The sequence below is a fragment of the Pantoea sp. FN0307 genome (assembly GCF_050113815.1).
Taxonomy (GTDB): domain Bacteria; phylum Pseudomonadota; class Gammaproteobacteria; order Enterobacterales; family Enterobacteriaceae; genus Mixta; species Mixta alhagi.
This window is the reverse complement of record NZ_JBNJSO010000005.1, coordinates 1-57671: the sequence shown is the minus strand read 5'-3', so window position 1 is coordinate 57671 and position 57671 is coordinate 1. Positions and strand designations below refer to the sequence as shown.

Sequence of the window (57671 nt, the reverse complement as noted above, 5' to 3'; positions counted from 1 at the left end):
TATCATACCGTTACCATTGTATATTATTAAAGTTGTTCGCTATTACGTCCCGCTAAGGATAAACCGGGCCAATTCTATTGCTCCTCATTTGCATGGGGTATAGCACAATCTAACAAGTAAAACCTTCAGCGGCTTTTGCGCATTTAGTGCTATGATCCCGCGACTTTGCGTTGCCTGCGCCAACTAAGTACAAGAGGATGTTTTATGGACCAAGCTGGTATCATTCGCGATTTGCTTGTCTGGCTGGAGAGCCATCTCGACCACCCCCTGTCACTGGATAATGTGGCGGCAAAAGCAGGTTACTCCAAATGGCATCTGCAAAGAATGTTTAAAGAGGTAACCAGTCATGCGATTGGTGCCTATATTCGCGCCCGACGTTTGTCAAAAGCGGCGGTAGCGCTACGTCTTACCAGCCGTCCGATTCTGGATATCGCTTTGCAGTACCGTTTTGATTCACAGCAAACCTTTACCCGCGCCTTTAAAAAACAGTTTAATCAAACACCGGCATACTATCGCCGTGCATCAGAGTGGAACGCATATGGTCTGCGTCCGCCGATTCGCCTGGATAATTCTACGTTGCCGGAAGCGCGCTTTGTTACGCTGCCGGAAACCGTACTGGTGGGGCAAACGCAAAGCTATACCTGTACGCTGGAGCAAATTTCCCTTTATCGCGACGAGATGCGCATCCACTTCTGGCAGCAGTTCCTGCTGGAAACCGATACGGTTCCGCCCGTGCTGTATGGGCTGCATCAGGTGCGTCCGAGCCAGGAAAAGGACGACGAACAAGAGATACTCTATACCACTGCGGTGCCGTCGGATCAGCTGGCTAAACCCATGCAGTCAGCGCAAACCGTACTGCTGGAGGCTGGCGATTATGTCCAGTTTAATTATGAAGGCCCGCGCAGCCAGCTTCAGGATTTTATTCTGATGCTTTATGGCACCTGTATGCCGACGCTACAGCTGACACGCCGTCAGGGACAGGATATTGAGCGTTTTTATACGCATGGCGGAAAAAAGCTTTCCGAGCCGCCGAAAGAGATCCGCTGCGAATATTTGATCCCCATTCGCCGTACCGACAGCTGATCATTTCGGGCCCGCATTGCGGGCCCGTTTGTTTAGCGCTGCAGTTCATCCAGCGCGGGCAGATCGAGATGCGAAATATCGCCTGCGGTTTCCACTACCCAGCCGCTTGCCAGCCAGGCGCTTTGCTGATGATCGACGCGTGAAAGCGAACAGTTACGCAGCCGCAGCCGCCGTTCCGCATGTGCAGGCAATCCCAATAGTGTGCTGACCAGCACGCCCAGCGCCATGCCATGACTCACCAGCAGCGGACGACTTCCCGCTGGCAGCTCCAGGCAGGCATTCAGCGCCTGATGCATGCGCTCCGCCAGTTCCGTCATACTTTCGCCTTCCGGAATACGGCCATTTTCCGTCCCGTTAACTAACGTACGCCGCCAGCCCTCTTCTTCAGCGCTCAACGTATCGATCGGACGCTGTTCCAGCACGCCCATATTCAGTTCTCGCAATCGTGCGTCAAGCGTAACGCTACAGCCGCAAATGTCTGCGATAATTTCCGCAGTACGACGCGTGCGCCCTAAATCACTGCTGATAACGTGGGTGATCCCCAGCGACTTCACCCGCTCGCCAACCTGACGAGCCTGCCGCTCTCCTTTTTCAGTCAGTGCGCTATCCGACTGCCCCTGAATGCGCCTGGCCGCGTTCCAAACTGTTTCCCCGTGGCGAACAAGATAGACCTGTAACATGCTTTTTTTCCGTTATACTGCGTCAAAATTGCGTAGAAGGTTCAGATAATTATGTACCATGTTGTCGCTGCTACCACCAATCCGGCCAAAATTAGTGCTATCTCTCAGGCATTTCATGATGTCTTCGGCGAGGGATCCTGCCACATTGAGGGCGTTGCGGTCGACAGCGGCGTAGCCGCTCAGCCGTTAACGAATGCAGAAACGCGAACTGGCGCACGCCAGCGGGTGATGAACGCACGTAAGGTCAGGCCTGAAGCCGATTTCTGGGTCGCGATTGAAGCGGGTATTGAAGGCAACGACGCTTTTGCATGGATGGTGGTGGAAGATCACAAACAACGCGGTGAATCCCGCTCGGCCAGTTTTACTTTGCCTGCGCCTGTCATGGCGGGCATCCATGCCGGTCACGAACTGGGTGAAGAGATGGCGCGCCTTACCGGCATTGACAATATCAAGCACAAAGGCGGAGCGATTGGCGTGTTTACTCAGGGTTTGCTGACGCGTAGCAGCGTCTACCATCAGGCGTTAATTCTGGCACTTTGCCCCTTCCATAACGCTATCTATCAGCAGCCGCTTTCCCCGCCGCAGTAAGCCGTATCATTTCACGGATAGCTGCACGTCCAGCCAGGCCTTTAACGCAGGCGGCGCGGCGCGCAGGCTGTTGGAACCACGCGTAATTGTCGCAATACCCACGCCAAGATCGTTTTTCAGCTCACGCTGGCTCATCTCGCCGCGTAACAGCTCCTCAATAATGCGCAGACGTGTGCCAAATGCTTCGCGCTCGTCTGGCGTCATCATCAATTGCAGCAGCGGCAATTGTAAATCCTGCCGGAACGCCTCCTCTAACAGGCTAACAAAACGTAGCCAGTTTTCATCCTGCGGCTCGGCAGTGATCGGGATTGGGGAATGTGGAGTCATGAAATTCTTCCGTACTCATTGGCGAGTACGGAAGAGTAACATATTCAGTAGCGACGCTGCCACTCGGCATCAGAGAGAAGTTTATCCGGCTGCCCCAGGAAATAGCGATAGTAAGCGTCATAGGCGAGTACGTTTTTCACATAGCCGCGCGTTTCTGAAAAAGGAATGGTTTCAATAAAAGCCACCGCATCCAGCTGACCGTTACTGATGCGCTGCCAGGTGCGTACCCTGCCCGGCCCGGCATTATACGCCGCCGAAGAGAAGATACGGTTCTGGTCAAATTGCTGATAAACATGATCCAGATACTGAGTACCGATCTGAATATTGGTTTGCGGATCCAATAGCTGGCTGCTGTTTACATAGCCCGGAATGCTGTACATCTTCACCGTATGGGTCGCGGTAGCGGGCATCACCTGCATTAATCCAGCTGCGCCCACCGGCGAACGCGCTTTAGGATTCCATGCGCTCTCCTGCCGGGCGATAGCCATCGCGTAGCTTGGCGGTATGGTTTTACCACGCGTGTTTTGCGTGAACTGCTCCTGCCACGCCAGCGGGAAGCGCTCGGTGAGATTATTCCACAGCTTGCCGGTTATCGTGGCCTGCACGCTCAGATCCCACCAGCCATGGTTCAGCGCGTAACGCGCCAGCATTTGCTGTTGCGATGCGGTTTTGCTGGCAACCAGTCGGTTCCATTCGCTCCGCGCAAGGTTATCCATTCCCCAATACATCAGCTCACGCACGCGTGCGATTTCCGGGCCGTTATCAAGCGTGCTATCCGGACGTGGCGCTTCATCTACCCGCAGCGGATATTTCTCTCCCAGACGCTGCGCGGCTACCATCGGATAGAAGCCGCGTTCCTGCATAAGCTTACGCAGGATCTCCTCCGCTTCCTCTTTGCGTCCACGCTCCAGCAGCAGATCCGCCTGCCAGTATTGCCACTCATCTTTCTGCTTCGCGTCAGGATCCAGCCGCGCAATCCAGGTGTTTAATCCACGCCGATCGTTATTGCTTAATGCCAGACGAATACGGCGTTCCAGCAGCGGCACCGAACCGCTGCTCATTACCGTGTTATCACGCCAGCGCGCCTGTTCGGATGTGACCTCTCTGCTCATTAACTGCCATGCCACCGCCTCCTTCATCTCCTGGATTTCCTGCTCGCTCATCTGCTGTAAGCGTGCCAGCCCAGGGATCATCGCGCGCGCATTCTCCCCATCTTCACGCGCCAGTCGCGCCAGCGCTAATGAGGTTGCCTGTCGGGTAAAGTTTGTTGGCCCAACGCTGCGGGCGAATGCTTCTACCGTGGCGGGATCGTTTTGCAGCGCCATGATGGCGTCGGCCATGGTTTGGTAATTGGAGGGCAGCTGTTTAGCAAGGAAATTAACCAGGCTGGTATTGCCTGCGATCATCGCCAGGCGGATACGCTCCAGCGTGGTAATTGGCGTTTGCTCACCCGCGGCTTGCCAGACAGAAAAAAGTTTGTCACAGCCGCTCGGCAGCGAGCTTCCACGCAGCCAGATTGTCTTCGCCCCTTCCCAGGCAACCTGTTGCTGGCCGGTCGCCCATTTAGCGTAATACCAGTTGCAGCGAGCAGCGACTGGCTGCGGCTCCTGCGGGCTAAATACCAGCAGACCGCGCCAGTCCTCACGGCGCGCCAGCTCATTAACAAAGCGTGACGACAGCGTGCGCACCGGCGGCAACGTGGGATAACGTTTAATAAAAGCGTTAACCGCCAGGCCGGTTTCCTGATCGAGATGCTGCGACAGCTGGCGATATTCCAGATAAGGATAAAGCGGATAATCTTTCAGCGTGGGCATCAGCTGCGCCACCACATCCATCTGATTATTATCCCATGCCTGTTTGATTTGCTGGTAGCGGCTGCGCTGTTCATCCAGCGAATCCGCCAATACGCTGCCGCTGGCGGCAAGCAGGCATAAACCAGCTAACCAGTAACGCCCCCTCTCCTTGCTGTGAGTCACCACACGCTCTCCTCTTACTGTTATCCGATCCGGCCGGATGGCCTGGCTCTCTTCATGCTAACCAGGCGGTTGGCGTCGTGCCACGTTCTTCACAAAATTTACTTTCTGGTCGGGGATCACAGTGACCGCCAGGCAGCGGCTGACGCTTCACTTTTTTAGCGTTAACATAAGGAGAAACAGACCAACAGGGAACGCGATAATGGAAACCCGGCGCGACGAGCGAATTAATAAACTGGCGCAGGCGCTCAAGCGCATCGATAAAATTCATTTGAAAGAGGCGGCGCGGCTGTTAGGCGTTTCAGAAATGACGATTCGTCGCGATCTTAACGAGCCGCCCTCCAGCCTGGTTTTACTCGGCGGTTATATTGTGAGCGATCCGCGAAATGCGCACGGGCACTATTTTGTTTCCGATCAGCAACTGCATAACGTCAATAAAAAACGCCAGCTGGCACAGCGGGCGGCCAGCCTGATTAAACCTAACGATACGGTTTTTTTCGACTGTGGCACCACTATGCCGTGGGTGATCGATGCGATAGATGAAGGCTTGCCCTTTACCGCAGTCTGCTGCGCCATTAATACCTTTCTGGCGCTTAAGGAAAAAAGCGCCTGTCGCGTTATTCTCAGCGGCGGCGAGTTTCATCCTGACAACGCGGTGTTTTCTCCGCACGGCAACCTCTCTATTCTGGATGAGATCTGCCCTACGCTGGCGTTTATTTCCGCTGCCGGTATCGACCCACAACAGGGCGTCACCTGCTACAACTTCAATGAGTTACCCATGAAGCTTCGGGCGATGGCACGCGCGCAGCGCAAGGTGTTGCTGGCTGACAGCAGCAAGTTTAATAAGGTTCTGCCGGCGCGCATTGGCGAGCTGGATCAGTTTGATATGCTGATCAGTGACAGCGCGCCGCCGCAAGCGCTGGCTGAGCACCTGCAACAGCAGGCGGTTACGCTGCTGCTGCCCTGAAAAGATCCTGGCACCTGCCAGGCAAACAATCGCCCAGGATGATGGCTGTGATTAAGCAAGGAAAACCGCTAAACTTGCAGTTCTGAGCGGGCGATGTGCCCCGATTACCACACAGACCATAAGAGGCTCATTTCACGTGGCTCAATTCGTCTACAGCATGCATCGCGTCGGAAAAGTTGTTCCGCCGAAGCGTCATATTCTTAAGAACATCTCCCTTAGCTTTTTCCCGGGCGCAAAAATCGGCGTACTGGGCTTAAACGGCGCGGGTAAATCTACGCTGCTGCGCATTATGGCGGGCATCGATAAAGACATCGAAGGCGAGGCGCGTCCGCAGCCTGGCATCAAAATCGGCTACCTGCCGCAGGAGCCGCAGCTCAATCCGGAACATACCGTACGTGAATCGGTAGAAGAAGCGGTAGCTGAAGTGGTTGGCGCGCTGAAGCGTCTCGATGAGGTTTACGCGCTGTACGCCGAACCGGAAGCCGATTTTGACAAGCTGGCCGCTGAACAGGGCAAGCTGGAAGAGATTATTCAGGCACACGATGGCCATAACCTGAACGTGCAGCTGGAGCGCGCCGCTGATGCGCTGCGCCTGCCGGACTGGGAGGCTAAAGTGGCCAATCTCTCCGGTGGTGAGCGCCGCCGCGTGGCACTGTGCCGTCTGCTGCTGGAAAAGCCGGACATGCTGCTGCTCGACGAACCCACCAACCACCTGGATGCTGAATCTGTCGCCTGGCTGGAGCGCTTCCTGCATGATTTCGAAGGCACGGTAGTGGCTATCACCCATGACCGTTATTTCCTGGATAACGTCGCAGGCTGGATCCTGGAGCTGGACCGTGGCGAAGGCATTCCATGGGAAGGCAACTACTCTTCCTGGCTGGAGCAGAAAGATCAGCGTCTGGCGCAGGAAGCTTCTCAGGAAGCGGCGCGTCGTAAATCGATTGAGAAAGAGCTGGAGTGGGTACGTCAGGGCGCGAAAGGCCGTCAGTCAAAGGGCAAAGCCCGTCTGGCGCGCTTTGAAGAGCTGAACAGCACCGAATACCAGAAACGTAACGAAACCAACGAACTCTTTATTCCACCGGGTCCGCGCCTGGGCGATAAAGTGGTGGAAGTGAACAACCTGCGTAAATCGTACGGCGATCGTCTGCTGATTGACGATCTCTCTTTCTCCGTGCCGAAAGGCGCGATTGTCGGGATTATCGGTCCGAACGGCGCGGGTAAATCCACACTGTTTCGTATGATGTCCGGTCAGGAACAGCCGGACAGCGGCAGCATCACGCTTGGCGATACGGTGAAACTGGCCTCTGTGGATCAGTTCCGTGACAGCATGGATAATTCAAAAACCGTCTGGGAAGAAGTTTCCGGCGGGCTGGATATCATGAAGATCGGCAATACCGAAATGCCAAGCCGCGCCTACGTGGGCCGTTTTAACTTTAAAGGCGTCGATCAGGGCAAACGCGTTGGCGAGCTTTCCGGTGGTGAGCGCGGTCGTCTGCACCTGGCAAAACTGTTGCAGGTCGGCGGCAACATGCTACTGCTGGATGAACCAACCAACGACCTGGACATCGAAACCCTGCGCGCGCTGGAAAACGCCCTGCTGGAGTTCCCGGGCTGCGCGATGGTGATCTCGCATGACCGCTGGTTCCTTGACCGTATCGCCACCCATATTCTCGACTATCAGGGCGAGGGTAAGGTGGAGTTCTTTGAAGGTAACTTTACCGAATACGAAGAGTACAAGAAGCGTACCCTCGGTGCGGAAGCGCTGGAGCCGAAACGCATCAAATACAAGCGTATGGCGAAGTAAATCTGAAAGCGGCCTGCGGGCCGCTTTTTATTAGCGATAAAACGCCCGAAACGCCGTGCTTTGCTGGGCGAAGTCGATAAAGCGCGCCAGCGCAGGTGAATTCAGCTTGCGCCCCGGCCAGACCAGCCACAGCTCATTCCCTTCCGTTTCCCACTCCGGCAGAACCTGCACCAACTCTCCACTGGCAATCGCGGCTTCCGTCAGAAAACGCGGCAATAGCGTAATGCCAGCATCGTTGATAGCGCATTCGCGCGCATAAAGCAGGTTATCCGTTAAATGCATAGAGGGCAGCAGCCAGCGATAGTGCTCTTCTTCACGGCGCAGCAACCACTCTTTCCAGGCTCGGTGGGCGATACAGCGATGCGTCGCCAGCTGTTGCGGATGCGTGATCGGCGGATTTTTTGTCAGGTAGTTTGCTGAAGCAACCAGTAGCCGCTGACAAAGTCCAACACGTCGGCCGATGAGCGACGAATCCTGCGGCTTGCCGGTACGCAGCGCCAGATCGAATCCTTCCTGCACCAGGTCGCGCATATCATCAGACACCGACACTTCCAGCGTAACGTCCGGATAGCGCTGCTGGAACTCAGCGTTACAGCGCGCCAGCAGCGTCGCCCCAATACCGGCGGGCGTGGTGATCCGCAATCGGCCGCTTGGGTTGTCGCGCAGGCGCTCAATAGCCAGATCTGCACGTTCGCTGGCCTGTATCATCTCCTGACAGTGAATAAGATAGCGTTCACCTGCGAAGGTCAGGTTGAGCTGGCGCGTTGTGCGATTAAGCAAACGCAAACCTATCGCCTGTTCCAGCTGGCTAATGCGCTGGCTGACGCTCGATTTTGGCAGACCGGCGCGCCGGGCAGCGGCAGTAAAGCTTCCGCTTTCAGCCACCAGCGCAAACAGCGCCATATCCTGTAACCGCTTTAACGCCATTGTTCACCTGTTACGAACACTGTATGAGTTATTGTCCATCTTATCACTGTTGCTCTGGCCTATTACACTGACTCCATCAACTAAGGAGAAATCATATGACTATGCGTGCTATTGCTGTTAATCCTCAAAACCCGGCGCAGTTCACAGAAATTCAGTCGGAAAAACCCACTCCTGGCGAGTACGATCTGCTGGTGGAAGTTAAAGCCGTATCAATCAACCCGGTCGATACCAAAGTGCATAAAGGCGTACAGAAGAGCGGTCTGCAACAGCCGCGTATTCTGGGATGGGATGCCAGCGCAGTAGTGGTTGAGACAGGCAGTAAGGTGACGCAGTTTGCGCCCGGAGACGAGGTTTACTACGCGGGCGATATTACACGTCCGGGAAGCAACAGTACCTTTCAGCTGGTAGATGCGCGCATTGTGGGCCGTAAACCGCAGAGTCTTGACTGGGGCGCAGCGGCAGCCATCCCGCTAACGGCATTAACCGCCTGGGAAGGCCTGTTTGAGCACCTGCGTATACAGCAAGCAACCGAAGAGCAAACCCTGCTGATTATCGGCGGCGCTGGCGGCGTGGGCTCGCTGGCCATCCCCTTTACCAAACTGCACAGCAAAGTTCGGGTCATCGCTACCGCCTCACGTCCTGATTCGGTGCAATGGTGTAAAGAGCGCGGGGCTGATATCGTGATCAACTATAAAAATATGCCGGAGGAGCTGGAGCAGCACGGTATCAAACAGGTGGATTATATTTTCTGTCTGAACGATACCGACGGTCACTGGGATACCATCGGCAAGCTGATTGCGCCGCAGGGCCAGATCTGCACCATTGTTGAGAATGCGCATCCGCTGGATATGGAACAGTTGAAACTCAAAAGCGCGGCGTTGCACTGGGAATTTATGTTCACCCGCAGCATGTATCAAACGCCGGATATGGCTCGTCAGGGTGAGATCCTTAACGAAGTGGCTCAGCTGCTGGATGCAGGAAAAGTAGAGAGTACGCAGAACGAAACGTTACACGGATTAAGTGTTGAAACACTTACTCAGGCACATGCGCGTGTCCTTGAAGGACATATGCGTGGCAAAGTAGTTATTACTTACTGATTGCCGCTGTTCTGCTGCATTAATAGTGCAAAACGTTAAATGTTTCATTAAAAAAGTAAGTGAATCGTAGAGATTAAAAAACGCCCCTGAATCGGGGCGTTCATTTGCGTTAAATAGTTATTATTTTAAGTGATTTCGAAACCGTTTCCTTAACCTGTTTCAGCCCAACCCATTTTACTCCCGCCACCCTATTGCGCAGTTAAATAATGCTAACAGATAATATCTGTATTACCTCTGGTTAAATTTAACTGATGATATTTTTGTTTACTGTTTCGCCATAGATAATTTCTAACAAAAATAAAGACAGCTTTCTTAGACTGTTATTTTTAATAAACCTGCTCTGCTGCTGAGGTTAGAAATCGAGCAAATCTTTCGAGATATCACGCAGCCATTTATGAGAAGAGCAGTTATGATAGCGAGGATGCCATGCCTGAATAATACGCACTTTCGGCAAATCAAAATCGGGCTTAAAAAAGTCCACATCAAGGTTCATTCGCTGTAAAACATCAACAACATACATCGGAACGATACCCAGACTGCGAGTTTGAATAATATTTTCGATAATAGGCAGGTATCCTGCGCTGATACCATGAATTTTGCGTTTATAGCCGCGCTCGCGATAAAGGCTTTCCATCTCTTCTTTCAGCCTGTTTTTGGGCACGATAAGAATAAACTCTTTTAGGTTTTTCAAAGACTTTTCCATCAGAAAAACAGGATGGTCTTTGGTGGCTATCAATACGCATTCACTGTGGCCGATAGTTCGTATCTTCACCTCCGGGCTGAGGCTTTTATCCTCCCCGATATAGAGATCAATATCTTCGCTGCGCAGCACACAGGATGTCGCGTTGTCATAGTTAAAATTAAAGATGTGGTTGGTATTCTCCTGAATGCTTTTTTTCATCAATTTATAGCTAAGCTTAGACATCAGGATATCATTGGTAACGATGTTAAAAGAGCGTGGCAGCTCTTTGCCGTTGAGCTCAATATTTTGGTGCAGAACATTTTGGATATTATCCAGCAGCTCTCTAAGCTGAGGTTTAAGGCGTACCGCTAATGGCGTCAGCTCCAGACTCATGCCAGAACGAACCAAAAGCTGATCCTGAAAGGTGTCTCTGATTTTATTCAATGATTTACTAATTGCGGGCGGAGTCACATTAAGTTTGTCCGCCGTTTTGCTGACACTTTTTTCGTTAAGCAAAGTATCCAGGATAGGCAGCAGGTTTAAATCCATTCTTACCAAATGATTAATATCTTTATGCATATTTTACACTCCCTTGATTCTTCCCGGTTATCTCTGCGCCCAAAATATAAAATTACAGGCTGATTTCACCCTGAAGATAATGTACATGATGCCGTCTCGCATAGAATGACTTCAAAAAATCCACGAACCTGTAACGCTATTAACAACTCCAATTAAAGCAATCCAAATAAAGTAACCTGTTTTCCAAAAGCCGAGAAAGCCACTGTATAGTTAACAATACATGTACTGTGTCTTCATATAATGAAAAGGAAAATTAATATATACAGGCACCTTAGTTAATGAAACCCTGACAATATATAAGCTATGTCTCAAGTTGCCGCTATAATTTCACCCTCCATATCAAGTCAATTTCAGTTTAGCCAATAGCTTAAATAAATAACCTGAGGTTAATTATAAAAATAAACATTAAAATCAACAAGTTAAAGCAAAAAATGCATAAATACTTTCTATTAAGCGTGATAATTCATGGCTTCTTTTAAAGAAACCCTTAAATTAAACTGCAAAAAGTTAGCCTGCCTTATTAAATAACTAAGCTGATTTACTTCGGGAGAGATAACAATGAGAACATTCCGAATAAAATGGCTGACGGTATAATATCGCCATCAGCCGCCCTGCCTTTTTACTTTCCGTTTTCCAGCATATTTCTTACCAGTTCAACACAACGCAGAAAACGTTGGTCATAACTGTCTTCAGTAACATGCTCATATTTTATTTGATTTTCATCTAACATTTTGATTAACAATTCCTGAAACTCACGTCGATCGACGGAGCTACCCAGACTGCGCAGGCCATCTGCGACCCAGGGCACATTGTTTTCCAGCAGGATGACTAAATCGAAACGGTATTCGTCAATCAGCGCCTGTACAAACGGGTGTTCACGCCCTTCGTACTTTTTACAAAATGCCTGGGTAGTCACAAAATCGGTATCGATAAAGGCGACCTTGTTGGCATATTTCACTGCAAAATCAATATACTGCGCCTGCCCTAACGCAATTTTGTCATAGTCGGAATACTGCAACGCCATCTCATCTCCGCCAAGATGCGAGAATACGTAATCCCGTCCATACTCCCAGGCGCTGGAAGTATTAAAAATATTAGCCAGCTTATTCACTAATACTGATTTACCGCTCGATTCCCCGCCCAGTATCGCAACGGTACGTACGAAAAAAGGTTTTACTTCGGTAGGGATATACTCCCAGTATCGAAAAGGATTCTGGCGAATTTGCGCGCCGCTGATATTCATAAAAGAGCGCTGCGGATCGATCACGATGGTTTCAATGCCCAGATGCTCGCGATACTGCGGCGCGTCCAACTCTTCGCTGGTATACACACAGCCTGGCTCAATTCCCTTTTCCGCCATAAAGGCCGTAATGCCCCGACTCCAGACATCCCAACCGTGCGGATAAGGCTCCATCCCCTCTTCATTAAAGGCATGAATGCGAATATTTTTTTGATATTTAAACGTCTGCAAGAGCCAGCGCAGGCGATCGCTAACGGTGGGCTGCTGTGACATGGCGCTGTTTTCAAACAGCTGGCGATCGCGCGGTTCATCATGTCCCATAATAATATGCAGCTCATCAACCTGGCTGCAGGCGCGCTGAATCAGATAAATATGGCCGGTGTGCAGAGGATAGAACTTGCCGAACACCACGCCAATGGTTTTCTCGCGGCGGGGAAATTCCAGACCCAGAAAGCGATGCAGCGCCTCCAGCTTTTGCGCGCTGGGGCTTTTGATTTTGGCATTGAGCAACTGGCTCAGGTAGCCTTTCGTCATTCCGCTGGCGTCTGCAACCTGCTGCAACGTATGTCCCTGCTGGCGAATGGCGGTTTTTAAATATTCGAATGATGACATAATGCCTCCTGCGAAAAGGGGTGGGCAGTGCCCACCCCAACGACAGGTTAACCTGCGCTAAAATTATAACTCATCCAGGATCGCCAGCGCGTCAGCCAGCTTTTTCACCGGATAAACTTTCATGTTCTCCAGCGCCTTTTTCGGCGCATTAGCCGCCGGGACAATAGCGCGTTTAAACCCATGCTTAGCGGCCTCGGAAATACGCTCCTGACCGCTCGGCACCGGACGAATTTCACCGGCTAACCCCACCTCGCCGAAAATCACCAGATCGTTGGGCAAGGGCCGATCGCGCAGGCTGGAAACCATCGCCAGCATCAATGCCAGATCGGCGCTGGTTTCTGTAACCTTTACCCCGCCGACAACATTAACAAACACATCCTGATCGGCCATCTGTAACCCGCCATGACGATGCAGTACCGCCAGCAGGATCGCCAGGCGATTCTGTTCCAGCCCTACCGCAACGCGACGTGGGTTAGACATCATTGAATGATCCACCAACGCCTGGATCTCTACCAGCAGCGGACGCGTGCCTTCCCAAACCACCATCACCGAACTCCCGGCGGTAATCTCATCGCCGCGCGACAGAAAAATCGCCGAGGGATTGCTGACTTCACGCATGCCCTGCTCGGTCATGGCAAACACGCCCAGTTCGTTCACCGCGCCAAAGCGGTTTTTATGGCTGCGCAGCGTGCGGAAACGGGAATCCGCGTCGCCGTCCAACAGCACTGAACAGTCGATGCAGTGTTCCAGTACTTTGGGACCAGCCAGGGAGCCATCTTTGGTGACATGCCCAACCATCACAATCGCTACGCCGCGCGTTTTGGCAAAGCGCGTTAAATAAGCTGCGGTTTCGCGCACCTGCGCCACGCTGCCCGGCGAAGACTGAATATCCGCCATGTGCATCACCTGAATAGAGTCGATCACCATCAGCTTCGGCTGTTCCTGCTCGGCAATCATGCAGATCTGCTCAATGCTGGTTTCCGACAGCATATTCAGGTTCTCGGTAGGCAAACCAAGACGATGCGCGCGCATGGCAACCTGCTGCAGGGACTCTTCGCCGGTGACATACAGTGTTTTCATATCCACTGACAGCTTGCACAACGTTTGCAGCAGCAGCGTACTTTTCCCGGCGCCGGGATTGCCGCCAATCAGAATAGCGCTGCCGGGGACTACGCCGCCGCCCAGTACGCGATCGAACTCTTTAAAACCGGTTGAGAAGCGCGGCAACGCTTCCAGGCTAATTTCTGACAGCTTCTGCACGCGGCTGACGCCGGCGGTGCCGGAGTAGCCAGACAGACGCTCATTACGCGCCGCAGCCGGCGAGGCCGCCAGCCGCACTTCGGTGATGGTATTCCAGGCGTGACAGGCGCTACATTGCCCCTGCCAACGCGGATAGTCTGCGCCACATTCGTTGCAGACAAAGGCACGTTTTACCGCTTTAGCCAACTCAGTTCCTCAATTATCGCGTCTCGTGATGCAGGCTGCCGCTGAGGATGCAAAATACGCCCATCAGATCGGCATGCCGAATCGTCACTTCAGTTTGTTCATTAACTTTCGGCTTGGCATGGTAGGCGATGCCTAACCCGGAAGCCTTAATCATCAGTAAATCGTTAGCGCCATCGCCAATCGCTACCGTTTGTTCAACGGGGATATCAAAACGCTGTGCCAGCTTCGCCAGCATATCGGCCTTATACTTCGCATCCACTACCGGGCCAATAACCTCACCGGTAAATTTACCGTCACGGATCTCCAGCTCGTTGGCAGCGATAGCGGCAAGATGCAGCCGGTCACGCAAATATTCGGCAAAGTAAGTGAAGCCGCCAGAAGCGATAGCCACCTGCCAGCCTAACGCCTGCAGCTTCTGCACCAGTGTGCTTAACCCTGGCATTAACGGCAGCGTATCACGCACCTGCTTCAGTATATTGGCGTCAGCGCCTTTCAGCGTAGCCACGCGCTGACGCAGGCTGGCAGTAAAATCCAGTTCGCCGCGCATCGCGCGCTCGGTCACCTCGGCCACCTGCTCGCCGCACCCCGCCAGACGCGCAATCTCATCGATACATTCGATCTGAATCGCGGTGGAATCCATATCCATTACCAGCAGGCCCGGCGCTTTCAGATAAGGAATTTTACCCAGCGGCGCTACGTCCAGTCCCCGTTCGTGAGCCAGACGCGCCGCACGCGGCGTCAGCGAGCCCGCCAGACGGATCACCTGATAATCATCCACGCTCCAGGCGCTGACAATCACCATCGCGGCACCCAGCTGGTGTTGATAAGCCGTCAGCGAATCTTTATCCAGCTGATGCCCGTAAAGCAGCCAGCCGGTACGCCCGGCACGATAATCCAGCGGCATCACTTCGTCACCGCTCAGTGAAAGAGGCAAGCCCGGCCAGAGAGAAACATCGGAAGGCAGGTCGCACCAGGTCAAACGATTAGGCATTACAGCTCCTGTCGGAAAGATGATCGGCTGCCGCCATCAAAGGACGTTCTGTTTGACATCCGTGCCGGGCCACAGCCTGTAGAGAAAACCTCGCAAGAGGCTACCCTGTCAGCCGCGCTTCTGGCAACATAAAGTCGCAAAAACAGACTACCGTTTGTTGATTACGTTTTAAGGTTGCCAATGGCTAAATCCAGGCTCAAATTCCGTCTGCACCACACAGCGATTGTGCTGATCTGTCTGACGCTGCTGGTCGTCCTGATGCAGGGCGCTTCATGGTTCAGTCTGGGCCATCAAATGGCGCGCTCTGAACAGGTAGAAGATCTGGCGCGCACCCTGACACGTCAGGTTGCATTTACGCTTACGCCGCTTATGGACAGCCCGGACGATAACCGCACACAAATCGCCGCCATTCTCAAACAGATGACGGATAACAGCCGTATCCTCGACGCCTCGGTTTATGACAGCGAAGGTTCGCTGGTTGCGCGCAGCGGCGAAGGCATCAGCGTGCGCGATCGTCTGGCGCTGGATGGCAAACGCGCGGGCAGCTACTTTAACCATCAGCTGGTGCAGCCGCTGGAAAACAGCGACGGCCCGCAGGGCTTTTTACGCGTCACGCTGGACACGCATGTGCTGGTAACCGAAGCGAAGCAGGTGGATAACACCACCAATATTCTGCGCCTGATGATGCTGCTGGCGCTGGCTATCGGCATTATTCTTACCCGTACGCTGTTGCGCGATCGCCGTACCCGCTGGCAACAATCCCCTTTTCTGCTGACCGCCAGCACGCCGGTTAAAGAAGATGATGACGAATCTGATGAGGCGTCAGACGAGGCTAGAAAAAGCTGAGGCGTAGCGTTGTCGGCAGGGGCAAGGCGCTGAAGAAAGCGTAATACAGAAGGCGCAGACGGGCGGAAGAAAATAACCGGACGAGGCAGCCTCGTCCGGTAAATCAGTCAGGCTTTGTCGCCCAACAGTACCGACTCCAGCGCGATTTTAACCATATCGCCGAAGGTGGTTTGACGTTCCGCCGCCGTGGTCTGTTCATGCGTGCGGATATGGTCGGAAACGGTACAGATGGTCAGCGCTTTCGCGCCAAACTCTGCCGCCACGCCATAGATGCCCGCCGCTTCCATTTCCACGCCGAGAATGCCATATTTTTCCATAACGTCGAACATTTGCGGGTCCGGCGTATAGAACAGGTCGGCAGAGAAAATATTGCCTACGCGCGCCTCAATACCCAGTGCTTTCGCCGCGTCTGCCGCGTTACGCACCATGTCAAAATCGGCGATTGCTGCAAAATCGTGATCCTTGAAGCGCATACGGTTCACTTTAGAATCGGTGCAGGCGCCCATGCCGATAACCACGTCGCGGAGTTTCACATCGGCACGTACCGCGCCGCAGGAACCCACACGAATGATTTTTTTCACGCCGAACTCAGTGATCAGCTCTTTTGCGTAGATGGAGCAGGATGGAATGCCCATACCGTGACCCATAACGGAAATGCGACGACCTTTATAGGTGCCGGTGTAACCCAGCATACCGCGCACGTTGTTCACTTCTACCGCGTCTTCCAGAAAGGTTTCCGCGATATGTTTAGCACGCAGCGGATCGCCCGGCATCAGCACCACGTCCGCGAAATCACCCATCTCAGCATTAATATGAGGCGTAGCCATTGTCGTTATTCCTTGAAAAAATGAAACACGCCAGCCCGGCGGCTGGCGTTAAATGAAAGCCGCGTATTACAGCATGCTTTTGCCATATTCCATATCGGAAAGGCCGAAGTATTTTGCTACCGTCTGCCCGATATCGGCAAAGGTATCGCGTCCGCCAAGGAAGCCCGGTTTAACGCCTGGGCCATAGATCAGAATCGGGATATGCTCACGGGTATGATCGGTGCCGTGCCAGGTGGGATCACAACCGTGATCGGCGGTGAGGATCAGAATATCGCCCTCTTTTACCTGCGCCATCAGCTCTGGCAGACGGCGGTCAAACAGCTCCAGGCCACCCGCATAACCGGCAACGTCGCGACGATGTCCCCAGGCGGAGTCGAAATCCACAAAGTTGGTGAAGACGATGGCGTTATCCGGCGCCTGCGCCATCTCTTTAACCGTGGCATCAAACAGCGCATCAAGGCCGGTCGCTTTGATCTTTTTGGTAATGCCGACGTGCGCGTAGATATCGGCGATTTTACCCACCGAGATCACCTCACCCTGCTTCTCTTCCACCAGCTTTTTCAGGATGGTGGGTGACGGCGGCTCAACGGCTAAGTCGTGACGATTGCCGGTACGTTCGAAGTTTCCGGCTTTATCGCCGACAAACGGACGCGCAATCACGCGACCAATGTTGTAATCACCTTTATCCAGCTCTTCACGGGCGATTTCACACAGATCGTACAGGCGTTGCAGGCCGAATGTCTCTTCATGACAGGCAATCTGGAATACCGAGTCGGCAGAGGTATAGAAAATCGGCTTGCCGGTTTTCATATGCTCTTCACCCAGTTTATCCAGAATCACCGTCCCGGAAGAGTGGCAGTTGCCGAGATAACCCGGAAGTCCGGCACGCTCCACCAGTGTATCCAGCAGCGCCTGCGGGAAACTGTTTTCCGTATCGCTGAAATAACCCCAGTCAAACAGCACCGGTACGCCAGCAATTTCCCAGTGGCCTGACGGCGTATCCTTACCGGAAGAGAGCTCCTGCGCCCAGGCATACGCGCCAATGATCTCCGCCTGCGGATCCAGGCCCGGCGGGAAGGTGCCGGTAGAGGCTTCCGCCGCTTTTCCCAGCCCTAACGCGGTCAGGTTCGGCAGATGCAGCGGCCCCTGACGCCCTTTATCCGCCTCGCCGTTGAAGCAGGCCTGCGCAATATGACCCAGCGTGTCTGAGCCTTTATCACCATATTTTTCAGCGTCTTTACTGGCACCGATCCCAAAGGAATCCAGCACCATGATAAATGCACGTTTCATGTTACTCTCCTGCGCTTACGCGCGATGAGAAAAATAAAAAAGCGATCAGAACAGTATGCCGTCTATACCTGTGGTACTTCAAGCCGCAGATGCGTAGGCTGCGCTCATCATTCCGGTCAGTGAGACCTTCAGGCTTTCAGGTTCCCCTTGCCGCCTTCCTGCTGCATGAGATAGTCGGGCGTTAGCTGCTAATTCTGCGATAGATAACCGGCGTTGCAGCAGGTTGACTGTCACCAAGCTTAACCGCCGCTTTGACCGCCTGTGCCGCTTCCTGCCAGCTGGCCTCGCTGGCGGCATGGATCACCGCCAGTGGACGTTCCGCGTCTACGCGATCGCCCAGCTGCACCATCTCATTCAGGCCTACGCTGTAATCGATGCTGTCGCTGGCGCGACGACGTCCACCGCCCAATGCCACCACCGCCAGGCCAAGCGCGCGGGTATCCATTTCATTAACGATACCAGGCGCATCGGCATACACCGCCTTGCTCAGCATCGGGGCCGGCAGGTAGCTGTCCATCCTTTCAATAAAGTCTGTCGGGCCTTTTTGCGCCGCCACCATACGCGCAAATACCTCAGCGGCGCTGCCGTTATCCAGCACTTTCTGCAACTGCTGTCGGGCCGAGGCATCGTCCTGCGCCAGGCCACCGGAAATTAACATTTCACTGCAGAGCGCCAGCGTCACTTCCAGCAAACGCGGATTGCGGTAACTGCCGGTAAGGAACTGAACCGCTTCGCGCACTTCCAGCGCGTTTCCGGCACTGGAAGCCAGCACCTGATTCATATCAGTCAGCAGCGCAGTGGTTTTACAACCCGCGCCGTTGGCCACGCCCACGATCGCCTGCGCCAGCTGCTCTGACAGTTCAAAAGTCGGCATAAAAGCGCCAGACCCCACTTTCACATCCATCACCAGCGCATCCAGCCCTTCGGCCAGCTTTTTCGCCAGAATCGAGGCGGTGATCAGCGGAATAGAGTCGACCGTTGCGGTAATGTCGCGCGTGGCATAAAAACGCTTATCCGCCGGTGCCAGCGAATTGGTTTGGCCGATAATGGCAACGCCGGTCTGTTTAATAATTTCCCGGAAACGGCTATCGCTGGGGAAAATATCAAAGCCGGGGATCGCTTCCAGCTTATCCAGCGTGCCGCCGGTATGACCCAGGCCGCGCCCGGAGATCATCGGCACATAGCCGCCGCAGGCCGCGATCATCGGCCCCAGCATTAGCGAAGTCACATCGCCCACCCCGCCGGTAGAATGCTTATCCACTACCGGGCCGTTTAAATTCAATGATTTCCATGACAGCACCGCGCCGGAATCACGCATCGCCATGGTCAGCGCCACACGTTCCTGCAGCGTCATATCATGGAAAAAGATCGCCATCGCCAGCGCGGCGATCTGCCCTTCTGATACGCTGTTATCACGAACCCCGTTAATAAAGAAGCGGATCTCTTCTTCACTCAGCGCATGGCCGTCACGTTTTTTTCGAATAATTTCTTGTGGTAAAAACAAGGTAACCCCCTGTTTAACGGATCAATAAATCAGGCCTGGTGTCCCGATCCAACGGTGCAGAAAAATTATTTTTAGCGGACGGCAGGCGCCCGCTATGGTGAAAGGAAACTCAGTAGCTGCTGGTGCTGCGCGCGCTTTCATAGCCCGCCGCGTTCAACAGGCTTGCCAACAGGCTGGAGGCACCGAAACGGAAATGACGCGCGTCCGCCCAACCGCTGCCCAGAATGTCATCAGCAAGCTGCAGATAGAGCGCCGCATCTTCTGCGGTACGCACGCCGCCCGCAGGCTTAAAGCCAACGCGATCCTGTACCCCTTTATCACGGATCACTTCCATCATGATTTTTGCCACTTCAGGCGTGGCGTTTACCGGCACTTTACCGGTAGAGGTTTTGATAAAGTCAGCGCCCGCATCGATAGCGATTTCAGAAGCCTGACGGATTAGCGCTTCCTCTTTCAGTTCGCCGGTTTCAATGATCACTTTCAGCAATACACTGGCCGCCGCGCAGGCTTCTTTGCATGCCTTGACCAGTTTAAAGCCGGTTTCGCTATCGCCAGCCATCAATGTGCGATAGGGAAAAACCACATCCACTTCATCCGCGCCATAGGCAATGGCCGCGCGCGTTTCCGCCAGCGCGATCTCAATATCGTCATTGCCGTGCGGGAAATTGGTCACGGTAGCGATACGAATATCGGGCGTGCCCTGCTCGCGCAGCGTTTTACGTGCGATGGGAATAAAACGGGGATAGATACAGATGGCGGCAGTATTGCCTGCCGGGGATTTAGCCTGCTGACACAGCGCAATCACTTTGGCGTCGGTGTCATCATCGTTAAGGGTGGTTAAATCCATGAGTTTCAGCGCACGCAGCGCGGCAGCGGTTACATCAGTCATAATGCTCTCCAGAAAGATTCAGTGAGCTTCCGCCAGTGGAAGACTCAACACGAGGTCTTGGTTCCTTGAAGAGGGTTGAGATCCATCTCACCTTGCCAGCGATGCTGATTCGCTTTGATGTTACGATTTTAACATCACGGGCAAACTCTTTATTGTGCGTAAGCTCACATTTAATTAAGAAACGCTACCATCAAGTTTACATTTGATGTGACGTCTATCGCATTAAAAGCGCCACAGCCGCAGGCCGGAACCGCTTTATGCGCGCTATCATACCGCAGAAGCGCAAATGTGAGAATTATCACATTTGCTCTTTACCTGTTCTTAAGATCCCCTTTGATGCGGTCGTCTTGTTAACGTAGCTGAAACAGTTTCTCACTGTTGCTGGTAAGGGTGGCCGCGATCTCCTCCGGCGCTTCCTGACGCAGCTCGCATAATGTTTGCCATACCTTTGCCACCTGCTCTGGCCGATTGGGCTGGCCCTGAAAGCCGTTCAACGGCATATCAGGCGCATCGGTTTCCAACAGCAGCGCTCCAAGCGGCAGCTGCGCAATGGTATTGCGCGTTTTGCTGGCGCGAGGATAGGTAATGGTGCCGCCTACACCGATAGCATAACCGGCAGCAATAAACGCCTGCGCCTGCTGCACGCTTCCGGCAAAGCCATGTACCACGCCACGGCGCGGCACCTCAATACGTCGCAGGTGCTGTGCCAGTTTGTCATGCGTGCGCCGGGAATGCAGGATCACGGGCAGATCGTATTTCCGCGCCAGCCGCAGCTGCGCATCCAGAAAATATTCCTGCCGATCGAACTGAGGATCTTCCATATAGAGATCCAGCCCGATCTCGCCGATCGCCACCAGTTTTGCGGGTCGCTGACGCAGGTGCTGCTCCAGCTGCTCCAGCGCCGCATCGTTGTGCTGCTGAATCGCAATGGGATGCAGTCCCAGCGCGGCATAAAGCGGTGCATGCTGGTGTGCCAGCTGTAACACCCGAGCAAAGCGTGTAGCCTCCACCGCCGGAACGATAATTTTCTCTACGCCTGCCTGAGCGGCGCGTGACAGGCTTTCCTCCCCGTGCCCGGTAAACGGAGGAAAATCGAAGTGGCAGTGGGTATCAATAAATCTCACGTCAGCGCTCCTCAACATATCTTAGAGATTATTCTGCGCTATTTTATTTGCCGCTGCATTGCAGGATACGTAACGCGGCCTTTTATTCTGGAATGGCAGAATAGTAGCGTAAAAGAGGTGTTTCAGAGGGGGAGGAACAAACAGGTGACGGGGTTAGCCGCGCAGGGACAGAGAAAAAACAGAGGCCGGCACCGCCCTCTACAAAGAAAGCGGGCCAGCTTATAGCAGATCAGCGCAGGGATTTATCGTTTGTGGCATCGTCGTGCTGCTCACGCCCGTAATCTTCCTGCAAAATACCGGAGAGCCAGTCATTGTTTCCTGCCATCCAGGCGTCGTCGTTATCAAACCACTCCGCCCACATTAGCGCCATCTGGCCTTTCCATTGTTTCCATTTGCCTGCAACGATGTCGCTATTCATGACTGGTCTCCGCTAAATTCACTGGATCTGTCTGTTTAGCTGGTTACCTAGGGTCGACGACGACCGGTAAACAGGCTGACGAGGAACAGAATGATACCGACCACGAAGACAATCTTAGCTGCCCATGCGGCTGTACCAGCCAGACCGCCGAAGCCTAATGCCGCCGCGATCAATGCAATTACCAGAAAGATAATACCCCAACGAAACATAAGCCTCTCCTTTACCATAGTTAAAATCGAACTGCTTAGCTCAGCCAATTCATGGACAGTAAACCCATGAACTTTATTTTTTTAACGGGTTAGCTGCGGCACAGACGCCAGAGGTTGACCGTGCCGCAAAAACATTAAGGTTTAACCATCAGGTCATTCTTAACGCTTTTTACGCCTTCAATAGCTTTGGCGATACTTTCCGCACGTTCTGACTGTGCTTGTTTTTCTACCGTACCAGAAAGCTGGACCACGCCGTTGGTGGTTTCAACTTTAACGTTCCGGGACGGTACAATGTCATCCGCTAATAGCTTAGCTTTGATTTCGCTGGTTGTAGCTGCATCACCTGCATAACCGCTCACTGACTGTTTTTCGCTGTCTCTGACGTGTAGTTTATCGCTGACGGATTTTACGCCCTCAACTTTCTTCACCAGCGCCACAGCCTTTTCAGCCTGATCCTGCGAAGAAACGAAACCGCTCAGGGTCACAACGCCCTTCTGAGTTTCTACTGAGATATCCGTACTTTTAATCGTTTCGTCATCTACCAGCGCAGCTTTCGCTTTAGCGGTGATGGCGCTGTCATCCATAAAACCATCGACTTTTTTCATAGAACTATCGATTGTGGACCCTGCGCTATCCGCAGCATTCTGCGTTTTCTGTGATACAGATTCATCTGCCAGAGCAGAGCCGCTCAGCAGCGCAGAACCCACCATCACAGCCATCAGAGTCTTGGTAATCTTAGTCTTGTTCATCGATATCTTCCTTCTTATACGTTATTCCACTCACAACCGTAAGCGTAGCGGCAACAACCCCATGTGCCGTTTAAATGGATGTTGGGAGGCTTTCGCCACCGCTTTTTGCATCCGACAAACTAAGCATAGTCAAGGATTGGCATTCGTCGCGTTTTTTTGGTTAAAAAACAGTTAAGAAGGCGTTTTTGAGGACTTTTTAAGAGGAGTCTGTAGCGAAGGCAGATAAATTTGCGCTGGTACTATAAAAACGCATCGCGAAGGAGAGTACTGCCTCCGCGATGCGTGAACAACGCTGATTAATGTTCGCGCGTTTTGCGGAACAGCACTTCAGGATAGCGCTCCTGCGTGAGGTTGAGGTTAACCATGGTCGGCGCGATGTAGGTGAGGTTATCGCCGCCATCCAGCGCCAGATTGACTTCATTCTTACGCTGGAATTCGTCGAACTTTTTCACATCGTCGCATTCAACCCAGCGCGCGGTCGAAACGTTAACCGATTCGTAAATCGCTTCCACGTTGTACTCGCTTTTCAGGCGCGCCACGACCACGTCAAACTGCAGCACACCTACCGCACCCACAATCAGATCGTTATTGGATACCGGACGGAACACCTGTACCGCACCCTCTTCTGACAGCTGCACCAGCCCTTTTAACAGCTGCTTCTGCTTCAGCGGATCGCGCAGGCGAATACGACGGAACAGTTCTGGCGCGAAGTTCGGAATACCGGTGAACTTCATGTTTTCGCCCTGCGTAAAGGTATCGCCAATCTGAATGGTGCCGTGGTTATGCAGACCGATAATGTCGCCGGGGAAGGCTTCTTCAACGTGCGAACGGTCGCCCGCCATAAAGGTAAGCGCATCGGAAATGACCACATCTTTACCGGTACGCACCTGACGCAGCTTCATGCCCTTCTCGTACTTACCGGAGACAACGCGCATAAAGGCGACGCGGTCGCGGTGTTTCGGATCCATGTTAGCCTGGATTTTAAACACGAAACCGGAAAACTTCTCTTCGCTGGCTTCAACGCTGCGCGTATCGCTCTGGCGCGGCATTGGCGCAGGCGCCCAGGAAACCAGGCCATCCAGCATATGATCAACGCCGAAGTTGCCCAGCGCGGTACCGAAGAACACCGGCGTCAGCTCACCCTGCAAAAACGCTTCCTGCTCAAACTCATGCGAAGCGCCCTGCACCAGCTCCAGTTCGTCACGCAGCTGCGCTGCCAGATCTTCGCCGACCGCGCTGTCCAGCTCAGGGTTGTTCAGCCCTTTGATGGTGCGCACTTCCTGAATGGTATGGCCTTTACCGGTCTGATACAGATAGGTTTCATCGTTATAGAGATGATAAACGCCTTTGAACAGCTTGCCGCAGCCGATTGGCCAGGTAATGGGTGCGCAGGCGATTTTCAGCTCGTTTTCAACTTCGTCCAGCAGCTCCATCGGATCGCGGATATCACGGTCCAGCTTGTTCATAAAAGTCAGGATCGGCGTATCGCGCAGACGCGTAACTTCCATCAGCTTACGGGTACGATCTTCAACCCCTTTCGCCGCGTCGATTACCATCAGACAGCAGTCAACGGCGGTCAGGGTACGATAGGTATCTTCAGAGAAGTCTTCGTGCCCCGGCGTATCCAGCAGGTTGACCAGGCTATCGCGGTAGGGAAACTGCATTACCGAGGTAGTAATCGAGATCCCGCGCTGTTTCTCCATTTCCATCCAGTCAGATTTGGCATGCTGATTAGAGCCACGGCCTTTTACCGTACCGGCGGTCTGGATCGCCTGTCCGAACAGCAGGACTTTTTCGGTAATGGTGGTTTTACCGGCGTCGGGGTGAGAAATGATAGCGAAGGTACGACGACGCGACACTTCTTGCAAAAATGTGGTATTAGACATCGGAGTTCTTCTGTTGATGCCGTGACGCGACATTATTGCAGGCGTCACAGCCGTTAATTCATGAGGGCCTGCGACATTGCCAGGCCCGGCACCGGAACCATGCAGCGCACCTGAAGCCTACGCGATGTAAGCCTGGTAAATGCTGCAAAAAGACATGATGGTCTACATTGGATCCAGCCCCGTGTAACAATGTTGAAAAGTCAGGCAATGAGGCCGCATAGCTTACCTTAAGTACATAAAAAAAGCAGGCCGAAATCGCGCGTTTTCCGCAGCGGCGCGCAAAGCCCGGGCTTTATTGCACAGCATCCCGATCGGCCTGCAAATGACTAAGCCGGATAAGCGTTATCAGGCCGTTGCTGATGCGCACCGAGAGCACATTATCGCCCTGCTGCCAGCTAAGCCAGCTTTCACCGTTACGCTCATCCGCCTCGCCGGGGCCGTACTTGCGCTCAGCCTCATCAACTGTCATTCCAACATGCACCCCACGATGCGTCGCCAGCGTTGGGTTCACCAGCGTGATTTCGCCCAGATAGTTATCGTCCGGACTGTGCTGTTTTTGCTGCCAGTGTTCATTGCTTGCCACCAGCATTAACGCATCATAGCGGTGCTGGAAATAACGGTAAGCGGCATTGGCGTTTGGCTTTTCTTGCTGTGGCTGCAGGCGCTCCGGCGGCAGACTCATCATAATATCTTCATTCCATACCTGCCCCAGCGTCAGCGCAACGCCATTGACCTGTACGGAAAAATCTTCCACCGTGAGTTCGGCCACCGCAGGCTGCTCACTGTTTTCCAGCGGATAGAAATCGTCAGGCTCCACGCCCGCATCGGTTTGCAGCGTGCCATTGATTTTATTGGCTTTCATGAAAAACAGGTGCGGCGACGTTTCCGGATCGCCGCCGCAGGCCGGATGGTTACGGTTTTCACGCACGTCGATCAGGTAGTTTTCCGGATCATCACTGTCATCAACAAAACTCATGCTCAGGCACTCCGTGGAGAGCGGCGTAAGCTGACGCTGACGGATAGCCTGCAGGGCTGCGCTGATCACCGCATCCTGCTTTATCTCATCACTCTCTGCAGGCGCAGGCGTAACCGCGTCAGCAGCCGACTCCGGCGATAGCGTTGGCGTGCCTGTTGCTGGTGATGAGGTCGCAGGGCCTTCCGGTCCGGATAATTGATTATCTGTTGCAGAAGCGGTGGGCATCATAGAGAACTGCTCAGCCGGCGGGGTCAGGATCGCGCCGTTAATATCAGGCAGCCCGGCGGCCAGCGCGTAGCTGCCAGTTACCGCCGTGATGATCAGCAGTCGTGTTAAACAGGAAAGAAACATAGCTGTGCTCGTCAGAGTCAAAGCGCAATCCGCGCAGAAAGAGGGTTATCATTGTTATCGGCCCGCCAGGAGCCAACTGGAATTTAACAATGGCTTGCCGGAAAGAGTCAAAGAAGATCGGCGCTGTCAGCAGCTTTTTACTTTAGTTACCGGCCTTTCGCACAGAGTCATTGTTCTCAGGACAGGCATCCTCTATCTTGGTGAGTTAGTTCACTAACAGGAAGGCATCCCATGAACGACAAGAAAATGATTTCAATCGATCAGTTTAATGAAAATGAGCGAGCCGTTATAGATGAAACGTTCAGGGGGCTGGTGCAGAAATATAAACTTCGTACCGGCAAAGAGCCTGACGGTAAAAAAGAGAAAGAGTTCACCACCGAAGCCAGACAAATGGTGATGGCCATCAAGCAGAATAATGAGAAGGAAAAAGCGCTGGCGGAGAAAAAGCCGGTGCGTAGAAAGAAACCTTCTGCGCTGGCTGAAAGTGAAGTGGCAGATTTTAACTGGTCCGCCTCAATAAAACGCGGCAAAAGATAAAACTGTAGTATTGATGACTTATTGTTGTTTTCCAGGGAAGAGAGTATGCAGAACCGCCTCACCATCAAAGATATCGCGCGCTTAAGCGGCGTGGGAAAATCGACCGTGTCGCGGGTACTGAATAATGAAAGCGGGGTCAGCGAACGCACGCGTGAACGTGTTGAAGCGGTAATGAATCAGCACAGCTTCGCCCCTTCCCGCTCCGCGCGAGCCATGCGTGGACAAAGCGACAAGGTGGTGGCGATTATTGTCACCCGCCTCGATTCCCTGTCGGAGAACCTCGCCGTTCAGACGATGCTGCCCACCTTTTATGAACAGGGTTATGACCCGATCATGATGGAGAGCCAGTTCTCACCGCAGTTAGTGGCAGAGCATCTGGGCATGCTGCAGCGTCGCCATATTGATGGCGTAGTACTGTTTGGTTTTACCGGCATTGATGAGGAGATACTCACGCCGTGGCAATCTTCCCTGGTGCTGCTGGCCCGGGATGCCGCTGGCTTCGCCTCCGTCTGCTACGATGATGAAGGCGCTATCTTTACCCTGATGCAACGCCTGTACGAACGCGGGCACCGTCATATCAGCTACCTCGGCGTACCGCATAGCGATGTCACCTCAGGACAGCGCCGTCACCATGCCTATCTGGCCTTCTGTCGCCAGCATAAGCTTTCTGCCGTGGCATCGTTACCCGGACTCAGCATGAAGCAGGGTTACGAGCAGGTAGCCAGCGCACTGACAGCGCAAACCACGGCCTTGGTCTGCGCAACTGATACGCTCGCACTGGGCGCAAGTAAATATTTACAGGAACAGCGCATCGACAATTTACAGCTGGCAAGCGTAGGTAACACGCCGCTGATGAAGTTCCTGCATCCAGAAATTATTAGCGTCGATCCCGGCTACGCTGAATCAGGTCGTCAGGCTGCCATGCAGCTGATAGCCCAGATCAACGGCCGCAGCGAACCGCGCCAAATCATTATTCCCGCCACGCTCTCCTGACCACCCAAACAGAAATTATTGTGATCCCCGGCCGGTTTCGGGAACGTTCCCGTTTTACCCGTTGTGCTTAAAGAGTAGGCTTGCGCTCACCTTATCCCCCTCCCATCAGTCATGAGGTTTCATGATGAGCAAAGTAAAACAATCGGATATCGACCAGCTGATCGTGCTGGTTGGCGGGCGCGACAACATCGCCACCGTCAGCCACTGTATTACCCGTTTACGCTTTGTGTTGAACGATCCCGCCAAAGCCGATCCCAAAGCCATAGAGACACTCTCGATGGTAAAAGGCTGCTTCACCAACGCCGGACAGTTTCAGGTGGTAATTGGCACTGACGTCGGCGATTACTACAAGGTGCTACTGGCAACCACAGGCCATTCACGCACGGATAAAGAACAAGCCAAAAAAGCGGCGCGCCAGAACATGAAGTGGTATGAGCAGCTGATTTCGCATTTCGCAGAGATTTTTTTCCCGCTGCTGCCTGCGCTGATCAGCGGAGGTTTGATTCTTGGCTTTCGTAACGTCATTGGCGATGTACCACTCAGCGACGGCAAAACGCTGGCGCAGCTCTATCCGGCGCTGCAGAGTATCTATGATTTCCTGTGGCTGATTGGCGAAGCTATTTTCTTCTACCTGCCGGTGGGGGTTTGCTGGTCAGCAGTACGTAAAATGGGCGGCACGCCTATCCTTGGCATCGTACTGGGTATCACGCTTGTCTCTCCGCAATTAATGAACGCATACCTGTTGGGCCAGCAGGCGCCGGAAGTATGGCATTTTGGCCTATTCACTATTGCTAAAGTAGGCTATCAGGCGCAGGTGATCCCGGCCTTACTGGCGGGCCTGACGCTGGGCTTTATTGAGATCCAGTTAAAACGCATCGTGCCGAGCTATCTCTATCTGGTGCTGGTGCCGGTCTGTTCATTGCTTATCGCGGTGTTTCTGGCTCACGCCTTTATCGGCCCGCTGGGACGTATGATTGGTGACGGCGTTGCCTTTGCGGTACGTCACCTGATGACCGGCAGCTTCGCGCCGATTGGCGCTGCGCTGTTTGGCTTCTTGTATGCTCCGCTGGTGATCACCGGCGTGCATCAGACCACTCTTGCCATTGATATGCAGATGATCCAGAGCCTGGGCGGTACGCCGCTTTGGCCAGTGATTGCGCTGTCGAATATCGCCCAGGCCTCGGCGGTAACCGGTATTATTATTGTCAGCCGTAAACATAACGAACGTGAGATCTCGGTTCCGGCGGCAATTTCTGCTTACCTCGGCGTCACCGAACCGGCGATGTACGGCATCAACCTGAAATACCGCTTTCCTATGCTCTGCGCGATGATCGGCTCGGGGCTGGCAGGGCTGTTGTGCGGGCTGAACGGCGTGATCGCGAACGGTATTGGCGTCGGCGGCTTGCCGGGCATCCTCTCGATCCAGCCAACCTACTGGCAGGTGTTTTCTATGGCAATGGCAGTGGCGATTGTGGTTCCGATGGTGCTGACTACGGTGATCTATCAGCGTAAGTTTCATCAGGGCACGTTACAGGTTGTCTGACTTTTTCAGGGCGCAGTTGCGCCCTTTTTGCATTTGCAGGAATAAATAATGAGTACATATCCCCACTGGTGGCAGAACGGCGTTATCTATCAAATTTATCCCAAAAGCTTTCAGGACACGACCGGACACGGTACCGGCGATCTGCGCGGCATTCTTTCACGCCTCGATTATCTGCAAACCCTGGGCATTGATGCCATCTGGCTGACACCGTTCTATATCTCTCCGCAGGTAGATAATGGCTACGATGTGGCGAACTATACCGTCATCGATCCCGCCTACGGCACGCTGAACGATTTTGATGAGCTGGTGGAACAGGCACACGCCCGGAACATCCGCATCGTACTGGATATGGTGTTTAACCACACTTCTACGCAGCACGCGTGGTTTCGCGAAGCGCTGAACAAAGAGAGCCCTTACCGCGATTTCTATATCTGGCGTGACGGTACGCCGCAGACGCTGCCGAATAACTGGCAATCTAAATTCGGCGGCAACGCCTGGCGCTGGCATGCGGAGAGCGGCCAGTATTATTTGCACCTGTTTGCGCCGGAGCAGGCGGATCTTAACTGGGAGAACCCGGAAGTACGCAGCGAGTTAAAAAAAGTCTGTGAGTTCTGGGCCGATCGGGGCGTGGATGGCCTGCGCCTTGATGTGATCAATCTTGTTTCTAAAGATCAGGATTTCCCCAGCGATCCGCTCGGCGATGGTCGCCGCTTCTATACTGACGGACCGCGCATTCACCAATACCTTCAGGAGATGAGCCGCGACGTATTTACCCCGCGTAACCTGATGACCGTAGGTGAGATGTCTTCAACTTCGCTGGAGAACTGCCAGCAATACGCCGCGCTGGACGGGCGGGAACTGTCGATGACCTTTAACTTTCATCATCTGAAGGTCGATTACCCGGGCGGCGAGAAGTGGACACTGGCAAAGCCTGATTACATTGCGCTGAAAACCCTGTTCCGCCACTGGCAGCAGGGAATGCACAATATCGCCTGGAATGCGCTGTTCTGGTGTAACCATGATCAGCCGCGCGTGGTATCGCGTTTCGGCGATGAGGGAGAGTATCGGATGCAGGCGGCAAAGATGCTGGCGATGGTGCTGCACGGTATGCAGGGCACGCCCTATATCTATCAGGGCGAAGAGATCGGCATGACCAACCCGCACTTTAGCCGTATTACCGACTATCGCGATGTGGAAAGCCACAACATGTTTGCCGCCCTGCGAGCACAAGGACGGGATGCCGACGAACTGCTGGCGATTCTGGCAAGCAAGTCGCGCGATAATGGTCGCACGCCGATGCAGTGGGACGCCTCGCCCAACGCAGGCTTTACCAGCGGCGAGCCGTGGATTGGATTATGTGATAATGCGGCAGACATCAATGTTGAAGCCGCGCTTAATGATCCAAATTCGGTGTTTTATACCTATCAGCGGTTAATTGCATTACGCAAAACCTTGCCGGTGTTAACCTGGGGCGATTACCAGGATCGGCTGCCAGACCATCCAGCGCTATGGTGCTATTGCCGGCACTGGCAAGGAGAAACGCTGATGGTAGTGGCGAATCTGAGCCGCGAGTGCCAGCCATGGCAGCCGGAGCCTGTTGAAGGTGAGTGGCAGATGCTGATAAGCAATTATGCCGAAACCGCCGCCCGACCTGACGCGATGACGCTGCGCCCGTTTGAGGCAGTGTGGTGGCATCGTTGTTGCGCTAATAGCGGAAAAGCACAGCGGTTGTTGGAATAACGCTGGAAGGGAAAAAAGAGGCATGGAAGCTATCCCACACAAAACGTAAATAGAACCTTTTTAGTTCCATGCATTTTTTACCTTCCGGCCAAATGAAGTTGTCGGCGGTATTCCTGCGGCGTCAGATTATTCAGTGATTCATGTGGCTATTCACCGTTATATTCTGACAACTATCTTTCAGTGATTTCCCTTACTTCATTCAATGTTCTGAACAGATAAAAATCCAGAACCTCTGTCCGGTACGTCCGGTTAAACCTTTCGATAAAGGTATTCTGCGTCGGTTTTGCTGGCCTGATAGATTTTAGTTTTGCAGCGTGCTCTTCTGGCCACAAGCAAGATGATCATATCGGAAGGTCTCCAAATATCAATGGCACTATTATATGAGATACTTGCAGGTCACCACTTAGTTTTTGATGGTTGAAAAAGATACACTGGCTTAACGCCCTGTCTGGGAAGTTGAAAATTTCTTTTCCCCTTAAAGATTTGTTACCCGAGGATTGCGACCCAATATTTGTAACGCATCGACTGGGATATCAATGAGCAAAGATTTCATTGATTTCCCGGTTGCTTTATCCAGCAAGAAGCTCAGATTACTCAAATCAGGTGCAAGCTGCTCGGCTTCCCAGCCGCAAGCTCGTGCAATTGCGCAATAATCTAACGGCTTGAGGCAAGCGTGATAATTTTTTTCTTCAATTTCCGGCAAAATGATGGGCAGACCCTGTTCGACGATCGAGAAACTGGCGTTATTGATAAGAAAAATCACTAATCCTAATTCACTCGCTTCCCCCAATGAACCGGAAAATAGCCGGAAGCATCCATCACCAGTAAAAAGAAATACTGGACGTGTTGGCGATGAAAGTTTCGCCCCAACAGCTGCGCCGAACGCGCCGCCCATAGCTGAACCGCGGTAGAGCGAATAAAAGTGAATATTGTTATTTGGACGCTGGGTAACATATTGCCTGTCTTTGTAAGACAGGCAAACATCATCAAACCCAATAGAACCCGCTGGCCACCAACGATCAAGTTGTAGATAAAGATCGGCCATGTCAACATAACCAGGGCGGGGAGGCGTATATTGGAAGTGGTTAAGATTATTAGGGGCTAAGGGAGAGGAAATGTTGCTGAATGGCCGTTGTTGTGCCACAGCCAGAAGGCTACGCAATAATTGATCCAGTGGACCGGAGACCTGACGATATGCTCCCTGAGCCATATGGGCGAAACTGTTTTCTATTTGGCCATAACTTCCAGAATGGTTAGTGAGGAAAAACGTCTTAGCGGCGGAAAATTTTTGTAAATTAACAGTGTATTCATCAGGGCAAGCACCCAGCACTAGCAACACATCATCTTTCCCAATCGATTGATAGAGCGATAAGGCTTCATCATTCCCCCCAAATGAGATATAGCCAAAACCATAAGGATTATCTCGCTGCACCGCATTGGCACCATTGATGCTCCAGATGACAGCACAGCGCAGCATCTGACAAAATTGTGTCGTTAGGGCCGCCGCTTCTGGATAGCGAGCCATTTCTTCCCCCACCAGTAGGACCAGACGTCGCCCATCAATGTCGTGTCGAAATTCGTCACAAAAATCAATGAATGAAGATCTTTGCACTGGTAGTTTTACCGACGCAATAGTTTTTGCGGGATAATATGCAGGACTGTTGAGCGCGCTATGTAGTAAAACAAGTACAACCGGTTTTGCTCTTTCCAACTGGATATGAGCAGACAATAATTTTTCAGCAAGTGTTTCTGGCGAATCAAGCACAAAGACGGATTCAGGCAACTCGCTGCGTAATTGGGCCACAATATTACTGCCATACACTGAAGTATCTTGCAGTGGGGATTGTCCCTGCGTTCCCTCTCCAGTAAGGGGGACAATGTATACGGCTGGTATATCATGCAGTTTTGCATCGCTCAGACCGCAACTGAGTAACTTACTGGCGGCTCCCGTCGTTGCGACCGCGGCCGCCATTCTACCGCTACACAGATAATATCCTAATGGAATAAACCCAGCGCTGTATTCAGCAATAGAGAAAAAACCCAGCGTTTTAGCGCAGGAATTTACAAGAGGATTAATATGTTTTAGGAAATGAATAACCCCTCCACCCGTCACGCCAACATAGCTGGTAACCCCCCATTCAGAGAGAGTCTCTAACAAGAGTTGGTAACCTGTAGTCATATCATTACCAGAAATTACCTTATTCACAATTACCACCATTAGAAGCAATTCATGACATGAAGGATAGCTGATGAAACTTACTTTAAAGGGAAGCGAACACGGACTATTCTTTGCAAAATGTATATTGAATATGGTTAGGGCTGTGATCTGCCCCCGTATTTGATACAACAGTCAGTTAATAATATCGGTTTGTTTACTTCCAGATTCACCACTTTGATGCAAATTCGGATAGTGTCTCGTCCTGTGTTAACAGCCGCCCGCTGCCGTCATACTGCCAGCGGGTGGCATTAAACGGATTATCGTCGTGCTCTTCACGCACCGGCTGGTTGCGCCAGTCATAGTCCCACCGCCGTGACCAGCGGCGCAGCGCCGGACGCTGCGCATGTCCGGTAAACACGTCCCGCCGCTGCAGCCGTCCCAGACGGTCATACGCCGTGCGGCTGGTCCAGCAGCCCCTGGGTCCGGCTCACCTCGCGGTGCAGCGCGTCACGCGTGAAGTCGCTGAACGGCAGGCCTTCCAGCGCAATGCTCAGCAGATGGCCGCTGCCATAATAAAGATGGAACGGCGTTAAGTTGTAGGATAACGCCCGTAACGGGACGTACCAGCTTCCGGCGCTAAACCTTTCCGGCAAATGGCTGCGTAAGGCGGGCCGGACAATGCCGGTAAGGATCGACGAGAGTTGTCTGAGCCTGACCGCTGGCGACTGAAGATAAAAACACGGGGAACATCTTTCTGGATCCTTCCAGCTATAACTATTAGTTAGCGCCTAAATAACTATCAACAGATTTTTCTATGTTATCTAAAACACCAGTAATAGGGTGGAGGTAATCGTTATACATTTCTGCATATTTCCGGGGAAAGCCCCGCAGAGGATTATTGAGTAAATCATCATCAACAACTTTTAATTTCAGCCTATCAAGGTCAGCAATTAAATCTTTCAAACCTCCTTTTTTTTCATTATCCATTACATTATCAATATAAACAGTTGTTTTATCTATTTCGCTTAAAAGATCGAACTTATTCATTATTCACTTTCTTACTGTAAGAAGCGTACATCGCTTATCCAACTCATTGGATAGCCTTGTGGCAACAAGATCTGGTGAGCGCCGCCTTTGAGTACTGCACCTGACATCATCGTTTGCTTTTCAACTTTCCGAACCTGAAGAACCGTTCCCTTAGGTACTTAATAGTCGCTTCAAAGTACCTTGTATTCTTCCACTCGGGCAAAAGTGCCGAATCTATTTTTGCCGGGATTTTATTCAATGCTGGTGATGTACTTACAAAAGAACCATCCATTTTTGCATTACCACCAAAGACTCTATACAAGGTTACCTCTTCAGTTGTCATTACAGTTTTATATTCACCTTTTTTAAAGGAGTCTTTTATCCAGGCAGGCAAGTCAGTTTTATCAATTTCTTTGTACTTGCCTTCGATATTACACTTGCTCAGTCCCCACGGATCCACCCAGCTTAGCGCATTCGGCGCATACTGATAAAGATTAATCCCACCCACCAGCCCTATCGGGTCGGGCTGGGTAAACCGGCCGCTGTCCGGGTCATAGTACCTGAACAGGTTATAGTGCAGCCCGGTGTCACGGTCAAGATACTGCCCCTGCATCCGCAGGTTCTGTGCAAATCCCGGCCCCTGCAGCGGCGTTTCCCGCAGCAGTTTGCCCCAGGCGCTGTTCTGTGCTTCCCAGCGCAGCTCCCCTGCCGCATCCGTCAGCCGCTCCGGCGTGCCGTTCGGCTGGCAGTGAAACCAGTAAACCTCCGGGTCCGTTACGCCATCAATGCGCGCCAGCGGTTCATAACTTCCCTCATCGCTGTAGACATACGTCAGCGGCACCCCGTCATGGATTTCCTGCAGCAGCCGGAAGCCGTCCCACACAAAGCGCGTGGTCACCGCCTGGCCCTGCGGCTGTCCGTTCAGCAGCTGGCGGCGCGTTTTGCTGATGCGCCGTCCCAGCGGGTCGTAGCGGAAGCTTACCTGCGTCTGTGGCCTGTTGTGGTCCTTCAAGAAGGTGGGGGATTTTACAAGATGAGATACCGCCCCTTAGCGGGGCGATAGCAGTTTCTGGCTCCGAACCTATCCGGCAAATGGCTGCGTGAAGCGAAGGTTAAGACAAGTCAGCCGTGATGGTAAGGATCGTGGAGAATTGTTTGATCCTGATGCCGAGCAGTTGAAGATAAAAAACGCCGAAAGTATCGTGAAGATCGCTTCCAACTTTTTTATAACTGATTAGTTATATAGCATATTACATTACTATCTATTTATTCATATAATTTTACTAGATTTTTTAATTAACGTTACAGTTTATTTTATTTATATATTTCCTATCAAAAATGATAAGTTCCCTATAATACTCTTAGAGAATAATTTCTAATAAATATTTTATTTTATCAAAGGTATAAGCTCCACCTAATTTAGAGAATCAAATCCATTCTATATTTCAATTTATTAACATTTAAACATGGACTGATTTTATTACCAAGGCTTTAATGAATTAATAGACTCTACCTCCACAACTTGGACGTTATAAATTTTTGCGGCCTCAAAGAAAAACCCACAAAATTCCTCCGAAGGAATTAAAATAGTTTGACCTGCCTCAGGGGAATAATGATTTACTATAAAGAAACCTATTTCATCGCTCATCATTTTTAGGATCAAGGAATCCTCAAACTCACCATTATTTATAGCTTGCATTAATAAAGGCTTTGCTGGTAATTCATCTGAATCCAGACCTTTTTTAATTTTAATCTCATTTTTCTTAAGACACAACTGATAATTCTCTACTTCATCTTTTAAATTTTTAAAGCCATCAAAAAAGTACACCCCTTTCTTTTTTAATGTGTTTGATAAAATGAATTTATTAGTGATATCATCATAGTAATACGGACTTTTAATAACGCTATGCATAATATCTTGTGAAGCTGGAGTATCAAAACCATAAGGACCATAAAAATCACCATCGAAATCATACTGATATCCAAGGCATATAAAAAAATCATCAAACTTTTTCGAAGTTACCCGATTCCAGTTTGGCACAGGAAACTTTATTAATCTCTCATTTTTCACCATGTGAAAATCACCTCTTCGCTTTTTGGATTAGTTGAGTGAATATGACCTGAATCATGATGTTTTGGAACGTTGGGCAAACCAGCATCGGGATGCCCATCAGGATGTTCAAACCATTTATTTTTGCCACATTGATTTTCTCTGCCGAGTTTAGTCCCACCCTGGTATTTCATTTCTGACCAGTTTTTACCTCGGCTGCTAGGGTTCAACTCATCAATGTGAATATCTCTTCCACCTCGGGAAATTCTCGGTACTTGCGAATGTTTTTGAGCTTTTTTAATAGCATCACGTCTACTTTTTGCCTTAACAACTTTACACTTACTCAACCCCCAAGGGTCAATCCAGCTTAGCGCATTCGGCGCATACTGATACAGGTTCAGCCCGCCCGCCAGCCCTATCGGGTCGGGCTGGGTAAACCGGCCGCTGTCCGGGTCGTAGTACCTGAACAGGTGCTAGCGGTTACATCTGCATATGAATACTGGCACTAATTGAAATGAGTCAAATATAAATAAAGGCGCTTAAAATTTTTAATTCATTATGCAATATTTTCCCAGGAAATATATATTCCATGATTAAATGACTTTGTCTCATATGAAACTGAAACCCTTCCCCATTTTAAATCCCATCTAACCATTTCATTTTTTATAAGATCTGGTGTTAATAAATTTAGAGATACCTTTAACCAATTGGATAATTCCACCACTGAATCATTCAACATATTAATATTGGTTCGCGCACTCCAATCATTTAAAGATTTGTAGTATCCCCCATGTTTATCAACAAGTTGAACAACAAAAGGAAAATCATAACATATTGGCCTTATATAAAATTCAAACTCCTTATCGAAAAAACGCACTGAGTCTATAAGATAGTGATGAGGTGTGATGCTCTTTATTGAATTTTGCTCAAACAACTTTTGATAAAGTTGGCTCTTGCAAAAAACATCTTCAGTTTCAATTTCAACGGGTAAATCATTTAAAGTCAAAGTACCCGTAATTGAATCAAAATTCAGATTTATCATATATCTATTATTTTCCCCGGAATTAACAGATGTCTCGATTCTTCTGGGATAAAGAACTGAAGCCCTCCCCCGTCCCCATACAACCTATTAGCTGCAGCTCTACCATAAGCTACATCTATATCTTCACTCACATAAAAGGCTCTTAATTTTGTACGAACAGGCCAGCGTGGATCTAGTTTAACTTGTAGTGCTTGATGATAACCCAAAGGATTGCCTCTATATTGATTAACTGTTGGGAATGTCACTGTATAAGAGGGTTGTTGGTTCCCGTTCGGGTAAAGAGCATACAGAACTGTACCTTTTTTGAGCATTCTGTTTTTATAAACATCAATTCCTGGATAATCATCATTTCCTGGCCCCTGCCATTTCGTAGCTTCTTTTGACGGATCTCTACAAGTACGGCTCAGCCCCCAAGGGTCAATCCACCCCAGCGCATTCGGTGCATACTGATACAGGTTCAGCCCGCCCGCCAGCCCTATCGGGTCGGGCTGGGTAAACCGGCCGCTGTCCGGGTCGTAGTACCTGAACAGGTTATAGTGCAGGCCCGAATAATCGGCTCATCCATGATGACTACCCTTTAGTATTAGTAAATTACAGACTATTTAAATCTTCTCTATCTAATTACTAACCAATCTTAAAAATTGTCACTATATCATTCAGAATCACATGAAATATCAAAAAATTGCTGAAAATTACATTGTAAATATCCTTAACCAAAGATACCAATAAGGTTAGAAATATACCTGGCAGGCTGGACCTCAGAGAATGTAAAAAAAACAAAAAGTCTATGTTTATGAAGGGAGCATTCACTTTCAAAAAAATTTATTGCCTCACCTTTATAACTATAGCAGCCATGTTTTTTGGGATTCTCTTTTACTCCTTTGACACGTTTAGCAATTTCTTTTTTAAATGACTCACTTTCTAAATCAAAGCGTTTAGAATTAAATAGCGTAAAAATCACCTGACTGCCGCAAATTGGGCAATGAATGATGTTTTGCTTATGGACAAAATCGCTTTCAAACCCATCATGCAATAATAAGCTTTTTTTCATAAAATTGTTTATTAACTTGAACTCACTCATAGCTTTTTTTAATACTCCATCTTTTATAAGGTCTTCAATGAAATCATGTGTTTCATATTGCCTACCCATACCAACTTTCCCAAACCAAGGTATCGCAGGTCCAGCATCAACCTCATAAGGTTTCAATACCACGTAAGTAGATAATGGTTTTTTTAGCGTATTATCTGGAAGGGCTCGCCCTTCAAATGAGGAGCCTGCCGGTGACAAGAAGGTGCCTGTATCCCGAAAACCACTTTCATCAGTCCAGCCACCATAACGATCAATTTTAGTTCCAGGCTTAAGCGTTATTTTTGTTGCCGTTACAAAACCGCGGTTTGGTGGCCAGGCGCCATCGCCCATAAATTTTTCTAACGCTGCCCAGTCTTGGTTTTTCCATAATTTATAGGCTTTAGCCGCCTCACTTCTCGAAGCAAACTGACGTTTATTTGACTTCGCCTGAAAATCATTCCAACTATTTCTACAACTCAACCCCCAAGGGTCAATCCAGCTTAACGCATTCGGCGCATACTGATACAGGTTCAACCCGCCCATCAGCCCTATCGGGTCGGGCTGGGTAAATCGGCCGCTGTCCGGATCGTAGTACCTGAACAGGTTATAGTGCAGGCCCGAATACTTGCCTAATTCATGGGGCTCACCCTTCGGGATTAGCGCTGAACCATCCTTATTTATAGTTTCTAAAAATTACATCATTAAAATTAATAGGAAGGAGCAAGACGATGCAATTCACGACCCTCAACATTAAATGAATAATGCCAGTCGTACCAATTATCATATTTTTCCTCAAATGAACATACTACTAAAACTTCATTACTTGCTGTTTTTGTCAAGTAATAAAAATTTGAACCTGCTGGCGATCTAGAAGAAAATTGCACTTCTCCCTCTCCATTTAAAACATGTATTTCATTAGGCGACGACAAGCAGCCACTTAATATAAAAATTAGCTGACGACTTTCATCCACCATAGCCTGATCAATACTACTCAGATCAAAATTATAAGACTGCCCCTTATTTACCCATCGGATAAAACCGCTATCCTTTATTACATTTAAGTCTTTTATCATTTATATTTACTCATTTGATAAATTTAATTTTTAATATTTTTTTCTTCTATTAACTTTAGATAGTCCATCCTATGTTGAGGTGCTACAACCATTTCAACTTGAGTTCCGCCCCCAGCCAGATAAGTACCAGTTCCCTTATCTACTTGAGGACCAACCATTCCTATCTTTACTGGCAAAGGTTGTTTTATCTCATGAGTAATCACACGATCAATATCAGGCTTCCATGCATTTTTAACAGCAAGCTTATCTCGGACATATGATACGTCCGGTATATCATCAAACGTTGCAAATCCGCCTGGCCTTGTAGACGGTTGCCCAGGAGAAACGGCCATTTTCATTTTTGTGTCTGGAAGCAGTACGGCATCTAAAGGCGGACTATTTAATGGCCATGGTGACTGCTCATGAACTAAATTGTGATAGCCGGACGCAGCTTCGCTTGAGGTTTTAAAATGCCCGCGAGGTTATTACCGATATGGTTAATCAGTTCCGGGTCACGCAGCAACGCCAGCGCCGCTTCCCGCTGTTCGTCCGTCACCTCCGGCGCGGCACTCTCCGCCTCCGGTCGGCTCAGATGGTTTTCCAGCGCCAGCAGCACCCGCCCCAGCGACTGTTTTAGCGCGCTTTCAGCCAGCCCCAACTCCGCTGCGGCTATGTCAGTATCCGCCACGAGAGCCACAGGGATGTTACCGCCAGCTGGTATTCGCGCAGCCCCAGCCTGCATCTTAAGAGCGACTGGCTAAAAGAGGCGGGATTTGAGACAGGTTGCCCGGTGACGGTGAGGATCGACGAAGGGCGTCTGCTCCTTACCGTGGAGCAGCTGACAGGCGGCTGATAGTAAAAAGCCGAAAGGATCTTTGGGATCACTTCCGGCTTTATTTAGCAAAAATTAAAATATATATCACTTATTAAATCACCATCTATTTTCTCGACAGTGACTGTTTTTACTTTATTAAAATCCGCCAAAATACCTTTAACAGGAACATCTTCTCTTAAAATAAGATCATAAAAAGGTTCCCTTTCATTTTCTGGCACATACTTATTTATTAAATAAAAGAGTTTCTCTCTTAACTCTTTCTTTGTCATAGCGTTTACTCTGGGAAAATACTGATTTTGTTGAAGAATACTGAATAACCTTTTTCTGCCGGTAATAATTGTAACGCCCCACCTCTTCCATATTGTGGATATGCACTGGTAAAAAATCTCATACCTTAGACCTTTTCCGCCATTAGCAAGTGGGACTTTTACTTGAGGCACACCCTCCGTCTTTTGCCATCAATCCCAGAAACTGCTCTCCAAAATTTGGCATTAGAATAGAGGCTTATACTTTTGTTCTCTGTTTTGTGTTTCGATTATAACTTCATAGGCATCCTGCGGACTTTTCATAGCTTTAGTAACCTCCTCTTCGCTAATTTCAGATTGTCTTTCTTTACCGGCTAACTCACCTGAATCATACCTTATATAGAATCTATTACCTTTCCTTATGATATCTATACCGTATTTGCTAAAAATCATTTTTTCCATTTTTCTTCTCATAAAAATTATAATTTAGCTTTGGTTAGCTTGTTTATTATCGCCTCGGATACAGGCGTCTGGTCAATAACTGCTTCTGGGATCCCTCCTGAAGTTTTTCCGCCCGGAAGCCAGAATTCGTTTGCTCCTGGCTCATTACCAGAGGGCATTCGTAATCCTGTAGGATTCGGAATATCAATCCTTACAGGTGCATCGCCAAGGTCTCCAGGGCTTAGGCCAAGCAAATGTTCAAGCTTAGAAACATTCCCTCCTGATTTCGCAATAAGATCATCTGCAACATGTTTCGGCATGACAAAATGCCCACCGGGAGGGCCAATTTCAGCGCGGTTAACCCCCCACGTGATCTTTGATACTCCGCCACTAAATTGCCCTAAATGCTGCCTTATGTGCGATACATCTAAATATGATGCCGGGTTTGGAAAGTTTGGCTTTATCTTCCCTTTTACTGATCTATAGGCCTTAGCAGCGGCTCTTCTAGAGGAGAAAATCCCTTTCGTTTTGCTCTGAAAATTATTCCAACTGTTCTTGCATGACAATCCTAACGGGTCGATCCACCCCAGCGCATTCGGCGCATACTGATACAGGTTCAGCCCGCCCGCCAGCCCTATCGGGTCGGGCTGGGTAAACCGGCCGCTGTCCGGGTCATAGTACCTGAACAGGTTATAGTGCAGCCCGGTGTCCCGGTCAAGATACTGCCCCTGCATGCGCAGGTTCTGTGCGAATCCCGGCCCCTGCAGCGGCGTTTCCCGCAGCAGTTTACCCCAGGCGCTGTTCTGTGCTTCCCAGCGCAGCTCCCCTTCCGCATCCGTCAGCCGCTCCGGCGTGCCGTTCGGCTGGCAGTGAAACCAGAAAATCTCCGGGTCCGTCACGCCATCAATGCGCGCCAGCGGCTCGTAACTTCCCTCATCGCTGTAGACATACGTCAGCGGTAGCCCGTCATGAATTTCCTGCAGCAGACGGAAGCCGTCCCACACGAAGCGCGTGGTCACCGCTTTCCCCTGCGGCTGCCCGTTCAGCAGCTGGCGGCGCGTTTTGCTGATGCGCCGGCCCAGCGGGTCGTAGCGGAAGCTCACCTGCGTCTGTGGCCTGTTGTGGTCCTTCGGCTCACACAGCACTTCCGTCAGCCGGTGTTCGCCGTCGTAACGGTAGCGCCAGCGCATCCGCGCGCTCTCTTTTTCCGTGGTGCGCCCGTGAAGGTCATACCGCCAGCGGATGCCGTTCAGCTGTGTCACCCGGTTATGGCGCACCGGCGGCAACGCTGCCTGCTCTAGCGGGTTGCCCGCCGCATCCCAGCGCCACTGCTCCTGCTGCATGCCATCCTGCGTCAGCAGCCGCCCGCTGCCGTCATACTGCCAGCGGGTGGCATTAAACGGATTATCGTTGCGCTCTTCACGCACCGGCTGGTTGCGCCAGTCATAGTCCCACCGCCGTGACCAGCGACGCGGAGCCGGACGCTGCGCATGTCCGGTAAACACGTCCCGCCGCTGTAGCCGTCCCAGACGGTCATACGCCGTGCGGCTGGTCAGCAGCCCCTGGGTCCGGCTCACCTCGCGGTGCAGCTCATCGCGCGTGAAGTCGCTGACCGGCAGGCCGTCCAGCGCAATGCTCAGCAGGTGGCCGCTGCCGTAATAAAGGTGCTTGAGCTGACGCCCGTCCGGCAGCTCAAGCACGGTGCGGTTACCCAGGGCATCGTAAGTGCGCTTCAGCGCGCCGTTTTCGCCCTGCTCGCTGATAACGCGCCCCAGCGCATCATACTCAAACGTCAGCTCCTGCTCGGCTTCGCGGCTCCAGGCATTATCGCCCAGCGCTGCATGCTGCGTAATGCGTCCCGGCAGCCCGCTGCCGGTATAATGCCAGCGCGTCTACCCTTCCGGCGTGGTGCGCGCCAGCAGCTGACCGGCTGCGCTCCAGGAAAAAGTGTGGGTAATGGCTTCAGGATGACCGGCTGCAAAGGTACGCGAAACCGTGCGCCCGCAGGCATCATAACCGTAACGGGTGATCATCCCGTCCAGCCCGGCCTCTTCCAGCAGCAGCGAGTCAGCACCCCAGCGAAAGCGGTAAGCTTCACCGTTCTCGTTATGCAACGCCGTCAGCCTGCCGCGGCTGTCCCAGCTGCGGCGGACCTCTTCGCCCAGCGCATTACGCGTGGCAATCAAACGCCCGGCTGCGTCATAGCTGAACTCGCTGCGTTTTCCGTCTGCGGCTTCATGTGCCTGCGGCAGGCCGTTGCTGCTCCAGCTGAGCGACTCCTGCCAGCCCTCCGCACGTTCAAGCTGCACCGGGCGTCCGGCTGCATCATAGCGATAACGCGTCTCTTCGCCGTCAGGGGTAATCACCACTTCAGGCCAACCGAGCGGATGGTAACGCCAGCGCGTTATGCGACCGGAACAGTCGGTGGCGCGAATAACCTGCCCCGCCTCGTTATATTCCTGATAACGCGTGTTACCAGCCGCATCAACCTCCTCGGTTACCTGGCCATAGTCGTCACGACGGTAAAGCGTGCTCTGCCCCAGTGCATCGACAATCCGTGCCAGGCCATGGTGTTCATCATAATAAAACCAGGTGGTTGCGCCATCCGGCGCGCTGATGGAGGCGGGTAGCGCCCGGTGTTCCAGCCAGCGAGTCGTCTGCGTATTGCCGTCAGCGTCCGTTTCCTGTACCCGGTTACCCATTTCGTCATAAACAAAACTGACGACATTACCAAGCGGATCGATGCGCCGCGTCAGCTGTTCGTTCTCATCCCACTCGTAACGCCAGCTCTCGCCGCGCTCATCGACGAAACGGGTAATCAGCCCCTGCGCGTTCCAGTAGTGCTGACGAGTCTCTCCATCATACTGCGTGACGGTAGTCAGCCCTGCGGGGATGTCATAGGCGATATGGCAACCGTCGCCGGTGCTGGTACGGTTTTCCACTACCCGCCAGTGATCGAACTTTTCCCAGCGATATTCACTTTCCAGCCCGCCCGGCAGGCGATGCCAGATCATCAGCCCCTGATCGTTATAACGATATTCACGCGTGATCACGCCGCTAGCATCGGTGGCGGCGGCCAGTTGCCCGCGTGCGTCGTATCGCCAGGTCATCAGCGGCCAGTGGTGCGTTCCGTCAAAATGGCTGGCGGCGGTGACACGTTCAGGGAAGCGCTCATCCTCATAGGCCAGCGTAACGTCAATGGCGCGAGGCTCATCGTGGATACGCACCAGCCGTCCGTGCTCGTCCCAGCCGGTTTCCAGACTGTTGCCATACTCATCACTGAGCGAGGCCAGCTTCAGCACGGCAGGGTTAGCACGTGTGGGCTTGAACAGCCGCCACGTCGCCCCGTCGTCATCCGCAATGGCCACGTCGCCGCTCTCATTGCGCCGGACAATGATCCCTTCACTGATGCTGTAAAAAGCCTGGTTAACCACAGGAAGCGTAAAGCGCAGCTCACGACCGGTTTCATCGAACCAGGTGACTTTGTCCCCTTCCAGCTTCAGCCAGCTGTCAAAAGCAGTGGCCCAGCCAGGGCCAAACAGTCCGCTACGCGTGGTAAGGCTGTTATAACTACGTTGCCAGCGCAGCGGAAAGCGTCCCGGCAGGGAGAAATCGAGTTCGTTCTCGTCATTCAATACCTTCACGCCCGTTGCTGCATGTACCGGATGCGACGAAGCAAATACCGCATTAACAGCCATATCCGCCAGCATGCCGCCGCCCGCTGCCGCCAGTGCGCAGGGCATGTTTTTCAGGATTGTACCGGGACGACCACGGATCAATGAAAGGGCGATCATGGTCATCGCCAGCCCGGCCATTTTACCGCTCTTGATATCGCGTACCGTCAGCGTCTCGCCGCCGATAATCACATCAGGCGAGACCTTATCCGAGACAGTGGCTTCACAGGTGGTGCGATCTTTCGCACGGACGGCGGGCTGCCCGTTAATGAAAACGCTTTTAGATCCTTCCGCCAGATACTGCGGGCCAGCATGTTTATCACAGGCGACTTTATCCTGCTCCAGCGGCGAAGCGCCTGCAGCTGCTGATGCGACGGTCGGCTGCCACATTTCACTGCCAAACTGCTGAGCAGCAGAGAGCAGCATGCCGCCATAGTCGGCAAAGCTACCTGGCGGCTGCGGTTCAGGCGGCGGCGTATTACCTGCCACAGGTGCCCCTGCTGCACGGGCTGCGGGCAGGCTGTTAATCAAAACATTGCTGGCGCCGGTAATAATTTTTCCTGCCGGAGATGGCGGAAACAAAAAATTACCGATGCCGTCGGCGGCCGTGCTGATGTCATCGGTGATGCCGGCCACGTTCGCCAGCACGCCGCCAATAATACCGCTCAGCACGCAGCTGGATCCCACGGCAGCAACGCCTGCCGCCGCCATGCCAGCCCCCAGCGCAGGTGCGGCGACGGTTGCCGCCGCGGCTACAGCCGCACCGATTAACGCATAGGCGGCACCTTCCGCCACGATACTGGTGATATCAGCAAAAACACTGGAGTGGATGATTTCGTCGCCCTGACGGGCCGCATTGTTGTCACTCATACCTTACGAATTCCGGTTAGCGTTCAGCGTCAGGCTTTGTTTAATCGCGTTCCAGCGCGGCGTATCTTCTTCACTGAAGGGGCGCTGAGCAGAAAGCGTAAAGATCAGCATCACCGGCTGGCCGCTTACCTGTACCGCCAGCTGTTTTTGCCACAGCTGCTGACCGTTACGGGTAAACGCGGTTTCCACTTCCACGGCGCGAATGTTGTTTTCCGGCCCGACGCTGACACGTTCAAAGGCGCTTTGCTGCACATCGCCCATCTGCGTACGCAATGTTTCCCACTGACGATGAAATTCCTGTTCAAAATCACTTTCGTCTGGTATCGGGCCACGGCTAATTACCAGCGACAGGCCGCTTTCTTCATCACGCAGGATATTAATAGTGGCGTCCTGCCATGCTGTGGGGAATAAGGAAAAAGAGGCTTCCTGAAGAGAATATTTCATAGTGGATCCTTGCGCACAGCGCGAACATATCAGGCTTAAAATTTAATATACTGGGTCAGGGCGGCTAATTTACTCTCTGGTATACTCATAAGAATCAGGGAGATAATATTGATTATTAGTAGGTCTTTTTAACAGCTTCCAGATAGCCTTATTACCTTGCAGGGAGATTTCTGCCTTGCCACCCTTTTCATTAAACCAGGTATCAAAGTTGATAATAGCTCTATTTTCCCCGATTACATAACCGGCGATGTTAATTTCATCATCATCCGTACAATCAATGCGCTTACCATAATTATATATTAAACAGTATTGCCCGGTTACAATCCCATTATTCTCTTTCAACCAAAGCGACATCGTTGACTCAGGGTTCTGATTATCCTTGCCGCTAACCTCACCGCTCCAGCGCCCATTAAAAGAATTATCAAAACTGACTTTATGAATATTTTTATTCCAGGTTCCTTTTTCATCAATAATTATTTTATTATCATCTATAACCAATAAACTATTATCAATCTTACTCAGTATATATTGGGTGTTTCCATTACCGAAAATGAAAGATAATATCGGGCAATGCCGTTCATGACATGAGGCACGGGCAACCTTCCCTTTTAACGTTAATTCAGCTCCATCTTTTATACGTCTACCATAATATATGGCGTCATTGCATTTAATTTCACCCTGGCAGTTAATGGAAATCTTAACATCGAACTTTTTAGTCTTAAAATATTCAATATTTGCGCTGCCAGCTTCAGATGATGGTGTCTGAAACTGCATGTTTTCAAACTGAAATACCCACTGTGCAATGTCTTTTTGTATACCATCAGATTCACTCTGGTTACTCTTATAATTTATTATATTTGATAACCCGCCATCAGCGGTTTCTTCGCGCCTGTCGACCACATTAAAATTGCCTATAAATGTTTCATAATCTTTAGAAAGCACCGTCTTTAATATGTGCTTGATTGAGTCATCATTCAAAACATTCACGTTACTATATTCTGTAGCATATTGACTAATGCTAAGAACACTTGCCGTAGAAACGGGCGATGCTTGCATCAAGATAACAAGCAACGCCAGTATAAAATTCCTTATCATTTTAAATTCCTTTTTATTTAAAAGAGTAATTCATGAAGAAACCCACCATCACAATTAAAAAAATCAGCGTTATTTTACCGCATTTTTAAAAAAATAATGATTCAATTTTCATTACCACTTGAAATAGCCATCATTATGTTTATTACTTTATTATTTTCTATCTGAAAGGATAAACCTTTTCACCAAGTTGATAATCAATCCATTTTTCATTATCGGTATTATCCTCCTTCCCTGAACCATACTTTCTCATGACGCTCTTTAAACTATCGCCAACTTGTATACCTCGATATGTCTTAATAGTAGAAGCATTATTAAATGATATTTGTGAAACAATATAATCATCAACATCGCGCCCCACCTTGTTATAATAAATATTCGAACTAAATATAGAGTATCCGCTATAATTATGTTGGAAGAACTTATATGAAGCATCCTGAATTGTAACTTCACCCACATAACTGCTACTCAACTCTTTTCCGGCATTATTCTTTTTTATTTCATCCCATTTGTCGCCCAGAGAAAAAACTTCCCCCTTTATCATCGCCGAATAGTCATTACTATTTAATGGCAAGATTGAATCAGCGTTAGCTTTCTCTGCAAGACTGCTTCCAGCAAAAGAATAACCAGTAGGAATTAACAATATAACTAAAATAATTAATGAAAAAACACGTATTTTTCTTACCATCTTCTTGCCTTTTAAAGTTATTTATATTGAGGTATATCATATGATAACTTGGTATTTGGGAATGAATCAAAAATATTTTTATGTTTTTCGTCTGCGCTACTGCCCAATTGATATCTGTAGCATATTGATGTACTCCGGGCGAAGCTGGATTCCAGCGCATTTTATATAATGTATTCTGACCATAACTTCCGTTATTAATGAATTTCTCAGACATCCATTTTGCTCCACCATCTATTGCCTTTTCTGGTGTATCCCACCCCATCTTATATGCATATTTAGCACCTGAATTTATCGCATCACCGTCAACTGCGCCAATACCATACATATTATAAACTTTTTTCCCATTAATATTTATCCCACTTGCTAACTCACTGGTTCCATTTGCTGTTTCCAGAGATGAATGAGCAGCGAGATATGCCTCATTAATATTATACTTTTTAGCAGCATCTAAATATGTTTGCTCTTTTCCTTCAAGAATACCTTTTCCTTTTAAAAATTTACCCATGTCATTTTTATCTATACCTGCAGAGGCAGAAAGATCGACAAACTGATATTTACTTGTACCTTCCTGCTGTTGAGCAGGATCTACAAATTTTCGACCTTGCCCTCTGGCTTTCTGCGTAACAAAAAGCACGCAAGGAATCCTTTTTTCATCTTTCCCTTTCCCAGTAATACCATAATAAGTATCACCACAGAATGATAAAGTACCATATTCTTTTATAAATTCCTTATATGATTTGGGGAATGGTACCCCAAGAATAGCTTCAAACTTTTTGATAGTTGAATCATCGACTACTCCAGTAAATAGCGATTCCTCTCCGCTATCCTTAATTAATTTATCCAAATGTTCGATAAAATTCATTTTTTAAACAAACAAATTGATTTCATTGTCAACAAAACCGCCCTGCATTTATTAAATATCGTCTATTTATGGATAAAGATGGGTCATTGCATTCCATTGAACATAATTAAAAATCAACTTCCCCATAACATATTATGGCCATAACAACACGAGCCACAAATAATTAAATGATCATACTTTACAATATCATTTAAATAGTAAAGATATGCCTTTCGCTTTAGTTTCAAACATGCCTTTCATTATTTTTTTATTTTCAATTATATTAACAGAAGCTTTTACCAAGGTGTATTTCTCAGATCCTCCGAGCGATTTTAACTTTATTAACCTCATTAAATAAATTAGCCTGGCATCTAAACCTTCTTCTTCCTCATTCGAATTTAAAGCAACTCCTTCACCATCCATGAATCTCTTATGAACATTACCTCTGATTTTCTTTGGTAATCCTTCACCAGAAATTAAAGCATCCTCTATTAATCTAACAGACTCCACTTGTTTTATTTTATTTCCATTCTGCTCTGAAATTTCTGCTCTAAGAGCTAAGGCATACTCGACCCATGTCCAATAGTCATAATCATTTTTAAATTCTATTTTACTGAGCTCATCGCAAATTAAAATTACATCATTATTCTCATCATTAACGAACAAAAAATACGCTAACTTCGTCAAAGATTCAACAATAGCCTTCTCTGTTTTTATATTTTTGGTAGGAATCACTTTCAAACAGTTTTCTATTCCCTTACTTTCTTCCCTCAACTTCTCCAACATATAAAATAAATTCATCACTTCTCCTTTAAATCACTAAAATTTTCACTTTAGTTCCATCAGGGAACTCTTTAAGAGCATTTGCTATTGAAGAACCAGCACCACGATTATCACTTGGATCAATATATCTTACACTCGCTCCTTTGCCTCCTTCTTTAAACATTGCCATTGGAAATTCGTCTCTATCATAACCTTTTTTAGTAGGATAGCCTTTTAAAGATTGGCTTCTATTTCTTGCCGCAGATACTCGGCTAATAGTAAATATGTCTCTATTGCCTTTATTAATTACATCTTCAATATGACCAAATGTTTGTTTATATTGTTTCTTAGTTAGTTCAAGAACGATATCGTGGGTTATACCATCGCCTTCACGAACCCTACAACCTTTCAACCCCAGCGGATCCACCCACACCAGCGGGTCGCCGACATACGCATAGGTGTTCAGCCCGCCCGCCAGCCCTATCGGGTCCGGCTGCGTGTAGCGCCCCGTCGCCGGGTCGTAATACCGGAACAGATTGTAGTGCAGCCCCGAATACTCGCCTCATCCATGAGGCTCGCCCCTTCGGGGCCAGCGCTGAAGCGCTGTTCAAATCTGCTCCCGGCAGATTTGTCTCTGTCCAGGTACTGCCCCTGAAAACGCAGGTTCTGCGGCACCGCCAGCGGCGTGTGGCTCTGCTCCTGCTGCGTTTCGCCCCAGGTGCTGAACCCGCCCTGCCAGACGGTCTCACCCTGCGCGTCCGTCATGCGCACCGGCAGGCCGTTCAGCTCCGTGTGGTACCAGTACACCTCGCTGCCCGCCGCGCTGCTGTCCACCCGTGCCAGCGGCTCCCATGAGCCCTCGCTGTAAACGTACTGCGTTTTTTTTCCCGGCGCGTGGCTGCCCGCCTCGCCTGCCAGCCGCAGCCCGTTCCACTGAAAGGTAATCACCTCCGGCTCCGCGCTGTCGTGACGGTACAGCAGCTTGTGCGTGCGGCGGCCCAGCAGGTCGTAACGGTATTCCGCCCGCCGGTACTCGCGGTGCCCTTCCAGCTCCACCGTGGTCAGGCGGTTTTCCTCATCGTAGCGGAAATATTGCGTCAGCCCGCATCGCGTGTCGCGCCGCTCCGCCAGGCGGCCAAAGCCGTCATACGCCAGCCGGATGCCGTTCAGCCGCTGCAGCAGGTTATGCCACACCGTTTCGCCCGGTGCCGCCGTGCGGTTGCCCGCCGCGTCACGGCTGAAACGTTCCTCCTGCGCCGGGCCCACACTGCGCGTTACGTGACCCATGGTCATCGTAGCGCGTCTCCAGTGTCAGCGATCCCTGGCTGCGGCGGATTTCACGGTACAGCCCGCTGCCGTCCGGCGCGGTGGTCACCAGCAGATAGGGCAGTTGATGATATAAAGAGAGTTATTACACCGGTGCTAAATATTTATGATGAACGAATGTTAGGGTAGATTTTGAGGTTGGCCAATCGGTCGATAACGGAGAAGTGTCTAAGCTTAGTGCCTGGCAGCTGAATATAAGAAACCAGAAGGATTTAATATCCCTTCCGGTTTCTTATAAATAGATAAATTTGTAATACATTACTTTGCCAGACATTGCTTTAGCAATAGCACTTTCGTTTATTTGGTACACCTATAGATATAATGGATGCATGGCTGTTTATTCTTAAAGAATAACTCCATGCCGTGCAAATCTGGCACTCGCTTCATGTTGAACTCGCTTCCCTAAACGGAAGCATAAAGGTATTTTTATTTAAAAAAAAATCATTATTTATACTAGCTATTCAATGCCAGCCCCATTAATTAGCAAATCATGAAGCGAAGGGGCGATGAAGACAGCATCATCTATATCAAGATTACCGAACCCCACCTTATATAGGCCATAACCATGATTTCCTTCCGCATAAAAAATGGTCTGACCGTCTTCATCACCAATAGCTAATGCACTTGATATATTTTTTGAATGTTATAGGACTCATTCATTTCCATACAGACTTTAGCACCCCATATCCTAATGTAAGAATTATTTTTTACTAAGATTTCAACTTCAGAAATTTTAGAAATGAAATCTGTATACTCGTCTGGAATACCTATACCAATGACAAAAACCTGCAGCCCCTCTATTTCGGACTTTGTTGATCCAGCTTTTTTACTTCAAACTTAAAGTTCTTATTTATTTTTTCCAATTCAATCATCATATTTTTATGTCCTCCTGTACCGACGCCTAATTCAGCAGACCGTTCCAGAACTGGCGACTGGCAGTGAGTCACTTTATTATTGAGTTCGGCGACCGCCTGAGCGATCACCTTTAATACGATGACAGTTACACAAAATTACTGACAGAACCCTCTCTTTTTTATTGCATAAAAATAATAATATCAGTCACTTAGATGTAAATGGGTAAAGACATTCCCTAAATACTTCTTGCAATGTATCTTGACTCATTTTGTTAATAGATTCATTTTGATATCTTTCTATTTTATTCATTATGACACTTTCATTATCTAAATTTCTTTTGCTATAATATTCCCTTTCATACTCACCAAGGTAATCAACTTCAATAAGCTTATCAAAGAAGCTATTAACCGCATAACTTCCTGCATATTGTAATGATTCGACATCATCACAAGAGAATTTAACATACATAACGAGTTTTTTTAACGCACTAATCTCATCCTGTGTAATAGTTATTTTTTTCTCATCTTCAGCCACGGCACTTACCTCTTACATTAATCTGGTTTGCAGTTAATTTCCTACGCGTCTCATAATCCATTTTAGATATTATCGAGTATGGGTTGGTTCCTGAATATAGTACATCATTCAGCTTTATTCTGCCCAAGTGTATATACTCAAGAGCAGAAGAGGATTTTATATTACTCATTTGAAAAGAGTCTGCTTTAAATATAATCGCATAATCTCCTCGCCCTACATGCTTAGGATCATTGATAAGAATATCCCTCATAACATCCTTCGGAGACATTAATATATCTGTAATATAGACCTTGCCCTTAGCATTCGCTTCGAGAACACCTGTCTTCATTATACTCTCAAAACCAGCTTTATCAGTGTAATGTATAAATACATTATCGCCACTCAACCCCAGCGGATCCACCCACACCAGCGGGTCGCCGACATACGCATAGGTGTTCAGCCCGCCCGCCAGCCCTATCGGGTCCGGCTGCGTGTAGCGCCCCGTCGCCGGGTCGTAATACCGGAACAGATTGTAGTGCAGCCCCGTCTCTCTATCCAGGTACTGCCCCTGAAAACGCAGGTTTTGCGGCACCGCCAGCGGCGTGTGGCTCTGCTCCTGCTGCGTTTCGCCCCAGGTACTGAACCCGCCCTGCCAGACGGTCTCACCCTCCGCGTCCGTCATGCGCACCGGCAGGCCGTTCAGCTCCGTGTGGTACCAGTACATCTCGCTGCCCGCCGCGCTGCTGTCCACCCGCGCCAGCGGCTCCCATGAGCCCTCGCTGTAAACGTACTGCGTTTTTCTGCCCGGCGCGTGGCTGCCCGCCTCGCCCGCCAGCCGCAGCCCGTTCCACTGAAAGGTAATCACCTCCGGCTCTGCGCTGTCGTGACGGTACAGCAGCTTGTGCGTGCGGCGGCCCAGCAGGTCATACCGGTACTCCGCCCGCCGGTACTCGCGGTGCCCTTCCAGCTCCACCGTGGTCAGGCGGTTTTCCTCATCGTAACCAAAATTCTGCGTCAGCCCGTGCCGCGTGTCGCGCCGCTCCGCCAGGCGGCCGAAGCCGTCATACGCCAGACGGATGCCGTTCAGCCGCTGCAGCAGGTTATGCCACACCGTTTCGCCCGGTGCCGCCGTGCGGTTGCCCGCCGCGTCCCAGCTGAAACGTTCCTCCTGCGTCGCGCCTGCGCTGCGCGTCACCTGACCGGCCGCATCATAGCCCCACAGCTGCTGACGGTACTTCCCTTCGCCCGCGTCGCCGTCGGTTATGTTCTCCTGAATAATCTGATCAAGACGATCCCAGCGGTAGCGCCGTCCGAAAACCAGCGCCTGTCCCCGACGGCTGTCGCGCAGCGTGATGCGCCCCGCCGCGTCGTAGCGCGTCTCCAGCGTCAGCGCCCCCTGGCTGCGGCGGATTTCACGGTGCAGGCTGTCGCGCTCAAAACCGGCAATATCCGTGTTAAGGCCGTTGTGATGCAGATTCATCTGCAGCAGGTGCCCGCTGCCGTAACGCAGGTGGTGCAGCGCGCTGCCGTCCGGCGCGGTGGTCACCAGCAGATTGCCCAGGGCATCATACTCATGCTGCCAGCGGCCGCCGTGGTTCTCTTCCGCCGTCAGGTTCCCCGACGCGTCACGGCTGAAGCGCAGCGTCTCCGCCCACTGCGGCACTCCACCGTCTGCTGCTGCCTGCTGCCAGGCGCTCAGCGAAGCCCGGCGTATTTTTACTTCACGCGGGCCGTAGAGATATTCCGTGTGGTTCTGCGCCGTCTGTTTCAGAACCAGGCGGCCCAGCGCATCATAGTCATAGCGCGTGACCTGCGCCGGTGGCGTGCCGTCCGCCTGCGGCAGCGGCTCGCGCGTGACCTCAGCCACCTGGCCCTGCTGCGTATAGCGGTAAGCGGTGCGCCGTCCCGCCCAGTCATACTGCGCCAGCAGCCGCTCGCCGTTATCATATTCAAAGCGCCAGCTGTCGCCGTTCGGGTTTATCAGCGCCTGCAGGCGACCAAAACGATCGTAACGGTAGCGCACCTGCTGCCCGGCCGGATCGATCTCCGTTACCACCTGTCCGCGGGCGTTACGCGTTACTTTGCGTTCTGAAAAGCCGTCCGTATTGCTGCCGCTCAGCAGACCCGCGCTGTCGTAGTCATAGCGGGTTTCGCGTCCGTCGGCGCGGATGTGCGCCGCCAGCCTGCCGGCCGTGCTCCACTGCCACTGCTCGCTGCCCGCGCCGGGCCGGCTGAGCCTGATGAGTCGCCCCCGTTCATCATAGATACGGTGGCGCTGGTGGCCGGAGCAGTCTTCATCGCGCAGCAGCTGGCCGCGCTCATCCCACCCGTAGCGGTGGGTGTTCTGCAGCGCGTCGATCCGCTCGATCAGATCGCCCTGATCGTTCCACGCAAAACGGGTCACGCCGCCCGCCGGATCGGTGAGTTCAGTGACGTCGCCCCGGTTGTTGTAGCCGTACTGCCACACCGCGCCGTCCGGCAGCACCTCTTTCAGCGGAAACGCATACACCGGATGCCAGGTGGTTAAGGTGGCCTGACCCAGCGGATCGCGCACCATTGTCAGGTTGCCGCGCGGGTCGTGGTTATATTCCCAGCGGTTGCCGTCGGGATCGACCGTCGCCTTCAGCAGCTCGCCGTCCGTGGTCCAGTGATAATGCCATTCGCCGCCGTAGCTGTCGGTGTAGCGGGTAATGCGGTAAAGATGATCCCAGTGATGTACCGTCGAGCCGCCGGACAGGCAGGTGACCGTGGCGGTTCTGGCCTGCTCGTCCGCATCGATCAGCCAGTGCTCCAGCACGTTCTGCTGCCCGTCGCATACCCGGTACTCCGCCACGCGCCACTCTGCGCCGCCGGCTTCCGGACGCCATTCATACTCCACGCTCAGGCCGGTGGCATAACTGTGCGATGCCATACGATCGCTGGCCCGATCCCAGCCAAACCGGCGCGTCACGATGCCGTCCGCATCTTCCACGGCGATCAGCTGCCCGCAATCGTTATAGCGGTAGCCCACCAGTAAATAACGATCTTCGCCGCATAGCTGGTGAACGGCGGCCAGGCGGCCATGCCGCGATTCATAGCTCAGCGTGACCGTCAGCGCTTCATTGTCGCCGGAGATGCTGACAAGCTGACCCGCGTCGTTGTAGGCATAGTGCTGGCAGTTTTCATGACGATCGCAGATGCGCGTGATACGCCACTCGCCGGCACGTTGCGGATCCGGCTCATAGAGCTGGAATTCACCGAGATCGCTTTGCAGCACAATCGATCCCTGCGCGCTGTACCACAGGGTCATGCCATCTTCCTGGCAGTGGATCACCTCACCGGGATTTATCGCGCCGATGGTCAGCTCACGGCCGGTGATATCACGCCAGAAAAACAGGCTGGTCGTGCCGTTTATACGCTGCAGCAGACGGGTTTCAAACGGCAGCATCCAGCCGGTGCCGAGCAGCCCGGTTGCGGTATTACGGCTGTGATAAACGCGCTGCCAGAGAAGCGGAATGCGATCCGCCAGTGAAAAATCAAGATCTTCCTGTCCGGCAAGGATCTTGGCTCCGGTAGCGATATTCACCGGATGCGCCGTCTGTACCGCCTTGCTGGCGATCAGGCCCGCCGCCTGTACCGCGCCTTCCGTCGCCGCCGCCTGTGCGCCCGCTGCTGCCAGTGGACAGGCGGCGTTACGCAACATGCGTACAAATTTAATTTCCTGATATATATTTTGCAGCAGGCGCATGCCTTCGCGCAGCCCTGATCCCATCAGCCCGCCCAGCATATACATCATGGCGTTTTTCCCGCTGCGAATGTCGCGCACCACAATGCCGCCGCCGCCGATGCGTACGCGTGGGTTCTCCGCCACCTCGATTTTGGCCTCGCAGGTACTGCGATCGCCATTACGCGCCGCAGGCTGCCCGTTGATTAAGACCTTGCGCGACCCTTCCGCCAGGAAGTTAGCGTTTTCCGCCAGATGACCTTTAGCGCACAGAACCGTATCTTTTGGGGCAGGCGTGGCGTAAGGGCTGGCGCTTTCCACTACCGGCTGCGTCAGATTCTTCCAGATATTGCTGAAGTAATTTTTTACGTCATCGCCATCGATATGAGTGATCCCTTCCGCCAGCGCCTGCGCCGTTTTACCCGGATGCAGCACGGCCGAAGCGGTGGCTGAGATGCCTGCCGCCACCATCATCACCACATCCTCTGCCGACAGGCTGTCATCCTGATCTGCCGCAGGCGAGTTCAGAAAGGCATGATCGACGGTACCGGCAGCCCGTGCCGCCGGCTTGCCCATGATATGCACATTATCCGAGCCGCTGGTGATTTTGGCGTCCGGCGGGCCTTTCAGCCCAAAAAAATCGAGAGCGGAATCAACCAGCTCTCCGGCCTTGTTGCCGATCTGTTCAGGAATACCGCTGGCCATTGCCCCGACAGTCAGAGCAATGCCAACTGCAACGCCAATGCCGGTAGCGCTGACGGCAGTCGCGGCCGCGTAAATACCTAAATAAATGGCACCCTCAACCAGGCCGCTGGCGAAATCAGCCAGCGCCGAGCTGTGCACCAGCGGATCGTCCATCCTTGCGGCAATCAATTCATCCGCCATGCTCAGGCCTCCCCGGCCTCAGCAGGAATAAAACCTGCTTTTATTGCCTGCCACATCACCAGCGCCGCCTCATCAAAAGGCAGCGTTCGGCTCAGGGTTAACGCCAGTAAATGATCGCTGAGCATGATGGTCAGCAGGCGCTGATGAACAGTGACCTGCTGGTTCTGAAAATGAAACGCGACTTCCTGCGCGGGCAGGCTGCCAAGCTGCGCCGCCTGCGGCTCCTCCGCCACAAATTTCTTCATGTCACGTTTTACCTTCGCCAGCTGCTGCTGAATATACTGCTTCTCTTCACCAGGCTTAACGTTAAACGCGCGGGTAATAACCAGCGTTGCGCGTGCCTGCGGCAGCTTAAGGATCGTGACGCTTTCATCCTGCGCCGCTTCCGGCAACGTCAGGGTGCCTTCCGTCAGAATATATTGCACTGGCTGACTCATTAGCTGTTTCCTTTGTTTTTATTAAATACCGTGCTGACCAGCTCTTTAATTTGATCCGGCATCGGTGAAAAAGAGATCGAGCCGCCGGGCTTTTTGATATTCAAATCGAGCGTGCCGCCAGTATTGATCTCTCCCTGAGCAGCCGCATTCACAGAGAAGGTGTTGCACTGCAGCATCACATCACCCGCCTCGTTCATAATCAGCATGCTGTCGCCACAAACCAGCTGGATAGAGCTGGCCGATGCCAGCGTCAGCGTGCCCTCGGAGCTCAGTTCATAATCACCGCCAACCAGTTCGCTGCGCGTCGCCTGTGTCATCTGCGCATAGCTGCCTTCCACTTTACTGGTATGATCTTTGCCAATGTTGACCGTCTGGCTGCCACCTACGATATGGGTCTCATCATTTTTGATGTTGGTATCCATATTGCGCTCGGCCTGGATCCACACCTGCTCCTCGCCCGCCCGGTCCTCGAAGCGCAGCACGTTGGCGTTGTCCGGCGTCCCGTCCTTTGACCGGCTCATGAACCCCATCTGCGTCGCCGCCCCCGGCAGCGACCACGGCGGCATGCTCGCCGCGTTGTACACCCGGCCCGTCACTATCGGACGGTCCGGGTCACCGTTGATGAAGTCCACCACCACCTCGTCGTTCACCCGCGGTATCTGCACCCCGCCGTAGCCCTGGCCCGCCCACGCGCTCGACACCCGCACCCAGCACGAGCTCGTCTCGTCTCCCTTCGACTCCCGGTCCCAGTGGAACTTCACCTTGATGCGCCCGTAGCGGTCGGT

48 protein-coding genes and 8 pseudogenes (1 of these 56 running past the window's edge) are annotated in these 57671 nt (G+C 51.3%); 11 read left to right on the top strand and 45 right to left on the bottom strand.

Features of this window, described 5'->3' with window-relative positions:
• Positions 1-6, bottom strand: the start of a protein-coding gene (creA, locus tag ACQE3Z_RS15090) for a protein CreA (RefSeq protein WP_085068066.1). 468 nt of this gene lie to the left of the window's left edge; 6 of the gene's 474 nt are visible here — the first part of the coding sequence; the start codon lies at positions 4-6; its stop codon lies beyond the left edge, outside the window.
• A 198-nt stretch (positions 7-204) separates the two neighbouring features.
• On the opposite strand from creA, the gene robA reads away from it, so the two are divergent.
• A complete protein-coding gene (robA, locus tag ACQE3Z_RS15085) occupies positions 205-1083 on the top strand; it encodes an MDR efflux pump AcrAB transcriptional activator RobA (RefSeq protein ID WP_426974420.1) in 879 nt (292 codons plus the stop codon).
• Between the two features lie 32 nt (positions 1084-1115).
• Here the strand turns inward: robA and gpmB are convergent, their stop codons facing one another.
• Positions 1116-1763 carry a 2,3-diphosphoglycerate-dependent phosphoglycerate mutase GpmB gene (gene gpmB / locus ACQE3Z_RS15080; protein WP_426974419.1) on the bottom strand — a complete coding sequence of 216 codons (648 nt, stop codon included), beginning with the start codon at positions 1761-1763 and terminating at the stop codon, positions 1116-1118.
• 51 nt (positions 1764-1814) lie between these two features.
• Between gpmB and yjjX the strand changes: the two genes are divergently transcribed.
• Positions 1815-2351 (top strand): inosine/xanthosine triphosphatase, encoded by a 537-nt coding sequence (yjjX, locus tag ACQE3Z_RS15075; protein WP_085068069.1) that lies wholly within the window; start codon positions 1815-1817, stop codon positions 2349-2351.
• A 6-nt stretch (positions 2352-2357) separates the two neighbouring features.
• On the opposite strand, the gene trpR is transcribed toward yjjX, so the two are convergent.
• Positions 2358-2678 (bottom strand): trp operon repressor, encoded by a 321-nt coding sequence (gene trpR, locus ACQE3Z_RS15070; protein ID WP_426974418.1) that lies wholly within the window; start codon positions 2676-2678, stop codon positions 2358-2360.
• A 44-nt stretch (positions 2679-2722) separates the two neighbouring features.
• Positions 2723-4657, bottom strand: coding sequence for a murein transglycosylase (gene sltY / locus ACQE3Z_RS15065; RefSeq protein ID WP_426974416.1), 1935 nt, complete (start codon positions 4655-4657; stop codon positions 2723-2725).
• Positions 4658-4853: 196 nt separating this feature from the next.
• On the opposite strand from sltY, the gene deoR reads away from it, so the two are divergent.
• Both deoR and ettA read left to right on the top strand, forming a co-directional pair.
• Positions 4854-5618 carry a DNA-binding transcriptional repressor DeoR gene (gene deoR, locus ACQE3Z_RS15060; RefSeq protein ID WP_426974415.1) on the top strand — a complete coding sequence of 255 codons (765 nt, stop codon included), beginning with the start codon at positions 4854-4856 and terminating at the stop codon, positions 5616-5618.
• Between the two features lie 136 nt (positions 5619-5754).
• The gene (ettA, locus tag ACQE3Z_RS15055) at positions 5755-7422 is read left to right on the top strand and encodes an energy-dependent translational throttle protein EttA (RefSeq protein ID WP_250651771.1); all 1668 of its coding nucleotides are present in this window, start codon (positions 5755-5757) and stop codon (positions 7420-7422) included.
• Positions 7423-7452: 30 nt separating this feature from the next.
• On the opposite strand, the gene ACQE3Z_RS15050 is transcribed toward ettA, so the two are convergent.
• Entirely contained in the window at positions 7453-8349 is an 897-nt protein-coding gene (locus tag ACQE3Z_RS15050; protein WP_426974414.1) for a LysR family transcriptional regulator, read from the bottom strand.
• A gap of 95 nt (positions 8350-8444) precedes the next feature.
• Between ACQE3Z_RS15050 and ACQE3Z_RS15045 the strand changes: the two genes are divergently transcribed.
• Entirely contained in the window at positions 8445-9446 is a 1002-nt protein-coding gene (locus ACQE3Z_RS15045) for a zinc-binding alcohol dehydrogenase family protein (protein WP_426974413.1), read from the top strand.
• A 352-nt stretch (positions 9447-9798) separates the two neighbouring features.
• Here ACQE3Z_RS15045 and ACQE3Z_RS15040 read toward each other — a convergent pair whose 3' ends face one another.
• The 4 genes from ACQE3Z_RS15040 to serB all read right to left on the bottom strand — a co-directional run bounded on the left by ACQE3Z_RS15040 (position 9799) and on the right by serB (position 14996).
• Complete coding sequence (locus ACQE3Z_RS15040) at positions 9799-10707, bottom strand: LysR family transcriptional regulator (protein WP_250651769.1); 909 nt, start codon at positions 10705-10707, stop codon at positions 9799-9801.
• A 619-nt stretch (positions 10708-11326) separates the two neighbouring features.
• Positions 11327-12559, bottom strand: a complete 1233-nt coding sequence (gene nadR / locus ACQE3Z_RS15035) for a multifunctional transcriptional regulator/nicotinamide-nucleotide adenylyltransferase/ribosylnicotinamide kinase NadR (protein WP_426974412.1) — start codon at positions 12557-12559, stop codon at positions 11327-11329.
• Between the two features lie 63 nt (positions 12560-12622).
• A complete protein-coding gene (radA, locus tag ACQE3Z_RS15030) occupies positions 12623-14005 on the bottom strand; it encodes a DNA repair protein RadA (RefSeq protein ID WP_250651767.1) in 1383 nt (460 codons plus the stop codon).
• A 13-nt stretch (positions 14006-14018) separates the two neighbouring features.
• A complete protein-coding gene (gene serB, locus ACQE3Z_RS15025) occupies positions 14019-14996 on the bottom strand; it encodes a phosphoserine phosphatase (protein WP_426974411.1) in 978 nt (325 codons plus the stop codon).
• A 180-nt stretch (positions 14997-15176) separates the two neighbouring features.
• Between serB and ACQE3Z_RS15020 the strand changes: the two genes are divergently transcribed.
• Entirely contained in the window at positions 15177-15842 is a 666-nt protein-coding gene (locus tag ACQE3Z_RS15020) for a YtjB family periplasmic protein (RefSeq protein WP_426974410.1), read from the top strand.
• A gap of 107 nt (positions 15843-15949) precedes the next feature.
• Here the strand turns inward: ACQE3Z_RS15020 and deoD are convergent, their stop codons facing one another.
• The 10 genes from deoD to ACQE3Z_RS14970 all read right to left on the bottom strand — a co-directional run bounded on the left by deoD (position 15950) and on the right by ACQE3Z_RS14970 (position 26065).
• The gene (gene deoD, locus ACQE3Z_RS15015) at positions 15950-16669 is read right to left on the bottom strand and encodes a purine-nucleoside phosphorylase (RefSeq protein WP_250651765.1); all 720 of its coding nucleotides are present in this window, start codon (positions 16667-16669) and stop codon (positions 15950-15952) included.
• A 66-nt stretch (positions 16670-16735) separates the two neighbouring features.
• The gene (deoB, locus tag ACQE3Z_RS15010; RefSeq protein WP_426974409.1) at positions 16736-17959 is read right to left on the bottom strand and encodes a phosphopentomutase; all 1224 of its coding nucleotides are present in this window, start codon (positions 17957-17959) and stop codon (positions 16736-16738) included.
• Between the two features lie 181 nt (positions 17960-18140).
• Positions 18141-19463: a thymidine phosphorylase gene (gene deoA / locus ACQE3Z_RS15005; protein ID WP_426974408.1), complete on the bottom strand. Its 1323-nt coding sequence runs from the start codon at positions 19461-19463 to the stop codon at positions 18141-18143.
• A 109-nt stretch (positions 19464-19572) separates the two neighbouring features.
• Positions 19573-20352 (bottom strand): deoxyribose-phosphate aldolase, encoded by a 780-nt coding sequence (gene deoC, locus ACQE3Z_RS15000; RefSeq protein WP_426974407.1) that lies wholly within the window; start codon positions 20350-20352, stop codon positions 19573-19575.
• A gap of 350 nt (positions 20353-20702) precedes the next feature.
• A complete protein-coding gene (locus ACQE3Z_RS14995; RefSeq protein ID WP_426974406.1) occupies positions 20703-21476 on the bottom strand; it encodes a TatD family hydrolase in 774 nt (257 codons plus the stop codon).
• A 229-nt stretch (positions 21477-21705) separates the two neighbouring features.
• Positions 21706-21894, bottom strand: coding sequence for a CsbD family protein (locus tag ACQE3Z_RS14990; protein ID WP_250651761.1), 189 nt, complete (start codon positions 21892-21894; stop codon positions 21706-21708).
• A gap of 47 nt (positions 21895-21941) precedes the next feature.
• The gene (locus ACQE3Z_RS14985) at positions 21942-22103 is read right to left on the bottom strand and encodes a DUF1328 domain-containing protein (RefSeq protein ID WP_003856556.1); all 162 of its coding nucleotides are present in this window, start codon (positions 22101-22103) and stop codon (positions 21942-21944) included.
• 134 nt (positions 22104-22237) lie between these two features.
• Positions 22238-22852 carry a molecular chaperone OsmY gene (osmY, locus tag ACQE3Z_RS14980; protein ID WP_426974405.1) on the bottom strand — a complete coding sequence of 205 codons (615 nt, stop codon included), beginning with the start codon at positions 22850-22852 and terminating at the stop codon, positions 22238-22240.
• Positions 22853-23148: 296 nt separating this feature from the next.
• On the bottom strand, positions 23149-24738 hold the full coding sequence (gene prfC, locus ACQE3Z_RS14975; RefSeq protein ID WP_250651759.1) for a peptide chain release factor 3: 1590 nt from the start codon (positions 24736-24738) through the stop codon (positions 23149-23151).
• Positions 24739-25030: 292 nt separating this feature from the next.
• Positions 25031-26065: a hypothetical protein gene (locus ACQE3Z_RS14970; RefSeq protein ID WP_426974404.1), complete on the bottom strand. Its 1035-nt coding sequence runs from the start codon at positions 26063-26065 to the stop codon at positions 25031-25033.
• A gap of 231 nt (positions 26066-26296) precedes the next feature.
• Here ACQE3Z_RS14970 and ACQE3Z_RS14965 point away from each other — a divergent pair, with 231 nt between their 5' ends.
• From ACQE3Z_RS14965 to treC, 4 genes are all read left to right on the top strand, one after another.
• Entirely contained in the window at positions 26297-26602 is a 306-nt protein-coding gene (locus tag ACQE3Z_RS14965) for a hypothetical protein (protein ID WP_426974403.1), read from the top strand.
• A gap of 45 nt (positions 26603-26647) precedes the next feature.
• A complete protein-coding gene (gene treR / locus ACQE3Z_RS14960) occupies positions 26648-27595 on the top strand; it encodes a trehalose operon repressor TreR (RefSeq protein WP_426974402.1) in 948 nt (315 codons plus the stop codon).
• A gap of 124 nt (positions 27596-27719) precedes the next feature.
• Complete coding sequence (treB, locus tag ACQE3Z_RS14955; RefSeq protein ID WP_426974554.1) at positions 27720-29138, top strand: PTS trehalose transporter subunit IIBC; 1419 nt, start codon at positions 27720-27722, stop codon at positions 29136-29138.
• Between the two features lie 48 nt (positions 29139-29186).
• Positions 29187-30878, top strand: coding sequence for an alpha,alpha-phosphotrehalase (gene treC / locus ACQE3Z_RS14950; RefSeq protein ID WP_426974401.1), 1692 nt, complete (start codon positions 29187-29189; stop codon positions 30876-30878).
• A gap of 60 nt (positions 30879-30938) precedes the next feature.
• Here the strand turns inward: treC and ACQE3Z_RS14945 are convergent.
• From ACQE3Z_RS14945 to ACQE3Z_RS14885, 13 genes and pseudogenes are all read right to left on the bottom strand, one after another.
• Positions 30939-31207, bottom strand: a pseudogene (locus tag ACQE3Z_RS14945) (integrase core domain-containing protein); the annotation flags it as partial.
• A gap of 146 nt (positions 31208-31353) precedes the next feature.
• A complete protein-coding gene (locus ACQE3Z_RS14940) occupies positions 31354-33084 on the bottom strand; it encodes a thiamine pyrophosphate-dependent enzyme (RefSeq protein WP_426974400.1) in 1731 nt (576 codons plus the stop codon).
• A 202-nt stretch (positions 33085-33286) separates the two neighbouring features.
• Positions 33287-33611, bottom strand: a pseudogene (locus ACQE3Z_RS14935) (hypothetical protein); the annotation flags it as partial.
• A 202-nt stretch (positions 33612-33813) separates the two neighbouring features.
• A complete protein-coding gene (locus tag ACQE3Z_RS14930; protein WP_426974399.1) occupies positions 33814-34083 on the bottom strand; it encodes a hypothetical protein in 270 nt (89 codons plus the stop codon).
• Positions 34084-34189: 106 nt separating this feature from the next.
• Positions 34190-35071 (bottom strand): annotated as a pseudogene (locus tag ACQE3Z_RS14925) (RHS repeat domain-containing protein); the annotation flags it as partial.
• 471 nt (positions 35072-35542) lie between these two features.
• Complete coding sequence (locus tag ACQE3Z_RS14920) at positions 35543-36136, bottom strand: hypothetical protein (protein ID WP_426974398.1); 594 nt, start codon at positions 36134-36136, stop codon at positions 35543-35545.
• A pseudogene (locus ACQE3Z_RS14915) lies at positions 36130-36585 on the bottom strand (RHS repeat-associated core domain-containing protein); the annotation flags it as partial. The gene ACQE3Z_RS14920 and the pseudogene ACQE3Z_RS14915, both read right to left, overlap by 7 nt.
• A gap of 83 nt (positions 36586-36668) precedes the next feature.
• A complete protein-coding gene (locus ACQE3Z_RS14910) occupies positions 36669-37154 on the bottom strand; it encodes a hypothetical protein (protein WP_426974397.1) in 486 nt (161 codons plus the stop codon).
• A pseudogene (locus ACQE3Z_RS14905) lies at positions 37151-37702 on the bottom strand (RHS repeat-associated core domain-containing protein); the annotation flags it as partial. The gene ACQE3Z_RS14910 and the pseudogene ACQE3Z_RS14905, both read right to left, overlap by 4 nt.
• A gap of 536 nt (positions 37703-38238) precedes the next feature.
• A pseudogene (locus ACQE3Z_RS14900) lies at positions 38239-38856 on the bottom strand (glycohydrolase toxin TNT-related protein); the annotation flags it as partial.
• Positions 38857-38930: 74 nt separating this feature from the next.
• Positions 38931-39296 carry a hypothetical protein gene (locus ACQE3Z_RS14895; protein WP_426974396.1) on the bottom strand — a complete coding sequence of 122 codons (366 nt, stop codon included), beginning with the start codon at positions 39294-39296 and terminating at the stop codon, positions 38931-38933.
• 23 nt (positions 39297-39319) lie between these two features.
• Positions 39320-39634, bottom strand: a complete 315-nt coding sequence (locus ACQE3Z_RS14890) for a hypothetical protein (RefSeq protein WP_426974395.1) — start codon at positions 39632-39634, stop codon at positions 39320-39322.
• A 68-nt stretch (positions 39635-39702) separates the two neighbouring features.
• Positions 39703-39972 (bottom strand): hypothetical protein, encoded by a 270-nt coding sequence (locus ACQE3Z_RS14885; RefSeq protein ID WP_426974394.1) that lies wholly within the window; start codon positions 39970-39972, stop codon positions 39703-39705.
• Here ACQE3Z_RS14885 and ACQE3Z_RS14880 point away from each other — a divergent pair.
• On the top strand, positions 39955-40128 hold the full coding sequence (locus ACQE3Z_RS14880; protein WP_426974553.1) for a SymE family type I addiction module toxin: 174 nt from the start codon (positions 39955-39957) through the stop codon (positions 40126-40128). The two genes, ACQE3Z_RS14885 and ACQE3Z_RS14880, sit on opposite strands and share 18 nt — an antisense overlap.
• Before the next feature lie 44 nt (positions 40129-40172).
• Here ACQE3Z_RS14880 and ACQE3Z_RS14875 read toward each other — a convergent pair whose 3' ends face one another.
• The 13 genes and pseudogenes from ACQE3Z_RS14875 to ACQE3Z_RS14815 form a co-directional block, all read right to left on the bottom strand.
• The gene (locus ACQE3Z_RS14875) at positions 40173-40379 is read right to left on the bottom strand and encodes a hypothetical protein (RefSeq protein ID WP_426974552.1); all 207 of its coding nucleotides are present in this window, start codon (positions 40377-40379) and stop codon (positions 40173-40175) included.
• A gap of 222 nt (positions 40380-40601) precedes the next feature.
• Positions 40602-40817 (bottom strand): hypothetical protein, encoded by a 216-nt coding sequence (locus ACQE3Z_RS14870; RefSeq protein WP_426974393.1) that lies wholly within the window; start codon positions 40815-40817, stop codon positions 40602-40604.
• A gap of 17 nt (positions 40818-40834) precedes the next feature.
• Positions 40835-45340, bottom strand: a pseudogene (locus tag ACQE3Z_RS14865) (RHS repeat-associated core domain-containing protein).
• A 3-nt stretch (positions 45341-45343) separates the two neighbouring features.
• Positions 45344-45784, bottom strand: coding sequence for a DcrB-related protein (locus tag ACQE3Z_RS14860; RefSeq protein ID WP_250651751.1), 441 nt, complete (start codon positions 45782-45784; stop codon positions 45344-45346).
• 69 nt (positions 45785-45853) lie between these two features.
• Positions 45854-46879 carry a hypothetical protein gene (locus ACQE3Z_RS14855; RefSeq protein ID WP_426974392.1) on the bottom strand — a complete coding sequence of 342 codons (1026 nt, stop codon included), beginning with the start codon at positions 46877-46879 and terminating at the stop codon, positions 45854-45856.
• Between the two features lie 157 nt (positions 46880-47036).
• Positions 47037-47450 (bottom strand): hypothetical protein, encoded by a 414-nt coding sequence (locus ACQE3Z_RS14850; RefSeq protein WP_426974391.1) that lies wholly within the window; start codon positions 47448-47450, stop codon positions 47037-47039.
• Between the two features lie 13 nt (positions 47451-47463).
• Positions 47464-48426: a glucosaminidase domain-containing protein gene (locus ACQE3Z_RS14845; protein ID WP_426974390.1), complete on the bottom strand. Its 963-nt coding sequence runs from the start codon at positions 48424-48426 to the stop codon at positions 47464-47466.
• Between the two features lie 186 nt (positions 48427-48612).
• Positions 48613-49206 carry a DUF6707 family protein gene (locus tag ACQE3Z_RS14840; protein WP_426974389.1) on the bottom strand — a complete coding sequence of 198 codons (594 nt, stop codon included), beginning with the start codon at positions 49204-49206 and terminating at the stop codon, positions 48613-48615.
• Between the two features lie 10 nt (positions 49207-49216).
• Positions 49217-50451 (bottom strand): annotated as a pseudogene (locus ACQE3Z_RS14835) (RHS repeat-associated core domain-containing protein); the annotation flags it as partial.
• Between the two features lie 1101 nt (positions 50452-51552).
• A complete protein-coding gene (locus ACQE3Z_RS14830) occupies positions 51553-51882 on the bottom strand; it encodes a hypothetical protein (protein WP_426974388.1) in 330 nt (109 codons plus the stop codon).
• Positions 51875-56449 carry an RHS repeat-associated core domain-containing protein gene (locus tag ACQE3Z_RS14825; protein WP_426974387.1) on the bottom strand — a complete coding sequence of 1525 codons (4575 nt, stop codon included), beginning with the start codon at positions 56447-56449 and terminating at the stop codon, positions 51875-51877. Before ACQE3Z_RS14825 ends, ACQE3Z_RS14830 begins: the two co-directional genes overlap by 8 nt.
• A gap of 2 nt (positions 56450-56451) precedes the next feature.
• Positions 56452-56886 (bottom strand): DcrB-related protein, encoded by a 435-nt coding sequence (locus ACQE3Z_RS14820; RefSeq protein WP_426974386.1) that lies wholly within the window; start codon positions 56884-56886, stop codon positions 56452-56454.
• The coding region (locus ACQE3Z_RS14815) for a type VI secretion system Vgr family protein (protein WP_426974385.1) at positions 56886-57671 on the bottom strand (786 nt) is incomplete at its 5' end. The genes ACQE3Z_RS14815 and ACQE3Z_RS14820, both read right to left, overlap by 1 nt.

Bases quoted from the DNA above. Each gene is read 5' to 3' on its own strand.
- treR (WP_426974402.1), top strand. From the start codon at position 26,648: ATGCAGAACCGCCTCACCATCAAAGATATCGCGCGCTTAAGCGGCGTG.
- ACQE3Z_RS15045 (WP_426974413.1), top strand. From the start codon at position 8,445: ATGACTATGCGTGCTATTGCTGTTAATCCTCAAAACCCGGCGCAGTTC.
- ACQE3Z_RS14840 (WP_426974389.1), bottom strand. From the start codon at position 49,206: ATGAATTTATTTTATATGTTGGAGAAGTTGAGGGAAGAAAGTAAGGGA.
- treC (WP_426974401.1), top strand. From the start codon at position 29,187: ATGAGTACATATCCCCACTGGTGGCAGAACGGCGTTATCTATCAAATT.
- ACQE3Z_RS14890 (WP_426974395.1), bottom strand. From the start codon at position 39,634: ATGAAAATGGCCGTTTCTCCTGGGCAACCGTCTACAAGGCCAGGCGGA.
- ACQE3Z_RS14970 (WP_426974404.1), bottom strand. From the start codon at position 26,065: ATGTTTCTTTCCTGTTTAACACGACTGCTGATCATCACGGCGGTAACT.
- ACQE3Z_RS15020 (WP_426974410.1), top strand. From the start codon at position 15,177: ATGGCTAAATCCAGGCTCAAATTCCGTCTGCACCACACAGCGATTGTG.
- ACQE3Z_RS14875 (WP_426974552.1), bottom strand. From the start codon at position 40,379: ATGACAAAGAAAGAGTTAAGAGAGAAACTCTTTTATTTAATAAATAAG.
- ACQE3Z_RS14870 (WP_426974393.1), bottom strand. From the start codon at position 40,817: ATGGAAAAAATGATTTTTAGCAAATACGGTATAGATATCATAAGGAAA.
- ACQE3Z_RS14930 (WP_426974399.1), bottom strand. From the start codon at position 34,083: ATGAATAAGTTCGATCTTTTAAGCGAAATAGATAAAACAACTGTTTAT.
- ACQE3Z_RS15050 (WP_426974414.1), bottom strand. From the start codon at position 8,349: ATGGCGTTAAAGCGGTTACAGGATATGGCGCTGTTTGCGCTGGTGGCT.
- ACQE3Z_RS14825 (WP_426974387.1), bottom strand. From the start codon at position 56,449: ATGGCGGATGAATTGATTGCCGCAAGGATGGACGATCCGCTGGTGCAC.
- ACQE3Z_RS14965 (WP_426974403.1), top strand. From the start codon at position 26,297: ATGAACGACAAGAAAATGATTTCAATCGATCAGTTTAATGAAAATGAG.
- deoR (WP_426974415.1), top strand. From the start codon at position 4,854: ATGGAAACCCGGCGCGACGAGCGAATTAATAAACTGGCGCAGGCGCTC.
- ACQE3Z_RS14855 (WP_426974392.1), bottom strand. From the start codon at position 46,879: ATGATAAGGAATTTTATACTGGCGTTGCTTGTTATCTTGATGCAAGCA.
- ACQE3Z_RS14820 (WP_426974386.1), bottom strand. From the start codon at position 56,886: ATGAGTCAGCCAGTGCAATATATTCTGACGGAAGGCACCCTGACGTTG.
- nadR (WP_426974412.1), bottom strand. From the start codon at position 12,559: ATGTCATCATTCGAATATTTAAAAACCGCCATTCGCCAGCAGGGACAT.
- ACQE3Z_RS14990 (WP_250651761.1), bottom strand. From the start codon at position 21,894: ATGAATAGCGACATCGTTGCAGGCAAATGGAAACAATGGAAAGGCCAG.
- ACQE3Z_RS14845 (WP_426974390.1), bottom strand. From the start codon at position 48,426: ATGAATTTTATCGAACATTTGGATAAATTAATTAAGGATAGCGGAGAG.
- ACQE3Z_RS15040 (WP_250651769.1), bottom strand. From the start codon at position 10,707: ATGCATAAAGATATTAATCATTTGGTAAGAATGGATTTAAACCTGCTG.
- deoC (WP_426974407.1), bottom strand. From the start codon at position 20,352: ATGACTGATGTAACCGCTGCCGCGCTGCGTGCGCTGAAACTCATGGAT.
- yjjX (WP_085068069.1), top strand. From the start codon at position 1,815: ATGTACCATGTTGTCGCTGCTACCACCAATCCGGCCAAAATTAGTGCT.
- ACQE3Z_RS14860 (WP_250651751.1), bottom strand. From the start codon at position 45,784: ATGAAATATTCTCTTCAGGAAGCCTCTTTTTCCTTATTCCCCACAGCA.
- treB (WP_426974554.1), top strand. From the start codon at position 27,720: ATGAGCAAAGTAAAACAATCGGATATCGACCAGCTGATCGTGCTGGTT.
- serB (WP_426974411.1), bottom strand. From the start codon at position 14,996: ATGCCTAATCGTTTGACCTGGTGCGACCTGCCTTCCGATGTTTCTCTC.
- ACQE3Z_RS14920 (WP_426974398.1), bottom strand. From the start codon at position 36,136: ATGGTGAAAAATGAGAGATTAATAAAGTTTCCTGTGCCAAACTGGAAT.
- trpR (WP_426974418.1), bottom strand. From the start codon at position 2,678: ATGACTCCACATTCCCCAATCCCGATCACTGCCGAGCCGCAGGATGAA.
- prfC (WP_250651759.1), bottom strand. From the start codon at position 24,738: ATGTCTAATACCACATTTTTGCAAGAAGTGTCGCGTCGTCGTACCTTC.
- robA (WP_426974420.1), top strand. From the start codon at position 205: ATGGACCAAGCTGGTATCATTCGCGATTTGCTTGTCTGGCTGGAGAGC.
- deoD (WP_250651765.1), bottom strand. From the start codon at position 16,669: ATGGCTACGCCTCATATTAATGCTGAGATGGGTGATTTCGCGGACGTG.
- ACQE3Z_RS14895 (WP_426974396.1), bottom strand. From the start codon at position 39,296: ATGATAAAAGACTTAAATGTAATAAAGGATAGCGGTTTTATCCGATGG.
- gpmB (WP_426974419.1), bottom strand. From the start codon at position 1,763: ATGTTACAGGTCTATCTTGTTCGCCACGGGGAAACAGTTTGGAACGCG.
- ACQE3Z_RS14985 (WP_003856556.1), bottom strand. From the start codon at position 22,103: ATGTTTCGTTGGGGTATTATCTTTCTGGTAATTGCATTGATCGCGGCG.
- ACQE3Z_RS14910 (WP_426974397.1), bottom strand. From the start codon at position 37,154: ATGATAAATCTGAATTTTGATTCAATTACGGGTACTTTGACTTTAAAT.
- deoB (WP_426974409.1), bottom strand. From the start codon at position 17,959: ATGAAACGTGCATTTATCATGGTGCTGGATTCCTTTGGGATCGGTGCC.
- osmY (WP_426974405.1), bottom strand. From the start codon at position 22,852: ATGAACAAGACTAAGATTACCAAGACTCTGATGGCTGTGATGGTGGGT.